Annotated in this window: 58 protein-coding genes and 1 tRNA gene (1 of these 59 running past the window's edge); 29 read left to right on the top strand and 30 right to left on the bottom strand. The window is 65.1% G+C overall.

The genetic code is table 11. The features are described 5' to 3' along the window. The 3 genes from A8G15_RS09750 to A8G15_RS09740 form a co-directional block, all read left to right on the top strand. A protein-coding gene (locus A8G15_RS09750) for a serine/threonine-protein kinase (RefSeq protein ID WP_068158517.1) crosses the window boundary here: on the top strand, positions 1–439 show its 3' end. The gene continues 3,119 nt to the left of window position 1, outside the view; only the last 439 of its 3,558 coding nucleotides appear in the window; its start codon lies off the left edge, out of view; it ends in the stop codon at positions 437–439. Then, entirely contained in the window at positions 436–1,455 is a 1,020-nt protein-coding gene (locus tag A8G15_RS09745; RefSeq protein ID WP_068158515.1) for a magnesium transporter CorA family protein, read from the top strand. Before A8G15_RS09750 ends, A8G15_RS09745 begins: the two co-directional genes overlap by 4 nt. Before the next feature lie 95 nt (positions 1,456–1,550). After that, positions 1,551–1,748 carry a CsbD family protein gene (locus A8G15_RS09740; RefSeq protein WP_068158514.1) on the top strand — a complete coding sequence of 66 codons (198 nt, stop codon included), beginning with the start codon at positions 1,551–1,553 and terminating at the stop codon, positions 1,746–1,748. Here A8G15_RS09740 and A8G15_RS09735 read toward each other — a convergent pair. Together A8G15_RS09735 and A8G15_RS09730 are read right to left on the bottom strand one after the other, a co-directional pair. Continuing rightward, complete coding sequence (locus A8G15_RS09735; protein ID WP_068158513.1) at positions 1,738–3,138, bottom strand: DUF4389 domain-containing protein; 1,401 nt, start codon at positions 3,136–3,138, stop codon at positions 1,738–1,740. The two genes, A8G15_RS09740 and A8G15_RS09735, sit on opposite strands and share 11 nt — an antisense overlap. A 91-nt stretch (positions 3,139–3,229) precedes the next feature. Then, a complete protein-coding gene (locus A8G15_RS09730) occupies positions 3,230–4,690 on the bottom strand; it encodes a SulP family inorganic anion transporter (RefSeq protein ID WP_068158512.1) in 1,461 nt (486 codons plus the stop codon). 256 nt (positions 4,691–4,946) lie between these two features. On the opposite strand from A8G15_RS09730, the gene A8G15_RS30555 reads away from it, so the two are divergent. The 6 genes from A8G15_RS30555 (at position 4,947) to A8G15_RS09705 (ending at position 9,459) form a co-directional block, all read left to right on the top strand. Continuing rightward, complete coding sequence (locus tag A8G15_RS30555; RefSeq protein ID WP_156665324.1) at positions 4,947–5,084, top strand: hypothetical protein; 138 nt, start codon at positions 4,947–4,949, stop codon at positions 5,082–5,084. A 39-nt stretch (positions 5,085–5,123) separates the two neighbouring features. Then, on the top strand, positions 5,124–5,303 hold the full coding sequence (locus tag A8G15_RS09725) for a hypothetical protein (RefSeq protein ID WP_068158511.1): 180 nt from the start codon (positions 5,124–5,126) through the stop codon (positions 5,301–5,303). Positions 5,304–5,416: 113 nt separating this feature from the next. Further along, on the top strand, positions 5,417–6,160 hold the full coding sequence (locus A8G15_RS09720; RefSeq protein ID WP_068158510.1) for an FHA domain-containing protein: 744 nt from the start codon (positions 5,417–5,419) through the stop codon (positions 6,158–6,160). Between the two features lie 343 nt (positions 6,161–6,503). Beyond that, positions 6,504–8,171, top strand: coding sequence for an esterase/lipase family protein (locus A8G15_RS09715; protein ID WP_068158509.1), 1,668 nt, complete (start codon positions 6,504–6,506; stop codon positions 8,169–8,171). Between the two features lie 137 nt (positions 8,172–8,308). After that, the gene (locus A8G15_RS09710) at positions 8,309–9,088 is read left to right on the top strand and encodes an FHA domain-containing protein (protein WP_068158508.1); all 780 of its coding nucleotides are present in this window, start codon (positions 8,309–8,311) and stop codon (positions 9,086–9,088) included. Between the two features lie 11 nt (positions 9,089–9,099). Further along, positions 9,100–9,459, top strand: coding sequence for a hypothetical protein (locus tag A8G15_RS09705; protein ID WP_068158640.1), 360 nt, complete (start codon positions 9,100–9,102; stop codon positions 9,457–9,459). A gap of 61 nt (positions 9,460–9,520) precedes the next feature. On the opposite strand, the gene A8G15_RS09700 is transcribed toward A8G15_RS09705, so the two are convergent. The 6 genes from A8G15_RS09700 to A8G15_RS09675 form a co-directional block, all read right to left on the bottom strand. Next, positions 9,521–9,594, bottom strand: a tRNA-Leu gene (locus tag A8G15_RS09700). A 104-nt stretch (positions 9,595–9,698) separates the two neighbouring features. Further along, complete coding sequence (locus tag A8G15_RS09695; protein ID WP_068158507.1) at positions 9,699–10,646, bottom strand: Ppx/GppA phosphatase family protein; 948 nt, start codon at positions 10,644–10,646, stop codon at positions 9,699–9,701. Continuing rightward, on the bottom strand, positions 10,643–11,170 hold the full coding sequence (locus tag A8G15_RS09690; protein ID WP_068158506.1) for a DUF501 domain-containing protein: 528 nt from the start codon (positions 11,168–11,170) through the stop codon (positions 10,643–10,645). The genes A8G15_RS09695 and A8G15_RS09690 overlap by 4 nt, the downstream gene beginning before the upstream one ends. Continuing rightward, on the bottom strand, positions 11,167–11,871 hold the full coding sequence (locus tag A8G15_RS32490; protein ID WP_068158505.1) for an FtsB family cell division protein: 705 nt from the start codon (positions 11,869–11,871) through the stop codon (positions 11,167–11,169). The genes A8G15_RS09690 and A8G15_RS32490 overlap by 4 nt, the downstream gene beginning before the upstream one ends. Before the next feature lie 10 nt (positions 11,872–11,881). Continuing rightward, positions 11,882–13,168 (bottom strand): phosphopyruvate hydratase, encoded by a 1,287-nt coding sequence (gene eno, locus A8G15_RS09680; RefSeq protein ID WP_068158504.1) that lies wholly within the window; start codon positions 13,166–13,168, stop codon positions 11,882–11,884. A 105-nt stretch (positions 13,169–13,273) separates the two neighbouring features. Beyond that, positions 13,274–13,981: a lytic transglycosylase domain-containing protein gene (locus tag A8G15_RS09675; protein WP_068158638.1), complete on the bottom strand. Its 708-nt coding sequence runs from the start codon at positions 13,979–13,981 to the stop codon at positions 13,274–13,276. Positions 13,982–14,197: 216 nt separating this feature from the next. Here A8G15_RS09675 and efeU point away from each other — a divergent pair, with 216 nt between their 5' ends. The 3 genes from efeU to efeB are packed head-to-tail and all read left to right on the top strand — an operon-like array spanning position 14,198 to position 17,559. Further along, on the top strand, positions 14,198–15,085 hold the full coding sequence (efeU, locus tag A8G15_RS09670; RefSeq protein WP_068158503.1) for an iron uptake transporter permease EfeU: 888 nt from the start codon (positions 14,198–14,200) through the stop codon (positions 15,083–15,085). Positions 15,086–15,145: 60 nt separating this feature from the next. Then, positions 15,146–16,285: an iron uptake system protein EfeO gene (gene efeO, locus A8G15_RS09665; RefSeq protein ID WP_068158502.1), complete on the top strand. Its 1,140-nt coding sequence runs from the start codon at positions 15,146–15,148 to the stop codon at positions 16,283–16,285. Next, positions 16,282–17,559 (top strand): iron uptake transporter deferrochelatase/peroxidase subunit, encoded by a 1,278-nt coding sequence (gene efeB / locus A8G15_RS09660; protein WP_068158501.1) that lies wholly within the window; start codon positions 16,282–16,284, stop codon positions 17,557–17,559. The genes efeO and efeB overlap by 4 nt, the downstream gene beginning before the upstream one ends. Before the next feature lie 85 nt (positions 17,560–17,644). Here the strand turns inward: efeB and A8G15_RS09655 are convergent, their stop codons facing one another. The 6 genes from A8G15_RS09655 to A8G15_RS09630 all read right to left on the bottom strand — a co-directional run bounded on the left by A8G15_RS09655 (position 17,645) and on the right by A8G15_RS09630 (position 25,173). Then, positions 17,645–19,183 carry a sugar transferase gene (locus A8G15_RS09655; RefSeq protein WP_082899789.1) on the bottom strand — a complete coding sequence of 513 codons (1,539 nt, stop codon included), beginning with the start codon at positions 19,181–19,183 and terminating at the stop codon, positions 17,645–17,647. Between the two features lie 198 nt (positions 19,184–19,381). After that, complete coding sequence (locus tag A8G15_RS09650; protein WP_068158500.1) at positions 19,382–21,268, bottom strand: putative bifunctional diguanylate cyclase/phosphodiesterase; 1,887 nt, start codon at positions 21,266–21,268, stop codon at positions 19,382–19,384. A gap of 61 nt (positions 21,269–21,329) precedes the next feature. Then, positions 21,330–23,456 (bottom strand): Rv1355c family protein, encoded by a 2,127-nt coding sequence (locus tag A8G15_RS09645; RefSeq protein WP_082899788.1) that lies wholly within the window; start codon positions 23,454–23,456, stop codon positions 21,330–21,332. Further along, positions 23,453–24,160, bottom strand: coding sequence for a hypothetical protein (locus A8G15_RS09640; protein ID WP_245687779.1), 708 nt, complete (start codon positions 24,158–24,160; stop codon positions 23,453–23,455). The genes A8G15_RS09645 and A8G15_RS09640 overlap by 4 nt, the downstream gene beginning before the upstream one ends. A 129-nt stretch (positions 24,161–24,289) precedes the next feature. Beyond that, positions 24,290–24,679, bottom strand: coding sequence for a hypothetical protein (locus A8G15_RS09635; RefSeq protein WP_245687778.1), 390 nt, complete (start codon positions 24,677–24,679; stop codon positions 24,290–24,292). A 35-nt stretch (positions 24,680–24,714) separates the two neighbouring features. Then, a complete protein-coding gene (locus tag A8G15_RS09630; protein ID WP_068158497.1) occupies positions 24,715–25,173 on the bottom strand; it encodes a GyrI-like domain-containing protein in 459 nt (152 codons plus the stop codon). 249 nt (positions 25,174–25,422) lie between these two features. On the opposite strand from A8G15_RS09630, the gene A8G15_RS09625 reads away from it, so the two are divergent. From A8G15_RS09625 to A8G15_RS09610, 4 genes are read left to right on the top strand one after another with little or no spacing between them, the layout of a single operon-like run. After that, positions 25,423–26,679 carry a class I SAM-dependent methyltransferase gene (locus A8G15_RS09625; RefSeq protein WP_068158496.1) on the top strand — a complete coding sequence of 419 codons (1,257 nt, stop codon included), beginning with the start codon at positions 25,423–25,425 and terminating at the stop codon, positions 26,677–26,679. After that, on the top strand, positions 26,676–27,470 hold the full coding sequence (locus A8G15_RS09620) for a glycosyltransferase family protein (protein WP_068158495.1): 795 nt from the start codon (positions 26,676–26,678) through the stop codon (positions 27,468–27,470). Before A8G15_RS09625 ends, A8G15_RS09620 begins: the two co-directional genes overlap by 4 nt. Then, positions 27,467–28,120, top strand: coding sequence for a PIG-L deacetylase family protein (locus A8G15_RS09615; RefSeq protein ID WP_156665322.1), 654 nt, complete (start codon positions 27,467–27,469; stop codon positions 28,118–28,120). The genes A8G15_RS09620 and A8G15_RS09615 overlap by 4 nt, the downstream gene beginning before the upstream one ends. 3 nt (positions 28,121–28,123) lie before the next feature. Next, the gene (locus A8G15_RS09610; RefSeq protein ID WP_068158494.1) at positions 28,124–29,152 is read left to right on the top strand and encodes an NAD-dependent epimerase/dehydratase family protein; all 1,029 of its coding nucleotides are present in this window, start codon (positions 28,124–28,126) and stop codon (positions 29,150–29,152) included. On the opposite strand, the gene A8G15_RS09605 is transcribed toward A8G15_RS09610, so the two are convergent. Further along, entirely contained in the window at positions 29,136–29,690 is a 555-nt protein-coding gene (locus A8G15_RS09605) for a dTDP-4-dehydrorhamnose 3,5-epimerase family protein (protein ID WP_068158493.1), read from the bottom strand. The two genes, A8G15_RS09610 and A8G15_RS09605, sit on opposite strands and share 17 nt — an antisense overlap. A 14-nt stretch (positions 29,691–29,704) precedes the next feature. On the opposite strand from A8G15_RS09605, the gene A8G15_RS09600 reads away from it, so the two are divergent. Next, complete coding sequence (locus A8G15_RS09600) at positions 29,705–30,865, top strand: methyltransferase domain-containing protein (protein WP_082899787.1); 1,161 nt, start codon at positions 29,705–29,707, stop codon at positions 30,863–30,865. A 133-nt stretch (positions 30,866–30,998) separates the two neighbouring features. Here A8G15_RS09600 and A8G15_RS31750 read toward each other — a convergent pair whose 3' ends face one another. After that, on the bottom strand, positions 30,999–31,382 hold the full coding sequence (locus A8G15_RS31750; protein ID WP_245687785.1) for a hypothetical protein: 384 nt from the start codon (positions 31,380–31,382) through the stop codon (positions 30,999–31,001). Between A8G15_RS31750 and A8G15_RS31745 the strand changes: the two genes are divergently transcribed. After that, the gene (locus A8G15_RS31745) at positions 31,323–31,466 is read left to right on the top strand and encodes a hypothetical protein (RefSeq protein WP_245687784.1); all 144 of its coding nucleotides are present in this window, start codon (positions 31,323–31,325) and stop codon (positions 31,464–31,466) included. The genes A8G15_RS31750 and A8G15_RS31745 overlap by 60 nt on opposite strands. Here the strand turns inward: A8G15_RS31745 and A8G15_RS09595 are convergent. From A8G15_RS09595 to A8G15_RS09585, 3 genes are read right to left on the bottom strand one after another with little or no spacing between them, the layout of a single operon-like run. Continuing rightward, positions 31,429–32,757: a lipopolysaccharide biosynthesis protein gene (locus tag A8G15_RS09595; protein WP_068158489.1), complete on the bottom strand. Its 1,329-nt coding sequence runs from the start codon at positions 32,755–32,757 to the stop codon at positions 31,429–31,431. The genes A8G15_RS31745 and A8G15_RS09595 overlap by 38 nt on opposite strands. After that, positions 32,757–33,659: a glycosyltransferase family 2 protein gene (locus A8G15_RS09590; RefSeq protein WP_068158486.1), complete on the bottom strand. Its 903-nt coding sequence runs from the start codon at positions 33,657–33,659 to the stop codon at positions 32,757–32,759. Before A8G15_RS09590 ends, A8G15_RS09595 begins: the two co-directional genes overlap by 1 nt. Beyond that, the gene (locus A8G15_RS09585; RefSeq protein ID WP_068158484.1) at positions 33,656–34,903 is read right to left on the bottom strand and encodes a hypothetical protein; all 1,248 of its coding nucleotides are present in this window, start codon (positions 34,901–34,903) and stop codon (positions 33,656–33,658) included. Before A8G15_RS09585 ends, A8G15_RS09590 begins: the two co-directional genes overlap by 4 nt. On the opposite strand from A8G15_RS09585, the gene A8G15_RS09580 reads away from it, so the two are divergent. Genes A8G15_RS09580 through A8G15_RS09555 form a run of 6 tightly spaced genes read left to right on the top strand, consistent with a single transcriptional unit; the run spans position 34,807 to position 40,502 of the window. Further along, positions 34,807–35,538 carry a DapH/DapD/GlmU-related protein gene (locus A8G15_RS09580; RefSeq protein WP_342671561.1) on the top strand — a complete coding sequence of 244 codons (732 nt, stop codon included), beginning with the start codon at positions 34,807–34,809 and terminating at the stop codon, positions 35,536–35,538. The two genes, A8G15_RS09585 and A8G15_RS09580, sit on opposite strands and share 97 nt — an antisense overlap. 6 nt (positions 35,539–35,544) lie before the next feature. Continuing rightward, positions 35,545–36,660 carry a glycosyltransferase gene (locus A8G15_RS09575; RefSeq protein WP_068158479.1) on the top strand — a complete coding sequence of 372 codons (1,116 nt, stop codon included), beginning with the start codon at positions 35,545–35,547 and terminating at the stop codon, positions 36,658–36,660. Next, on the top strand, positions 36,657–37,319 hold the full coding sequence (locus A8G15_RS09570; RefSeq protein WP_068158476.1) for an SGNH/GDSL hydrolase family protein: 663 nt from the start codon (positions 36,657–36,659) through the stop codon (positions 37,317–37,319). The genes A8G15_RS09575 and A8G15_RS09570 overlap by 4 nt, the downstream gene beginning before the upstream one ends. Then, a complete protein-coding gene (locus A8G15_RS09565) occupies positions 37,316–38,068 on the top strand; it encodes an SGNH/GDSL hydrolase family protein (protein ID WP_068158474.1) in 753 nt (250 codons plus the stop codon). The genes A8G15_RS09570 and A8G15_RS09565 overlap by 4 nt, the downstream gene beginning before the upstream one ends. Beyond that, positions 38,065–39,207, top strand: a complete 1,143-nt coding sequence (locus tag A8G15_RS09560) for a Wzz/FepE/Etk N-terminal domain-containing protein (protein WP_068158472.1) — start codon at positions 38,065–38,067, stop codon at positions 39,205–39,207. Before A8G15_RS09565 ends, A8G15_RS09560 begins: the two co-directional genes overlap by 4 nt. Further along, the gene (locus A8G15_RS09555) at positions 39,204–40,502 is read left to right on the top strand and encodes a hypothetical protein (RefSeq protein ID WP_068158470.1); all 1,299 of its coding nucleotides are present in this window, start codon (positions 39,204–39,206) and stop codon (positions 40,500–40,502) included. Before A8G15_RS09560 ends, A8G15_RS09555 begins: the two co-directional genes overlap by 4 nt. 148 nt (positions 40,503–40,650) lie before the next feature. On the opposite strand, the gene A8G15_RS09550 is transcribed toward A8G15_RS09555, so the two are convergent. The 4 genes from A8G15_RS09550 to A8G15_RS09535 form a co-directional block, all read right to left on the bottom strand. Next, entirely contained in the window at positions 40,651–41,628 is a 978-nt protein-coding gene (locus tag A8G15_RS09550; protein ID WP_068158468.1) for a glycoside hydrolase family 16 protein, read from the bottom strand. A gap of 1 nt (position 41,629) precedes the next feature. Further along, the gene (locus A8G15_RS09545) at positions 41,630–42,175 is read right to left on the bottom strand and encodes a polysaccharide deacetylase family protein (protein WP_211270136.1); all 546 of its coding nucleotides are present in this window, start codon (positions 42,173–42,175) and stop codon (positions 41,630–41,632) included. Positions 42,176–42,290: 115 nt separating this feature from the next. After that, positions 42,291–43,163, bottom strand: a complete 873-nt coding sequence (locus A8G15_RS09540; protein WP_068158464.1) for a glycosyltransferase family 2 protein — start codon at positions 43,161–43,163, stop codon at positions 42,291–42,293. 39 nt (positions 43,164–43,202) lie between these two features. Further along, positions 43,203–44,093 carry a glycosyltransferase gene (locus A8G15_RS09535; protein WP_169833878.1) on the bottom strand — a complete coding sequence of 297 codons (891 nt, stop codon included), beginning with the start codon at positions 44,091–44,093 and terminating at the stop codon, positions 43,203–43,205. 249 nt (positions 44,094–44,342) lie between these two features. Here A8G15_RS09535 and A8G15_RS09530 point away from each other — a divergent pair, with 249 nt between their 5' ends. From A8G15_RS09530 to A8G15_RS09515, 4 genes are all read left to right on the top strand, one after another. Then, complete coding sequence (locus A8G15_RS09530) at positions 44,343–45,626, top strand: glycosyltransferase family 4 protein (RefSeq protein WP_082899785.1); 1,284 nt, start codon at positions 44,343–44,345, stop codon at positions 45,624–45,626. A 110-nt stretch (positions 45,627–45,736) separates the two neighbouring features. Beyond that, a complete protein-coding gene (locus A8G15_RS09525; protein WP_342671560.1) occupies positions 45,737–47,098 on the top strand; it encodes a nucleotide sugar dehydrogenase in 1,362 nt (453 codons plus the stop codon). Positions 47,099–47,157: 59 nt separating this feature from the next. Further along, positions 47,158–48,261 (top strand): GNAT family N-acetyltransferase, encoded by a 1,104-nt coding sequence (locus A8G15_RS09520; protein WP_245687776.1) that lies wholly within the window; start codon positions 47,158–47,160, stop codon positions 48,259–48,261. Further along, positions 48,240–49,154: a DUF6492 family protein gene (locus A8G15_RS09515; RefSeq protein ID WP_068158459.1), complete on the top strand. Its 915-nt coding sequence runs from the start codon at positions 48,240–48,242 to the stop codon at positions 49,152–49,154. Before A8G15_RS09520 ends, A8G15_RS09515 begins: the two co-directional genes overlap by 22 nt. Positions 49,155–49,169: 15 nt before the next feature. Here A8G15_RS09515 and A8G15_RS09510 read toward each other — a convergent pair whose 3' ends face one another. Beyond that, positions 49,170–50,504 (bottom strand): O-antigen ligase family protein, encoded by a 1,335-nt coding sequence (locus tag A8G15_RS09510; RefSeq protein ID WP_156665321.1) that lies wholly within the window; start codon positions 50,502–50,504, stop codon positions 49,170–49,172. Further along, the gene (locus A8G15_RS09505) at positions 50,501–51,259 is read right to left on the bottom strand and encodes a YveK family protein (RefSeq protein ID WP_156665320.1); all 759 of its coding nucleotides are present in this window, start codon (positions 51,257–51,259) and stop codon (positions 50,501–50,503) included. The genes A8G15_RS09510 and A8G15_RS09505 overlap by 4 nt, the downstream gene beginning before the upstream one ends. Before the next feature lie 321 nt (positions 51,260–51,580). Here A8G15_RS09505 and A8G15_RS09500 point away from each other — a divergent pair, with 321 nt between their 5' ends. Further along, on the top strand, positions 51,581–52,567 hold the full coding sequence (locus tag A8G15_RS09500; RefSeq protein WP_082899783.1) for a GDP-L-fucose synthase family protein: 987 nt from the start codon (positions 51,581–51,583) through the stop codon (positions 52,565–52,567). Here the strand turns inward: A8G15_RS09500 and gmd are convergent. The 5 genes from gmd to A8G15_RS30550 form a co-directional block, all read right to left on the bottom strand. Further along, on the bottom strand, positions 52,555–53,598 hold the full coding sequence (gmd, locus tag A8G15_RS09495) for a GDP-mannose 4,6-dehydratase (RefSeq protein WP_068158455.1): 1,044 nt from the start codon (positions 53,596–53,598) through the stop codon (positions 52,555–52,557). The genes A8G15_RS09500 and gmd overlap by 13 nt on opposite strands. After that, positions 53,595–54,845, bottom strand: coding sequence for a glycosyltransferase family 4 protein (locus tag A8G15_RS32215; protein WP_068158453.1), 1,251 nt, complete (start codon positions 54,843–54,845; stop codon positions 53,595–53,597). The genes gmd and A8G15_RS32215 overlap by 4 nt, the downstream gene beginning before the upstream one ends. A gap of 161 nt (positions 54,846–55,006) precedes the next feature. After that, the gene (locus A8G15_RS09485) at positions 55,007–55,513 is read right to left on the bottom strand and encodes a YdcF family protein (protein WP_068158452.1); all 507 of its coding nucleotides are present in this window, start codon (positions 55,511–55,513) and stop codon (positions 55,007–55,009) included. Positions 55,514–55,671: 158 nt separating this feature from the next. Further along, positions 55,672–56,571, bottom strand: a complete 900-nt coding sequence (locus A8G15_RS09480; RefSeq protein ID WP_068158450.1) for a glycosyltransferase family 2 protein — start codon at positions 56,569–56,571, stop codon at positions 55,672–55,674. After that, positions 56,571–56,984 (bottom strand): hypothetical protein, encoded by a 414-nt coding sequence (locus A8G15_RS30550; RefSeq protein ID WP_156665319.1) that lies wholly within the window; start codon positions 56,982–56,984, stop codon positions 56,571–56,573. The genes A8G15_RS09480 and A8G15_RS30550 overlap by 1 nt, the downstream gene beginning before the upstream one ends. Between the last annotated feature and the right edge of the window lie 174 nt (positions 56,985–57,158).

Below are 57,158 nucleotides of genomic sequence, written 5' to 3'. Positions count from 1 at the left end.
GATCGAGGACGCCACCGCGATCCGGCTGCTGTGCGAACGGGGCGATCCCGAATCTCTGGAGCGCGCCTGCGAGTGGGCACGGCGGTGGCAGAAGCAGGTGGAGACTCGGGGACGGTCCCGCGCGCACCTGATGTCCACCCGCCTGTTCGCCCTCTGTCTGTACGACTCCGGACGCACCGAGGAAGCCGAACGCCAGCTCGCCGGAGCGGTACACACCTGCGGCGAGCGGGGCATGCTGCGCTATCTCGTCGACGGTGGCATGCGCACCGTCGCGATTCTGCAACTCCTGCGCACCCGTCTGCGGGAGAACCGGTGGGACGCCGAGTGGCCCGCCGTCGACGAAGCGTTCCTCGACGAGATGCTGCGGATCGCGGACGCCGATACCGCGCACGCCGCGCTGGGAGATCGGCGCCCGGTTCGGGCACACTTCGATCTGTGACCTCCCCAGACAGCGACGGGGTCCGCACGCGGTTGTGGCGCGGCGGGCGACTCGTCGACGAGAACTTCTCGCTCGCCGACGTCTCCGACCACCTCGCGGACGACTCCGCGCTGGTGTGGGTCGACCTGTGGGAACCCGACCACGAGCGGCTGTGCGCGCTCGCCGAGGAGCTCGGCCTCGACGCGCATGCCGTCGAGGACGCTCTCGCGCACGGTGAACGCACCAAGGCGACCCGGTACACGACCCACACCTTCCTCACCGTCTATGCGACCCGGCTCGATGCCGCCGGCACGGACCCGGATGGCGACCTGGCCTCGCGGCTGCGAACGAGCCGTGTGTCGGCGTTCGTGCTCCCTCACGGCATGGTCACGGTGCGGCGCGGTGACGCCTTCGACATCGACGAGCTGCTGCGCCGCTGGGACGACAACGTCGATCTGATGCAGCACGGCACGCCGGCACTGCTCCACGGTCTGCTCGACGTCGTCGTCGACGGCCAGTTCGAGGCCATCGAGACACTCGACGACGTCATCGAGGGTCTCGAGGACGGATTGTTCGACGACCACGCGCAGACCCGGATGATCCAGCGCCGCACCTACCGGGTCCGTAAGGAACTCGTCGAACTGCGCCGCGTGGTGCTGCCGATGCGCGAGGTGGTCGCGCTGATCATGAGACGCCGGGCCGAGCACGGCAACTCCGTCGAGCTCGACAGCTGGTACACCGACCTGTACGACCACGTGGTGCGGGCGACGGAGTGGACCGAATCGCTGCGCGACATGGTGACCACCGTGTTCGAGACGAATCTGTCGCTGCAGGATGCCCGGCTGAACACGGTGATGAAGAAGCTCACCGGCTGGGCCGCGATCATCGCGGTGCCGACCGCGGTCACCGGCTGGTACGGCCAGAACATCCCCTTTCCCGGTTTCGGCAGTCACGGCGGACTCGCCGCCAGCGCGATCGTGATCGTCGTGTCCGCCGGGACGCTGTACGTGGTGTTCAAACGTCGGGGCTGGCTGTAGGTGCGCCTTCGGCGCCCGACGTTTCGCGATCCCGGAGCATGGGTACGTCCTCGCTGAGCGATCACAACCCGTGATCACGCACCCGAGGAGGATTCGTGGCCGACTTCATCGACAAGGCGAAGCACAAGGCAGAGGAGCTCGCGGGCAAGACGAAGGAACACACCGGCAAGGCGACCGGTGACCGCGCCCTCGAAGACGAAGGCAAGAACGACCAGGCGTCGAGCGGTCTGAAGAAGGCCGGCGACAAGGTGACCGACGCCGTGGACGACGTGAAGGATTCGTTCAAGAAGTGACCCGATGCTCCGGCTCCGGGGCCGCGTGATCGCGCGGCCCCTGGTCGAGCCGGAACGGCGGGTACTCGTCGCGCATCAACGCCGCGTACGCCCATACCCGGTACGCCCACCGGTTGATTCCCACCACCAGGTCGAACAGACCGCGGGGATAGCTGCCGGTGAACAACAGCGCGACCGCCGCGACGAGCACCAGGATTCCCAGCAGCGACCAGGAGTAGTACACGGCAGGGCCGTCCAGGTCGCCGCTCGCCCACGCCGACCCGCCGACGACCAGCACGGTCAGGATCAGATAGTGCGGTATGGCCAGCAACCACCACTTGACCAGCACCAGGCCGCGGGAGAGTCGTTCCGGATACTCGACGTCGAAGTCGGCCGGATAGTCCGTGCGGTGCAACGTGAACGGCGGATAGCGGTCGGTGCCCAGCGCCGAGTACGTGTAGAACGACACGCGCCACCACCACCGCATCACGCCGACGTTGAAGTCGAACAGGGCGCGCGGATACCGGGCCGTGAACAGGATCGCGAATCCCGCGATCACGGTCGTCACGAAATGCGCGACCGCGAGGAAGATCAGCACGATGAAATGCGGGATCGCCAGCAACCACTTGACGAGCCACAGCCACCGCGACGGCGGATCGAGATCGCCGCGCACGGTCACGGGGTAGAGCCCCGGAACGGCGGCCACCGGCGGTGGCGCGTGCGCCGGGGGCGGCAGGTGCCTGCCCAGCCCGACCGCTCCGAGCACGATCAGAGGCACACCGATCACCAGCAGCACCAGCGCCCCGATCAGGCACCACAGGGCGAGCGTGCCGAGGATCGGAAGATTCACTCCCGCAGCGAGATCCACGCGGATCCCCGGCGCGGCATCCGCGTTCATCACGACGATCGTCCAGTTGCCGTCCTGGAAGTCCCAGCGAAGTTCCTGCGTGCCGGGTCCGGATGCCGACGCGGACCAGAACGTCTGGTCCCCGGGCGGAGCCGGCTGTGCGGTCCCGGGAATCTGCCGGTACCCGGGACGGAACGGATAGAAGTCGAGGTCGTCGAGTTCGGTGCGCGCGACCCCGTCCAGGTAGCCGTCGACGTCTGCCTGCCGCGCGATACCGAGGAACACCTCGCGGCCGGGGTCGGCCGCGGTGCCGCGCAGCAGGATCCGGCCGAGATCGTCCGGCCCGAACCCCGCAGGCATGTTCTCGTCCACGACCAGATCGATACGTTGGGACACCAGCGCCGCGGTGTCGGTGCGGTAGCGCTCCGTCGGCGTCGTGAAGTAGCCGTTGTCGCGTTGGAACACGGTCGCCCAGCCGAGGAACGCGGCGGCGGTGAGCAGGGCCAGACCGAGCATCGACATCAAAACGCCCACCACGAGCAGGACGACTCTGCCGGCCTTCATGATCGACCTCCCGGTTCGACGCACGCGCAGGCCCGTCCACCGTAGCCCGCCGCGAACGCCCCGAACAAGGCATATCGGCGGCGCGGCCCGGTCAGGACACGTCGAGTTTGCCCGACAGTAGTTCCAGCCGGCGCAGGCTCGCGCCGTCCAGCCCGACGATCCGCGCGTTCTTTCCACGCTCGGCGTACTTGTGCTGCACCGAATCGAAGGTCGCGACGGTGGAGGCGTCCCAGACTTCGGCGTCGGTGAGATCGATGACGATCTCGTCGGGGTCGTTCGCGTAGTCGAACCGGTACACCAGGTCGTTGCTCGACGCCCAGAACAGTTCCCCGGAGACCCGGTAGGTGCGGACACCGTCGGCGTCGGCGGTGTGCACGCGGGTCATGTGGGCGACCCGCCGCGCGAACGCGACCATCGCCGTCAGCACACCCGCCACCACACCGATCGCGAGATTGTCGGTGAGCAGGGTCAGCGCCACCGTCACGACCATGACGAGAGTTTCGCTGAGCGGCATCAGTTTCAGGGTGCGCGGGGCGATGCTGTGCCAGTCGAGGGTGGTGACGGCGATCACCAGCATCACCGCGACGAGCGCGGCCATCGGGATGGCACCGACGATCTCGCCGACGGTCACGCACAGCACCAGCAGGAACAGCCCGGCGAGGAATGTCGAGATGCGGGTCCGGGCGCGACCTTCCTTGACGTTGATCATCGTCTGCCCGATCATCGCGCAGCCGCCCATGCCACCGAACAGCGCGCCGGCCCAGTTCGCGACGCCCTGCCCCCACGCCTCGCGGGTCTTGTCGGAGTGGCTGTCGGTCAGGTCGTCGACGAGTTTCGCGGTCATCAGCGACTCCATGAGCCCGACGAGCGCGAGCCCCACCGCGTACGGCGCGACGATCTGCAGCGTCTCGGTGGTCAGCGGCACGTCGGGGATCATCCACGTCGGGAATCCACCGGGCAGCTCGCCCTGGTCGGCGACGTCGGGCACGTCGAGGCCGAACAGCACCACGATTCCGGTGAGCACGACGATGGCGATCAGCGCGGCGGGCACCGCGGTGGTGAGCTTCGGGATGAACACGATCATCGCGATGCCGGCGGCGACGAGCGGGTACACCGCCCACGGCACGTCGAACAGGTGCCGCAGCTGCGCGGTGAAGATGAGGATCGCCAGCGCGTTGACGAAACCGATCATCACCGACCTCGGAATGAACCGCATGAGTTTCGCCACCCCGGCGACGGCCAGCACGATCTGCAGTGCCCCGGCGAGCCACACTGCGGCGATGAGGTAGTCGAGTCCGTGCGACGCGACGAGCGGGGCGATCACCAGAGCGGTCGCGCCCGCCGCGGCCGAGACCATCGCGGGGCGGCCTCCGACGAACGCGATCGTCATCGCCATGATGCACGAGGTGTACAGGGCGACTTTCGGATCCACCCCGGCGATCACGGCGAACGACACGACCTCCGGAATCAGCGCCAGGGACGTCACCAGACCGGCGAGGATCTCGGTGGTGAGGCGTCGCGGGGATCGCAGGGTTTCGAGCACGGTTTGCACCGGAGAAGTCTAGGCGCGCGACTCGGAGTGTTCGGTCTCGTGTCGCTCTGGTGTGAATCGCCGCAACGTGTAGTGTGGGCACATCGAGCAGCTCGCATCGAGCGTTCGAGGTCGGCGGCGCTCCCATGGTCCACAACCACCATCCGAGCAGCACGCGACCATCCGAGAACCACCTGGCACGTCTCCATCCGGTCGCGGATCTTTCTCGACCCCGCGATGGCCGGTTGTACCGCGCCGCACCCGAAAGAAGGACGCTATGAGCAACGACACCGAATTCTCCGGTCCGCTGTTCCTGCAGCCGAGCAACCCGGACGACGAACAGCTGCCCGAGACCCCGCAGCCGCAGCCGCAGATCGCCCCGAGCTACGAAGGACTGTTCTCCTCGCGCCCTTGACCGTCGTCACCGGAATTCTTCGGCACCCCTGGGGAATACATGAAACACTTCCGACTGGTCGACGGGCACGGCGGCGTCATCGACGCCCAGTCGTTCCGCACCACCGACGAAGCCCACGCGTGGGCCACCACTCATCCCCGCGCGGAGCTGGGGACGTGGATTCTCGAGGAACAGGTGGACGGCGACTGGCAGGAACTGCCCGGACCCGACGACGAGTGACCGGCGTGCTCCGGCTCTCGGTGTAGTACTCGTGCGACGGGCGGAAAATCCCGCACGGATCCAGGTACTCGCGTACTCGTGTTCATCGGCCGCTGCGTTGCAAGACTTTCGTCATGGACACCGAAACCTTGTCGATGACGATCGTCGGACCGCCGACACTCTCCGGAACCGTCCTGCGTGTCGGACCGGGACGGCAGGTCCTCGGGTGTGACGCCTGCGCCGATCTGCAGATCGACGATCATCGGCTCGATGGACGTCACGCGACGATCGACCGCTTCGGCGACCGGGTCGTCGTCGAGGATCTCGGGTCGTCCCACGGGACCTGGGTGCGCGGCGAGCGCCTGCGCGGTGCCCGTGAGGTGCACGACGGTGACATCGTCACGTTCGGCCGGGTCAAGGTCCTGCTCGAGCAGATCGGCGAACCGCTCCCCCGGATCCACGAGAACCCGCGACCGCCCCCGGCCGGATACGACGCCGGTCGCAACCGGTACGACAGCTACGTCCAGCAGCGTCGACGTTTCCTGCGCGAGGTCACCGCGGCACGGTCGTGGGCCCGGTTCGTGTTCTGGGTCGGGTTCACGATGGTGTCCGTCGGAGCGTTCGGGTGCAGCTGGTTCCTCGCGGGAGGAACGGACGAGCAGAACATCTCGTTGCAGTCGGCCACGGTGGAGGACGAGTTCCCGGCATTCGCGCCGGACACCGTTCTGGGTCCGGTCGGCCCCATCTTCGTCATGGTCGGATTCGTCGGTCAGTTCGTGCTGATCCTCGGGTCGATCCTGTGGGTCATCGCCGCCGCCCACGTTCGGCGGGTGGACACCGACCCGCGCTACCCATGGAATGCACACGCCCCGGAGTGAGATCTACCGCGTACTCCTTGGTGGACACGTCATTTCGGCGGCGTCACATCCGCGCCGGCCGTCGCGTCGCGGCTGATGTCGAGCACGTTCGCCCGCATTCGATGACGCTGCGGCGACTGCGACACGGATGTATCACGATGGAGACCGGACTTTCTGTGACCTGTCCCGAACGGACATTGACCGCGTATCGATTTCCGCACTTCGGGTTGTTCGGGGGACCGCCCCCGACGGGAGCACGTAGGTTCCTGGCCGGAAGAGGAAACACCCTCTGCACCGGCGATCCTGGTGCACACCCGGATTCCGCCGGCATCGCAGCACCCGGACGGAAGTGGGGTATCGAGGCATGCAGCACTATCCGATCATCTACATCCGCGGTTACGCCGGTGCCACGGCCGGCGTCGACGCCCAGGTCGACGATCCGTTCTACGGGTTCAACGAAGGAGCCACCCACATCCGTGTGAACGGCGACGGCGACCCGCGCTTCTACCAGTTCGAGGGGCCGATGCTGCGTCTGCTCATCGACGAGGACTATCAACTGCTGGTGCGCGGCGACCAGAGCGCCTACCTGCAGCGCGCACAGGACGGCACGGTCGCGTCGAACTCGATCTGGGTGTACCGGTTCTACGATCGGGCGGCGACGACGTTCGCGACCCTACCCCGGCAGAACATTCTCCGGAAGATCCTGTCCACGATTCGCCGGCAGGTCACGGTGGACGGCTTCGACATCGAGGACGCTGCACTCGGCCTGTACGACCTGATCGCCCTCGTCCGGCTCAAGACGAATGCGGAAAAGGTGATCCTCGTTGCGCATTCGATGGGAGGTCTGGTGGCACGCTGCATGATGCAGAAGATCTGCCGAGAGCGCGAGACCAGGAAGCACACCGGTCGCACCGGCCCTCGGATCGAGGCGCGGAACCTCGTCGACAAGTTCTTCACGTACGGAACGCCTCACGGCGGCATCGTCTTCGACGCAGGCCCGATCAACTGGTTCGAGGAGGCCGTCGGCCCGGCCGGTTCGGACGTCTTCGCCCCGGCGAAGATGTACGGCTACCTCACACCGGGCGTGAAGTTCGGCGCCAAACCCAAGAAGTCGTTCGATCCGAAGGATCTCGCCGATTCGCTGGACACCGACAATGTGTTCTGCCTGATCGGCACGAACGCCAAGGATTACGGTATCGCCCGGTCGATCGTCGGACCCAGGAGCGACGGTCTGGTCCGGATCGACAATGCCTACATCAGGAAGGCCCACCGGGCCTTCGTGTACCGCTCGCACTCGGGCCGGTACGGAGAGGTCAATTCCGAGGAGGGATATCAGAGTCTGCGCCGGTTCCTGTTCGGCCGCTGGGGCATCAGGATCGGACTCGAGGGATTGCCCCGCGTACCGGTCGACAACGGGACAGGCGACCGGGTGGCGTGGCAGGCCGATATGCGACTCACCATCCGGGGACTGCCCGTGATGCTGACCGAACAACGCGCCGACCACTACTGCCCCATCCAGCTCGACCAGGAAATGACCAAGCTGCAGGACAGCCCCGACCATCCGGTGCCGTTGGTGGGCACTTTCCTGATGGACCCCGTCGCCCTGGCCCGCGAGAACGACACCCAGGTCGCGCACGGAGGACTCGCGCGATACAGCTTGACCCTGCGGGTGGCCAAACTCGTCGAGAAGGATCACCTCTTCGATTTCCGGAATCATCTCGAGCAGGTCTTCGACTGGGCGGACACGCTGATCGTCGACGTGAAGTCCGATGCGACGGGAAACGGCCTCGCTGCCTACGCGGCGTGGAGCTCCGAGGTGGGCGGGGAGCTCGATCGATTCGACCCTATCGCCCGGGGACTGGACAACGCGGCACGACGCGACCGACAGGCCTCCACGCTCCTGGACGGCGCGGGAACCTGGAAGTTCACGATCCCCCTACCCGACAAGGGGCGGCAGCTTCCCATCTTCGGGGAGACAGCGCATCTGGTCGTCGACGTGACCGACCGGGAGTTCGGACCGATTCCCGTGTGAGTCCTCGCCCCGGCCCGTCCCGAGACCACCCGACGAACCGTCGCCGGCCCCGCACGCGTGGGCGCACAGGCGGTCACCCCGAATCCAGGTACCCGTGTACTCGTGCGCTCCAGGCGCTGCGTTGCCAGGCTCGTGTCATGGAAACCTCCACACTGTCCATGACGATCGTCGGGCCTCCCGCCCTGGCCGGAACCGTCCTGCAACTCGGACCGGGACGGCACCTCCTCGGAAGAGGCACCTCCGCCGACCTGCGGATCGACGACCGATACATCAGCGGGCATCACGCCGCGATCGACTGCCGGGACGGCCGCGTCATCGTCGAGGACCTCGGATCGGCGAACGGCACCTGGATCGGCGGCGAGCGACTGCACGGTCCCCGCGAGCTGCACGGCGGAGAGCTCGTCACGTTCGGCTGCGTCGACGCGCGGCTCGTGTCGGCGGACGCGACGGCACTGCTCCCGCGGGTCGACACACCACGCCCGCCACCGGCCCGATTCGAGGTGGGACAGCAGCACGCCGGGCACGTGAACAACGTCGGCCACAATCAGTACAACAGCATCGTCCAGCAACGCGAGAGTTTCCTGCGGAAGATCGCGGCGTCGAGAACCCGGGCGCGGTTCGTGTTCTGGACCGGGCTCGCGATGGTGTTCATCGGGGCGCTGGGCTACGCATGGTTCGTCGTCGACGCCATGGGAAGCCTGAGCACCGGCTTCGAGACGGGCATCGAACCCGACAGTTTCGCGCTGTTCGGACCGGACGCCGGGTTCGGCCCGGTCGGGCCGATCTTCTTCATGATCGCGTTCGTCGGGCAGTTCGTACTGGTCGTCGGGCTGATCCTGTGGATCGTCGCGGCCGCCCGGGTACGGCGTGTCGACACCGACCCGCGCTATCCGTGGAACGCGAACGCGGCGAGATGAAAGGACACGCCATGGTTTTCAACATCGGCTCACAACACGGAGCGATCAACAACGTCGCGGGCGACCAGACGATCCATGGCGGCCAACATGTTTCGTTCACCCACCCCGAGGCGACCGCGTCCGCCGGCGAGCTCGCGCGGGCACTGCGCACGCTCGGTCTCGGCGAGAGCGCGCGCGACGCCGACGACATCGGACGGGAACTGAGGCAACGCGATCCCGACCGCGGACACATCGCGACCCGGCTGATGCAGATCGCGCGAACGGTCACCGCGGTGGCTGCGGCGGAATCGGCCGTCCATCGCCCGCTGGTCGCTCTCGCCGGATGGTTGGGCGCACTCGGCTCCCCCGTCCTGCGCGTCCTCGGACTCTGAGCACGTGCCGAACTCGTGAATCTCGTCGCGGCGAACGGCGTCGCGCCGATCGACCCGGCTGTGCCCCCAGTCGGACTCGAACCGACACTCGGCGGATTTTAAGTCCGCTGCCTCTGCCAATTGGGCTATGGGGGCGCCGCCGCGACCGAGCAGGCTCGGCCACGGCACCGTCTCACACCCTAACCGGCGCACCCGGCGACCTCGAGCGCGCGTACCGCCTCGGCGACGATGCTCCTTCGTTACCGCACCACCGACATCGCGATCCCGTCGAGGATGTCGTGCTCGCTCACGATCAGCTCCGTGATCCCGGCACGGGAGCCGAACTCGTCGGCGAGGACCGTCGTGACGATGGCACCTCCACCGATCACGTCGACCCGTCCCGGATGCATCGGACCGTGGGCGGCGCGCTCGTCGTGCGTCTGCCCGAGCAGCGTGTCGCACACCTGCCGGAGCCGGTCGAACCCGACGGTCGACAGGTGCACCCGCTCGGGGTCGTACTCGTCGAGGTCCTGCGCGATCGCCGACAGCGTGGTCATCGTGCCCGCGACGCCGACCCAGGTGCGGGCCTGCTCGACGGGCACGTGAGCGAGCGCCTCCACGATCTTCTCCCGCGCGACCGAGCGTGCCTCGGCGATCTGCTCCGCGGTGGGCGGGTCGTCGTGCAGGCACCGTTCGGTGAGCCGCACGCACCCGATGTCGGTGGAATACGCGGCGTGCACACCAGAGGCGTCTCCGAGCACGATCTCGGTGGATCCGCCGCCGAGGTCGACGACGACGAAAGGTCCACGCGCCGAGTCGAGTTCGCCGACGGCACCGGTGAACGACAGGCGGGCTTCCTCGTCACCGGTGATCACCTCGGCCTCCGCACCCGGAATCACGGCGCCGAGCACCTCGCGGGTCATCGAGAAGAAGTCCTCGCGGTTGCCGGCGTCGCGGGTCGCGGAGGTGGCGACCATGCGTACGGCGCTCGCCCCGGTCTCACGGATGAGATCCGCGTATTCGGTGAGCGCCACGCGGGTGCGTTCGATCGCTTCGGGGGCGAGCAGGCCGGTGGCGTCCACGCCCTGTCCGAGCCGCACGACCCGCATCAGCCGCGTCACGTCGGTGAGGTGGCCGTCGGCGCCGATGTCGGCGATCAGCAGGCGGATCGAATTGGTCCCGCAGTCGATCGCGGCGACACGGTTCACTCGGACACTCCCCGCAACTCGGCGTAGGTGGGCCAGTCCGCGGGGATTGCGGTGCCGCGCAGCCCGGCGTCGGCGGCCAGGGCGACCGATTCGTCACCGAACGGGTTGACGCCCGGCCCCTTCGCGAGCGAGTGCGCGATGAGCACGTGCAGGCACTTGACCCGGTCCGGCATGCCGCCGCCGGTGAAATCGGTGCCGAGCGATTCGATCGCGTCCCGCTCGGCGAGATACGCCTCGTGGGCGCGGCGGTAGGCCGCGGCGAGTTCGGGGTCGGTGCCGAGACGCTCGGTCATCTCCCGCATCACCCCCGCGGATTCCTGACGGCTCGCCTCCGCGGTCAGCCGCGGATCGGTCAGGTAGTACAGGGTGGGAAACGGCGTGCCGTCCGGCAGCTTCGGTGCGGTCTTGACCACACCGGGCGCGCCGTCGGGACTGCGGTAGGCGATGGCGAGGACACCGCGCGGGGTGCGCCCGAGCTGGGCGGCGACGGCGTCGAGGTCGGACTGTGCGACGGGATCGGTCACCCGGTCGGTTCTCCTGCTTCTGGGGGTGCCACGGGCATCTGCCGCGGCACCGGGTCGGGCTCGGGTTCGGGCGGCGGTTCGGACACCGACCGCCACAGGTCGCTGTACCACGCGCCGGTGGAGGGACGTTCCTCGATCTTCTCGTCGTCGACACGCTGACCGTCGCCGGGCAGCTGCACCTGGTACGGGGTGTCGCCGGGCATCACGAACCGGAGGCGTTCACGGGCCTGCGCGCGGATCCACGCCGGGTCCTCGATGTGCGCCTTCTCCTCACGCAACGCAGCGATCTCCTGCTCGAGCTCGATGCGCTGGGCCTCGACGCGGTCCGCTTCGGCTCGCTGACCGACATACGTGCGCAAGGGCATCGCGAGGGTCAGCGCCAGGCCGCACACGACGAGAGCGAGCACGACGGCACGCCCGGTGGACAATCCCAGGAACGTGCGTTCGGTGCGGGGTTTCCGGGACTCGCGGGGGACCCCGACACGGGTGGGCCGGGCCCGGTTGGCGGAACCCCGGCCGCGGCCCGGCGCCGAGGTGACGGGGTCTTCGCGCCCTGCCGGGCGCGCACCCGCCGACTCGGCTGCCGGATCGGACGATGCGGTAGACCCCGCCTGACGGGACCGGCTGGGCCGCCGCGAACCCACCGCACCCTCGGAACGTGTGCGCCGGGCGCCGGGCCGGGATCTACCGCGCTGACTCATACCGCTCCGGTCAGGCCTCGGGGTTGAAACGCGGGAAGGCCAGCTCACCGGCGTACCGGGCGGCGTCGCCGAGCGACTCCTCGATGCGCAGCAGCTGGTTGTACTTCGCGACGCGCTCCGAGCGGGCCGGGGCGCCGGTCTTGATCTGGCCGCTGCCGACAGCGACCGCGAGGTCGGCGATGGTGGTGTCCTCGGTCTCGCCGGACCGGTGGCTCATCATCGTCTTGTAGCCGTTGCGGTGCGCGAGATCGACGGCGTCGAGGGTCTCGGTGAGCGTGCCGATCTGGTTCACCTTCACCAGCAGCGCGTTGGCGGCACCCTTGACGATGCCCTCCTCGAGACGCTCCGGGTTGGTGACGAACAGATCGTCACCGACGAGCTGCAGCTTGTTGCCGAGCTTCTCGGTCAGCGCGACCCAGCCCTCCCAGTCGTCCTCGCTGAGCGGGTCCTCGATGGAGACCAGCGGGTAGGCGGCGAGCAGCTCGTTGTAGAAATCGGCGAGCTCGTCGGCGGTGCGAATCTTGCCCTCGAACTTGTAACCGGTGCCGTCGGTGTAGAACTCGGTGGCGGCGACGTCGAGCGCCAGCGCGACATCCGAGCCGAGTGCCAGGCCGGTCTTGGCGATGGCCTCGCTGATGAGGTCGAGCGCTTCCTTGGTGCCGGCGACGTCGGGCGCGAAGCCACCCTCGTCACCGAGACCGGTGGCCAGACCCTTGCTCTTGAGGACCGACTTGAGCGAGTGGTACACCTCGGTGCCCCAGCGCAGGGACTCCTTGAAGGTGGGGGCGCCGATCGGCGCGACCATGAACTCCTGCACGTCGACACCGGTGTCGGCGTGGGCGCCGCCGTTGAGGATGTTCATCATCGGCACCGGCAGGATGTGGGCGTTCGGGCCGCCGACGTAGCGGAACAGCTCCAGACCGGACGACTCGGCGCCGGCCTTGGCCACCGCGAGGGACGCGCCCAGCAGGGCGTTCGCGCCGAGACGGCCCTTGTCGGGGGTGCCGTCGGTGTCGAGCAGCGCCTGGTCGACGGTGCGCTGTTCGGTGGCGTCGAGGCCGATGATGGCCGGCGCGATCTCGCCGAGGACCGCCTCGACGGCCTGCTCGACACCCTTGCCCAGGTAGCGGTCGCCACCGTCGCGCAGCTCGACCGCCTCGTGCTCACCGGTGGACGCACCGGACGGCACCGCAGCGCGAGCGAAACTTCCGTCGTCGAGCAGCACCTCGACCTCGACCGTGGGGTTGCCCCGGGAGTCGAGGATTTCGCGGGCTCCTACCTGCTCAATGATGGCCACTGGCTGATTCTCCTTCGATGGACTTCACGCTGCGGGGTCTGCACGCTGGGAACAGCCTAACGGTCCCCACCTGGGCACGAGGCACCACTCGCCCGGGAGCCGGGATCAGGGCCGTACACCGACGCCGTAGGCGGCGGCACGGTCGCGGACCAGCGCCATGTAGTCGGCCGAATGGTTGTAGGCGATCAGCGCCGCCGTCCAGCCCTCCGCGGTGGTGAGGTCACCGCCGCGCTCGCACAGGTACAGCCCCGCGGTGAGCGCGGCGTCGTCGATGTTGTCGGGGTCGGCGACACCGTCACCGTTCGCGTCGGTGGCCCACCGCGTCCACGTCTCGGGGATGAACTGCAGCGGGCCCATCGCCCGGTCGAGGACCGGGTCGCCGTCGAGCCGGCCGCCGTCGGTGTCGCGGATCTCGGCGAGGCCCGGACCACCGTCGAGCGGGACCCCGCGGATGGGCGGCGCGACGGTGCCGTTCTCGTCGGCGGAGGCGCCGCCGTGCCGGCCGTGTCCGCTCTCGACGCTGCCGATCCCGGCGAGTGTGGTCCACGCGAGTCCGCAGTCCGGGCGGCTGCGCGCCAGCACGGCGGCGGCATGCCCGTACGCCTCGAGTGCGACGACGGGGATCCCCAGCGTCTCGGCCTGCGGCTGCGCCCAGTCCCGCAGCTGCGCTGCGCTGCGGCCGGGCGCGTCCACGTCGATCTCCGGCACGGGAGTCCCCGGGACCGGCGGGACACCGTCCGGAATCGGGATCGGCGGCTCGTCCGGCGTCAGGATCGAGACGGCGCCGGCGACGAGCACCACTGCCGCGAGCATCCCGAAGAGGAACCGCGGCCACAGCGAGCGGCGGCGCACGGGCCGCGGCGGGGGCGGGTACCTCACGGTCGGGTGCACACGTCCATCTTGCACAACATTCCTAAAGCCCAGGTAAAAGTGCGAAAGGCCCTCCCGCTCACGGCAACGCCGGGTGTATGTTTCGGACCGCATCAACGAAAGAGGTTCGCCTCACCTAACCGTCCTGGAGTTCCACCCATGCCCGTGCTCGCCGCCGCGTCCGGCGCCCCGTCGATCGCCACACAACTGGTGGGCTCCGGCCTCATCGGACTCCGGGAAGGCCTCGAAGCGGGCATCGTCGTGATGATTCTCGTCGCCTTCCTCGTCAAGGCCGAGCGGCGTGACGCGTTGAAATGGGTGTGGCTCGGTGTGGGCATCGCCGTCGCGATGGTCGCCGCGACGTTCCTCGTCATCCATTTCGGCACGTCCACGCTCGACGGCCTGGCCGCGGAGATCGCCGCGGGGATCGCGTCCCTGGTGGCCGTCGTCATCGTCACCGCCATGGTGCTGTGGATGCGCAAGGCGGCCCGTTCGATCTCGGGTGATCTCCGATCGGGGATGGAGAAGGCCCTGATCGTCGGCCCGACCGCGGTCCTGTCCCTGGCGTTCTTCGCGGTGGGCCGCGAAGGCCTCGAAACGGCGCTGCTGATGGTCGGATACGCCGAGAACGCCGCCGGCAGTGCGTGGCCGCTGATCGGCCTGCTCCTCGGCATCGTCACGGCCGCGGTCCTCACCGTGCTGATGTATCTCGGTGCCGTGCGGATCGACATGGCCAAGTTCTTCAAGTTCACCGGGGTGTTCCTCGTGGTCGTGGCCGCCGGCATCCTCGCCTACGGAGTCCGCGCCCTGCAGATCGGCGGCCTCCTGCCGGGCGCCGGCAACCTGGCCTTCGACGCAACCGCCCACTACGACGCCGGCAGCTGGTACGGCACGATCCTCGGCGGCATCCTCAACGTCCGCCCCGACCCGACGGTGCTCCAGTTCGTCGCATGGCTGGCGTACCTGGTGATCGTCCTGTTCCTGTTCCTTCGCCCCGCCGCAGCCACGAGCAGGGCCCCGGAGGCCGACGAGCACGCCACCGTCTGAGCTCGCGCTCGGCGCACACCTTTTCTGCTCCATCTCTCTTTTCCGAAAGGCACCGACCCGATGCGTCGCACCACCTATGCCCTGGCGGCAGCCGCCGTCCTGCCCCTCGCACTCGCGGGCTGCACCGAGAAGTCGACGTCCGACGCCGACGCCGTCGCGGTCACCGCCACCGACTCGGCGTGTGACGTCACCGTCACCGAGGGCACCACCGGGCACAACACCTTCGCGGTGACCAACAACGGAACCAAGGTCACCGAGTTCTACGTGTTCGACGCCGGCGACCGTGCCCTCGGCGAGGTCGAGAACATCGGACCCGGGCTGACCCGCCAGCTCATCGTCAACATTCCCGAGCCCGGCGACTACGAACTGTCGTGCCGTCCCGGCATGGTCGGCGAGGGCATCCGCACGGCGTTCGCCGTCACCGGCGACTCGAAAGCCGCCACCGACGCCGACGGCAAGCTCGCCGAGGCCGCCGACGGCTACCGCCGCTACATCCGCAGCCAGACCGAGGCGCTGGTCACGACGGTCGGCGAGTTCGTCGCCGCCGTCAAGGCCGGCAACATCGACGAGGCCAAGCGGCTCTTCCCGCTCTCGCGCACCTACTACGAGCGGATCGAGCCGGAGGCCGAGAGCTTCGGCGACCTCGACCCGCGCCTCGACCTGCGTGAGGCGGACCTCGAACCGGGCCAGGAATGGACCGGCTTCCACCGGCTCGAGAAGGACCTGTGGGTCGACGGCCCCAAGCCCGACACCAACGCGATCGCCGACCAGCTCACCGTGGACATCCAGGAACTCGCGGACCTGGTGAACGCCGACGACTACACCATCGACCCGACGCGCATCGCCGGCGACGCGCAGGGCCTGCTCGACGAGATCGCCACGTCGAAGATCACCGGCGAGGAGGACATCTTCTCCCACACCGATCTCTACGACTTCCAGGCCAACGTCGACGGTTCGCAGGCCGCGGTCGCCGCGCTGCGCCCGATTCTCGACGAGCAGGACCCCACTCTCGGTCAGGCCATCGACGCTCGCTTCGCGGATCTCGACGCGGCGCTCGCGCAGTACCGCCAGGGCGACGTGTTCGTTTCCTACGACACGGTCACCGAACCGCAGCGTCAGGACCTGTCCCGCCTGATCGACGCGCTGTCCGCCGAGGTCAGCAAGGTGCAGGGCGTCATCGCGGAGGCCTCGGGCGCATGACCGACCGGCCGACCACCGAACCACCCGAACCGCACGGCACGTCCGGGATCTCCCGGCGACGCCTGTTCGGCGCCGTCGGCGCCGGAGCGGTACTCGCCGGCGCAGGTGCGGTGGTCGGCCGGGTCACCGCCCCGGACGACGGCAACGGCACCGACGGTGTCGTGGCGTTCCACGGCGAGCACCAGGCGGGCATCGTCACCCCAGCCCAGGACCGCATGCACTTCGTGACCTTCGACGTCACCACCCGCGACCGCGACGAGCTGATCGAACTGCTGAAGACGTGGACCGCCATGGCCGAACGGATGACCGCCGGGCTCGAGGCCACCGAGGACGGCGCGACCGGGGACGGTGCGTACCACCCGCCGAGCGACACCGGCGAAGCGCTGGACCTCGACGCGTCGCAACTGACACTCACCATCGGGTTCGGCCCGTCGCTGTTCGACGACCGATTCGGGCTTACGGGTCTCAAACCCGCCGCATTGCAGGACCTTCCGCACTTTCCGGCCGACAACCTCGATCCGTCCCGCTGCGGCGGCGACATCGCCGTCCAGGCCTGCGCGAACGATCCGCAGGTCGCGGTCCACGCGATCCGCAACCTGGCACGTGTCGCGTTCGGCACGGCGTCGGTGCGATGGTCACAACTCGGGTTCGGCCGCACGTCGTCGACGTCGACCTCGCAGGTGACGCCGCGGAACCTGTTCGGATTCAAGGACGGAACCAACAACCTCAAGGCCGAGGACCCGGCGGCGCTGGCGGAGTCGGTGTGGGTCGACGGCGCCGACGACCAGGCCTGGCTCGCGGGCGGCAGCTACCTGGTGGCCCGCCGCATCCGCATGCTCATCGAGCAGTGGGACCGCGCGATCCTCAAGGAACAGGAAGCGGTGATCGGACGCGACAAACGCGAAGGCGCCCCCCTCGGTCTCGACAACGAGTTCGACGAGCTGGACCTCGAGTCCAAGGGACCCGACGGCCTTCTCGTCCCCGAGACCTCGCACGTTCGCCTGGCGTCGGCGCAGAACCTCGACGGCATCCGGATCCTGCGGCGCGGCTACAACTTCACCGACGGCTCCGACGGCTTCGGCCACCTCGACGCCGGACTGTTCTTCATCGCATTCTGCCGGGATCCACAGACGCAGTTCGTGCCGATGCAGCTCGCCCTCGCCCGCGCCGACGCACTCAACGAGTACATCCAGCACGTCGGGTCGGCGGTGTTCGCGTGCCCGCCCGGCCCCACCCCGGGTGGCTACTGGGGACAGCAGCTCTTCGAGGCGTGAGATACACCTGCGTCGGTGATTCCGCCCTGAATCACCGACGCAGGCAGGGAAGGTGGGCCGCGAGGGGTGGACGGCCCACCGAAGGTCAATAGGCGCCGTTGCCGCGCAGCACCGCGCCGACCGTGCGGCACAGGATCGACAGGTCCATGGCGAACGTCCAGTTCTCCACGTACCGCAGGTCCGCGCGCACCGATTCCTCCCACGACAGGTTGCTGCGTCCGCTGACCTGCCACAGTCCCGTGAGCCCCGGCTTGACGAACAACCGCCTCCGCATCCCGTCCTTGCCGTAGCGGGCGACCTCGGACTCGAGCGGTGGGCGCGGCCCCACCAGCGACATGTCGCCGGACACGACGTTGAAGAGCTGGGGAAGCTCGTCCAGCGAGTATCTCCGGATGAACTTGCCCACGCGGGTGACCCGCGGATCGTCGTACATCTTGAACAGGACGCCGGCACCGACGTCGCGGTCGGCGAGTTCGTCCAGCCGGGTCTCGGCGTCGGCGACCATGCTGCGGAACTTGTACATCGTGAACGTGTGTCCGTCTCGTCCCACCCGTGTCTGCTTGAACAGCACCGGGCCCGGGCTCGTGACGCGGATCGCGAGCGTGATGGCGAGCAGCACCGGCGCGAGAAACGCGACGATCAGCAGCGCGAACATCCGGTCGAAGATGTTCTTGACCAGCCACGAGGGGCCCGAGTAGCGCGGCGCGGAGAATTTGAGCAGCGGCAGACCGCCGAGTGGAGCCATGTGCAGGCGCGGGCCGGTCAGATCCATGAGAACAGGGGCCATGAGGAGGTCCGTGCCGGTCCGCTCGAGATCCCAGCTCAACGACCGGGTCTTCGAATGCGTCCATCCGCTGGACGGCAACAGCGCGACCGCCTGGAACCCGTGCAGGGCGACGATCTCGACGATGTCGTCCTCGGTGCCCAGAACGGGCACGTCGTCGATTGCGAGCGGGCCCCTCCCCCGGAAGGAATCGGCGGGCAGGCAGATACCGTCGATCTCCCATCCCGATTCGAGGAACTCCGACGATCGTGCCAGCAGCTCGTGCACCTCGACCGACTCCCCGGCGACCAGGACCGACCAGACGAACGCGCCCTTACGGCGCCGATGCCGGATGTAGCGGCGAAGCCCGAGGCGGGCGCACACGGTCGCGACCGCGGCCAGAGGCAGGGCGCCGAAGATCCACGATTGACCGGAGGCTGTCCCCCACGCGTAGCCGGCCACGGCGAGCACCGCGATCGCGAGCGTGTAGGCGCGTCCGATCCTCCGGAACTCTTCGACACCGGAGCCGATAATTCTTGCATCCCAGGATCGTTGAGATGCAAGCGCGATCATGGCCGCGAGCGGCAGTATGACGACGAGAGCCAGCGATCGTCCGGCCGGGAAGGTGACCCGGTGATAGCCGAACGTGACCACCGCGTCGGCCGCGAGAACACACAGGAAATCGAGCCAGAACGCGAGCGCCGTATATCGTCGTTCCCATCGTGGCCGCGAAACAGGTTCCGGTGCAGCGCATCCCGGAAGCACACCGCAGACTGCCGGCTCTTCCAGGTCGGACGGGTAGGCACCCCCGGGAGGAAATTCCCCCACGCCGGTAGCTGCACCGCGGTCATTCTTGTACATGGAAATTGACCCCCATTTCGGGGAATGGATTACTCCAATAGCATCAAAACATACTCGCGGATTGTTTTGGGCGCAATAACGAACTGCTGGTACTCCACCTATGCCACTCCGGACCGCTCGAACCGGCCCCCGTACCACCGGTGGTACGCCTTCACTCCAGCACGAACAGAACGTCCGCTCCTCGGCAGTCCCGCCGAGTCAATTCCGGCTCCGCGCACCGTCCGCCCGGACGGGCTCGCGGTTCCCATCGCGTTGCCATGGCAGGACAATCCGACCGCGCCGGAGCAACTCACCGATCTCGTCCGGAGGCCGCGGCCGGCTCAGTAGGAAGCCCTGCGCCCGGGTGCATCCGAGTGCGAGCAGTTCTGCAGCGGCCACCTCGGATTCGAGCCCCTCCGCGACCACGTCGAGACCGAACGCCGATGCCAGCCCCATGATCGACTCGACGATGACGCGATCGCTCTTGCTGCGCTGGAGGTTCAGCACGAACACCTTGTCGATCTTGAGTGTCTGCACCGGAAGCGATTTCAGATGCGCCAGCGAGCTGTACCCGGTCCCGAAGTCGTCGATCGCGCAGCGGACACCGAGCCGATCGAGCCGGTGCAGCGTCATACGCGACCGTTCCAGGTCGCTGACGACCACGTACTCGGTGATCTCGAGTCCCAGCGACGAGCTGTCCAACCCGAACTCCTCGAGGGTGCTCTCCACCGTCTCGACGAAGTCGAGGCTCACCAGCTGCACCGGCGAGACGTTCACGTTCATCCGGAGTTTCAGACCGGGGATCTCCTTCTTCCACGCGGCCAGCTGCGAGCACGCAGCGCGCAGTACCCAGACACCGAGTTCGCCGGCGAGGTTGGTCGACTCCGCCACCTCGATGAACTCCGTCGGCTGCAGTCTCCCGAGCACCGGATGGTTCCAGCGAACCAGCGCCTCCACACCGACGATCGTGCCGTCGACCAGATCCACCTCCGGCTGGTACTCCAGGGCGAGGTGTTCACTGTCGATGGACGTCCGCAGACTGAGTTCGATCAGGTTGCGGCGTTCACTCGCCCCGCGCATGTCCTCGGTGTACGCGACCACGCTGTTGCCGCCCTTGCTCTTGGCCATCAGCATCGCCTCGTCGACGCGTCCCAGCAACGCCACCGGCGTGATGCGGCCCGGTTCCCCGAGCGCCACTCCGACGCTGCCCCCACGTCCGACGACCTGACTGCCGAGTTGCACCGACATCCCGACCGCCCAGCGCAGCGCGTCGGCACGCTGGCGGGCGGCCTCGAGGGAAGTCGGACCGTCGAGGACGACGACGAACTCGTCCCCGCCCAGGCGGGCCACCATGTCCGCCGGGTCGCACACGCGGGTCAGCCGCTGTGCGGTGCGATAGAGGAACACGTCGACGGCCGCGTGTCCCAGGAAATCGTTGAGCGGCTTGAGCCTGTCCAGATCCAGGAACAACACCGCGACCGGTCCGGTTTGCCCCGGCCGCAGCCGCTCCTCGAGGTGTTCGAGCAGCGCCCGGCGACTGGCCAGTCCGGTGAGTTCGTCGTGATACGCCGCGTCCCGCAGTTCCTGTTCGGCCCGCACCCGCGCCTGAACCTGAGCGAGCAGGGCCGCGATCATGGTGAGCGAGTTGATCTCCTCCTCGGTCCAATCCCGTTCACCGACCTTGATGAACCCGAGTGTGCCGGTCGTGACCGTGCCGGAGATCAACGGGACCGCGGCCACCGAGACCGCGGGCACCCCCGAACCGGCGAAGACCCGATCGGCGTATTCCGTACCGGATTCCGACGGACGGCTGACCGCGGGTTCCTTCATGTCCTCGGTCATCGCGAAGATCGAGTCCGCGTCACGGAAATACACGACACCCAATGGATCCGGATCCGGGACGAACGGCCGCGGGGGCCACTCCGCGAACAGGACTGTCGCGTGGATGTCGTGGTCGTTGAACCTGAGGAACGAGGTGTCCACACCGAAATGCTCGACGAGTGTGCGCAGAACCTGCTCGATCACCGACTTGTGCGTGACCGCGTCCACCGGCATCAGACGCGAGGCCACCCGCGTGACAATGTTCTCGACACTTCCGACAGCCATCTGGCACCACCGACGTTCCGCGTCACCGAAATTCTGTGCCCGACCACGTACGACGACGAATTCAGGATGATCTCCGTACCCTATCCGAGCGTCGGGCGCTACGGATAGGTTCCGGCGTTCCGTGACCGACTCGGAGCAGGATCGCGTGCCGCTCTCCCGGTTTCGAACCGAGCACGCGCTCGAGCTCGGAACGCAGCCGGCGGATCGCCTGCAACCGTGGCGCGCAGAGGCGGACGAGATCGCCGTCGTCTTCCGCGTACAGGAACACCGGTGAGGTCGGTTGCACCGCCAGCCCGAGCCCGTGCGCGCAGATCCACACGCTTTCGGTGACCATCCCGGCACGCAGGTAGTCGGCGGGATCGGGTCCGGGGGCCGTCACGGCGATCACCGCGGCACTGCGGAGTATCCGCTCACCGGTGATGCGCCCGAGACCCTGACCCAGATCCCATTCCTCGAGCTGATCGAGCACGTCGTTGCGCAGAGCCACGTCGAGCAACGTCCGCTCGACGTCGTCCAGTCCCAGTGCATCGACGTCGATCCCGCTCTCGAGCCCGCCGGAGGCGGACCACCGCAACTCGGCCACCATCTCGCGGCGCAATTCTCCGGTCAGATAGCGGATCCGGTCCGATTCGGCGAGGATCCCGGCAATCGCGGCCAGATTCTCGGTACCCGCCACGACGCGTATCTCGCCTCCTTCCTGCCCGGCCGACACCTGCAGCGCCTCGAGTTCGCGCTCCGAGAGCGGCGACCCGTCGCACGGACGCCGATTGGTGCCACGGGTGAGCATCCGGTCGTACTGGGCCGCCAGCACCGGATCGGCACCATCGTCGAACTCCATCGTCGCGAAGGGTTTCCCGGTCCGGCCGGGGTCCCCCTCCGCGAGTGTCACCGGCCCGAGAATTCCGTGCGCGGCCGCGGCGATACGAGCGTTCTGCAGTGCGGCGCCGAGAGCCACGTACGTGCCTCGGGAGCGGATGTCGATGGCGGTCGGAACGAAATCGGCCGCGAACGCGATCGTGAGGCCGTCACTGCCGGCGGTGATCGACCACGGCTGGCTGTTCCCTCCGGACGGGGCTCTGCCTGCGGCGTGCAGTACCCGGTCCACGGGGTCCTCGGGAGGGCTGTCGGCGGCGGCACGATCGGGCTGTGTCGCCGGGCCGGGCGGGCGGACGAGCCCGTCGAGAAGATCGTCGATGTCCATGCCCGCGCGCCCCGCGCGCAGGGGCATGTCCAGGCCGATCCGCCGCACCGCGGCGGCAACCGCAGCTCCCCCGAGCATCACCTCGCTACCTAGCTGCGGCCACGTCGTCAGCGACCGATCCACTTCGAGAAGCGAGGCGCCCATCCGTGGGGACAGCCGATCGGCACCGAGCAGGCGGAGGGCGTACGGGATCTTCTCGCGGGAGGTCAACGTGGCCAGGTGCTCGGGTCGCAATTCCTCGAACAGCCCGTGGAACGGCGCCGCGGGGTTCCGATCGAAGCGCTCGACGTCGATCAACCCCCGGTCGCTCGTCGCCATGACGACGGGCACTCCGCGTTTCGCGGCTTCGATTCGCAATCCGATCTTGGTATCGAAGGAATCGCACTCGTCGACGAGTACGTCGAGTCCGTCGACGAACGCGGCCGCCGTGTCCACCTGGACCCCGTCGGGCCACACGCAGAGCTCGAGATAGGGATCGAGTTCGGCGAGGCGACGGGCCGCGGTGACGGCTTTGTTGACGCCGATGTCCACCACCGAGCCGGGGACCCGGTTGAGGTTCGACACTTCGATCACATCGAAATCGGCGAGGCGCAGCGTCCCGCACAGGCCGTCGAGCGCCAGGGCCTGCGCCACCGCCGACCCGACGCTGAGCCCGACCACCCCGACCGTCTGCTCGCGCAGCCTGTCCTGCTCCTGCACCGTGAGCTTGTTCCGGTTCCGATCGAATCGGAGCCGACGGAACGAGCGGGGACCGAGCACCCGCACGACGGTCCGCCGCCACGGATAGTGCACCCAGTTCGGCGCCTCCTCGAGCAGGTCGCGGCTCGGGGACGGCAGTACCGTCCGAAGTTCCTTCACCTGATCGTCCAGACGATCGACGACCTCGATGCCGGGATCCGCGCGCAGGTCGCGCAACGTCTCCATGTCTGCCGCTCGGTCCTCCGCGAGCACGGGCGCTTCCCAGGCCGAACCGTCGGGCGGGTTCACCCCGAGTCCTCGCCCCGCGGCGGCACCGGCACCCCACCGGTGAACACGAAGTCCTGAACGTGGCTGTGCTGCCGGTCCCACCACATCAGGCGCGTCCGGTACCGCGCGTCGGGATAGGGGGTGGCCGGCACACGGTTGTCCACCACCCCACCGCAGGTCTTCCACAGTTCGAGCACATTGTCCGCCGCGGTGGCCATCATGAACCGGACGTCGAGCAGGTCCATGAACATGGCACCCATCTGCGCCAGCGCGAGGGTCAGTTCACGTCGATGCGGTAGTTCCTCCGAGACCCAGGCTGCCTTCGCCTCGACCACACCCGCCGGGATCCGGGCCTCGATCATCCTCCGGATCCGGTCGGTGTCCTCGGGTGTCTTCCATTCCCGGAGAGCATGGGACTCGTCCGCCCGGCGGTACGGCCCCTGCGCACGCAACCCACCCACCACGACGCCACTCGCGTCGAGTGCCGCGTGGAACAGCGCGGTCGTCTCGCCGCTGCACACCCGTTCGTACTCCAGCGCCGACTCCACGCCGAACCGCTGGTAGGCGCGCAACGCACCCGAAATGTACTCGTGCCACAGGTCGGGAACCGCGTGCGGTGCGGCCGCGACGAAGTGGTATCCGGATGCGTGGTCCCGATGGACCGAAACCTGCGACTGCGCCGATTCCGGTACCGGTTCCGACGCAAGCCGCACGGCTCGATTCATTGTCGGCCTCCGAACGCCCGTCACTCCCCCGGCCGGTGCCCACACACATCCGCGGCGACGACCGCATTCACCAATCATCGCGTACGGATTGCCGGGATGAGGCGTTTACGGCTCATTCCCTCGGTGTAATCAGACCAATCGGATGAACAAGTCCGTTTCGCCCGTCGATCGGATGGTCGCCACTTCGCTACCGTAGGCGCGTTCGATCCGCCCCTCCTTCTCCGCGATCTCGACCTGGTTCCAGACGTCCTCGGCCGCGTCGCCCTCGTCGCCGTCGTTGGTGAAATGAGCGAAGTACGCGGTGGGGACCGTCACCATCGAGTCGCCCACCGGCAGGTCCTCGACCCCACCGCATCGATACCCCACCACCGCGGACCAGCCGACCTCGGGATTGCACACGTACGCCACGACGACCTCGTCGATGCCACGGGCACGGATCCGATCCTCGGTGAAGACCATCAGGTCCGAGCGCTGGGCCGCCGCGCCGGGTGTCAATCCCGGGAGGACCAACCCTCCCACGCCGAACGAGTGAACTTTCACTACCTCGAAACTCACTACACACCAATATCTTCGGGAAGACGGATTGCCACGTACAACTCGATTCCGTACGCGTGCGGATAGAATTCGAAATCGCCGGTGAAGGCACGGACGATCTCACCCGAATTCTCCGCGGCGTGGAGACGGTCCCACAGATCGATGAGGATCTGGGGGAACGTGCCGGTCGACGAGAACTTCGCGTATTTTCCCGCCGGCAGCCAGGACACGATGTGCCCCGGAGTCACCTGATCGAGCGAATCACATTGGTATCCCACGATTTGCGTGTAATAGGACCCGACTTCCACGGCGTGGTCGGTGTAGGCCGACGCCAGCGGGCCGCCGAGTTCCTGCTTGAGGACGGCGGACCAGGCTCGCTCGAGTTCACGATCGCGTACCTTCCCCAGCGGCCGCCGGGGGCTGCGCACCGGCAGCCCTGCGACCAGGGTGCGTTTTCGCTGGACGATCTGGAACGACATCGGGCAACCTCCCAACCCTCAGGTTCCGGACGCCTCGCCATCCCGCACGGTCCCCCGACGAATGCGAACGATGTGAGTTGATTCGAGTCTAGGACCCCCCAGGGGCCGTTTTCTCACATCTCTCCCAAAACAATCTCGAAGTCTCTTTCCGTCTTTTCTACCGGCTCCAAGTATGATTAGCTGGGCTTGTCGGACTCTGCGTCGCCATTTTCTGTCGGTGCGGATCCTCAGCGCCCGAGGGGTGAAGCGATGAGATGCCGTCTCTGCGATTCCGAACAACTGTTGAGCGTCCTGGACCTCGGCGCCACCCCGCCGTGCGAACGGTTCCTGCTCGAGGAACAACTCGACCTTCCCGAAACCACCTACCCGCTCCACCTTCGCCTGTGCGAGGAATGCCTCCTGCTCCAGATCCCGGCACTGATCACCCCGGAGGACACCTTCACGGACTACGCCTACTTCGCGTCGTACTCCGATTCCTGGGTCGAGCACGCGCGCAATTTCGTCGAGAAGGCCGTCCACGACCTCGGTTTGGGCCCGCACTCCTCGATAGTCGAAGTCGCCAGCAACGACGGTTACCTGCTCCGCCACGCGATTTCGGCCGGGATCCCCTGCCTGGGCATCGAACCCTCCGTCAACGTCGGGGCCGCCGCCCGCGGGATCGGGGTGCCCACGCTCACCGCGTTCCTCGACGAAGGTACCGCCGAGGACATCCGGCGTGAGTACGGCCCGGCCGATCTGGTCGTCGCCAACAACGTGTACGCCCACATCCCCGATCTGCTGGGGTTCACGCGCGCACTGCGCATCCTCGTCGCCGACGACGGGTGGCTCAGCATCGAGGTCCACCACGCGCTGAACCTGGTCCGCTCGGCCCAGTTCGACACCATCTACCACGAGCACTTCCAGTACTACACCGTCCTGTCCGCGATGCGTGCTCTGGCGACCGCGAACCTGTGCATCGTCGATGTCGAGCTGCTCGAAACCCACGGAGGATCCATTCGGCTGTGGGCGCGGCCCGAAGAGTCCGCCGGCCCCGCCGGACCACGGCTCGAAGCCGTTCTCGAAGAGGAACGACAAGCCGGGCTGCACACGACGGGCGGCTACACGGATCTCGAGGCCCGCGCCCAGGCCGTCCGCAGGGACCTCCTGCGGTTCCTGCTGGACTGCCGCGACCGCGATCTCCTGGTCGTGGGCTACGGCGCACCGGGAAAAGGCAACACCCTGCTCAACTACTGCGGCATCCGCCCCGACCTCATGCGCTACACCGTCGACCGGAACCCGTACAAACACGGCCGGTACACGCCCGGCGTCCGGCTACCCATCCGCCCGCCGGAGGACCTCGACAAGGACCGGCCAGACGTCGTCGTCGCGCTGCCCTGGAACCTCGAGCCGGAACTGACGGACCAACTCGGGTCCATCGGCGAATGGGGCGGCCGTCTCGTCTTCCCGCTGCCCACGCTGCACACCGCTATCGGTCCCAGCGACTTCGTAAGGAGCGTCAGATCATGAAGGTCGTACTCTTCTGCGGCGGATACGGCATGCGCATGCGCAACGATCGCCACGACGAGATTCCCAAACCCATGCAGATGGTGGGACCCAGACCCCTGCTGTGGCACATCATGAAGTACTACGCGCACTACGGCCATTCGGAGTTCATTCTCTGTCTCGGCTACGGCGCCACCAAGATCAAGGAGTTCTTCCTCGACTACCACGAGGAACAATCCAACGATTTCGTCATGCACGACAACCGGATCGAGATGTTGCACACCGACATCAGCGACTGGTCGATCACCTTCGTCGACACCGGACTCGAATCCGCGATCGGCGAGAGGCTGCGCCGGGTCCGCGGTCACCTCGGCGACGACCGCTACTTCCTCGCCAACTACGCCGACGTGCTGACCGATGCGCCCCTCGACCGCATGATCGAGCGTTATCACGAATCGGGCGCCGCAGCCTCGATGCTCGTCGTACCACCGCAATCGTCGTTCCACTGCGTCAACGTGGCCGACAACGGAGAGATCAAGGAGATCATTCCCGTCGGAAACCTGCCGATCTTCGAGAACGGCGGGTACTTCGTGCTGAGCCAGGAGATCTTCGATCTCCTTCCGCCCGGCGGCGACCTGGTGGCCGACGTCTGCGGGACCCTCGCGGGCCAGGGACGGCTCTTCGGCTACCGCCACGACGGATTCTGGAAGCCGGCGGACACGTTCAAGGAACGTGCCGAACTGGACGACAACTACGCGCACGGCATCCACCCGTGGACGGTGTGGGAATCCGAACCCGCGGTGGTGCAGTCGTGATCGAGTTCCGGGCCGCAGGCGTGCGCGAGATCGCCGCGATCGGCGCGCACTGCGACGACATCGCCATCGGGATCGGCGGCACACTGCTGACACTGACGGCACGCGCGACCGCGCCCACGCGCGTCCAGATCTTCGTCATCGCCGGCGAGGATTCGCGACGTGAGATCGAGGAACGGCACGCACTCGCCGCGTTGTGTCCCGGCGCCGAGATCGAGTTCACCATCCTCGACGTGCCGGACGGTCGCGCCCCCGGGTACTGGGAGGCCATCAAGACCGCCCTCGAGGCGTTCCGCCGCACGTGCGAGCCGGACGTGGTTTTCGCGCCGCAACGCGAGGACGCGCATCAGGACCACCGCCTGCTCGCGGAACTGGTGCCGACGGTGTTCCGCGATCATCTGATCCTCGGCTACGAAATTCTCAAATGGGAATCGGACACTCCCCGGACGACGATCTATCACCCGCTGACTCGCAAGATCGCCGAGGAGAAGGCACGGATCCTGCTCAAGCACTACCCGTCCCAGACCGACCACGACTGGTTCGACGAGGACGCGTTCCTCGGGCTGTCCAGGCTCCGCGGCGTGCAGTGCCGACGCCCGCATGCCGAGGCGTTCGTCCTGGAGAAGGCCACCGTCGACTTCGGAAAGGCATGAACGATGCGAGTTCTCGTCACCGGACATCAAGGCTATCTGGGGTCGGTCATGGTGCCGGTACTCCTGGCACACGGCCACTCCGTGACCGGACTGGACTCCGGACTCTTCGCCGATTGCGTCCTCGGTGCCCCGCCTGACGACCCTCCGACCCTGTGTCTCGACGTCCGCGAGGTCACGGCCGCCCATCTGACGGGCTTCGACGCCGTGGTCCACCTTGCGGCGCTGTCGAACGACCCGCTCGGCTACCTCGAGCCGCAGATCACCTACGAGATCAATCACGCGGCCTCCGTCCGGCTCGCACGGTGCGCCAAAGCCGCAGGTGTACGCCGGTTCCTCTACGCCTCGACATGTTCGGTGTACGGCGCCGCCGGATCGGAACCGGTCGACGAGAACGCGCCGCTGCGCCCCCTCACGCCCTATGCCGAGAGCAAGGTCCGGGTCGAGGACGACGTCGCGGCGATGGCAGACTCGGGGTTCTCCCCCGTGTTCCTCCGCAATGCGACGGCATTCGGGTTCTCTCCGCGACTGCGGGCGGACATCGTGCTCAACAACCTGGTGGGGCACGCGGTGCTCACCGGAAAGGTCAAGGTCCTCTCCGACGGCACGCCCTGGCGACCGCTCGTCCACGCCCGGGACATTGCGCGGGCCTTCGCACGGTGCCTGGAGGCACCCGCCGACACGATCCATTGCCACGCGTTCAACGTCGGCTCCGAGATGAACAACCGGACCGTCGCGGACATTGCCCGGGCCGTGGTCGACACCGTTCCCGATTCGACACTGATGATCACCGGCGAGTACGGAGCCGACCCGCGCTCCTACCGCGTGGACTTCGGTGCCGCCCGCACCGAGCTGGACTTCGAGGCGGAATGGAGTATCGCCGACGGTGCGGCGGAGTTGTACGAGCACTACACGCTCGCCGGACTCACCGCGGAGGACTTCGACGAACGCTTCACCCGGCTCGCCCGGCTCGAAACTCTCAGGAGGACAGGAGCTCTCGATGACTCGATGCGCCGTGTCACCTCAGCAGCGTGAGCAACTCCCGCCAGCTCCCGGCGTTCGCATCGCGCTCGGACACGAGCGTCACCGGCAACGGCCATTCGATCGCCAGATCGGCATCGTCGTAGGCGACAGCAAGGTCTTCCCTGGGATCGTGCGGCCGGTCGATCCGGTAGCAGACGTCCGCGGTCGGCGTCAGAGCCTGGAAGCCGTGGAGGAATCCCGGAGGAACGTAGAGGTGCCGGAACTCCTCGTCGTCGAGCCGGAACGCCTGCTTGGCCCCGAACGTCGGGGAATCGGGCCGCACATCGACCAGCACATCGTGGACCGCGCCGTGGGCACATCGCACGAGCTTCGCCTCCCCGAATCCGGAACGTCCGTGCATCCCCCGGACAACACCACGGGCAGAACGCGATTGGGAATCCTGAACGAACGCTGCGGCCGCTCCCGGCCTGCCGAGGTACTCGTCGAAGATCGAGGCGTCGAACGTCCGGGTGAACAATCCGCGGTCGTCGCGGGCCGGTTGCGGTACAAGAACCAGGACATCGGACAGGTCCGTCTCCTCGATGCGCATGGGGAGATCGTCCCATGAACCCGTGCCGCGGATGCGGGATGTCGAATCTGCAGCGCGTACTGGATCTCGGCCGGGTCCCTGCCGCAGACCACTTCCCCCGCAGCGGTGCCACCGTCCGCGACGACGAGGCGTCCCATTTCCTCGCCATGGATCTGTGCTCGGCGTGCGGGCTGGCACAACTGGCCGACGACGACACCATCGCCGCCGAACCGCGGGGAATCGAACCCCGGGCACTGGCGGACCAGGCAGCGGACGCGGTACGGCGGGTCGGCGAGTCCGGCCGGCTCCGGGGCACGTCGGTCCGTGAGTACGGGAGCCCCCACGGCGGCACCTGGTTGCCGCGGCTCGCCGAATGGGGCTTCACACCGTGCGACGGACCCGCGGACGTCGTGATCGACAGCTTCGGCATCATGCACGCTCCGGATCAGCGAGCGGCCTTCTCCGAACGAGCCGCAGCCACCGCACCGGACGGACTGTTGCTGCTGCAATTCCACTCACTGGCCACGATTGTGCGGCTCGGTCAATGGAACGCACTGCGCCACGGTCACTTCGCGTACTACTCTGCAGCAGCGCTGATCCGGTTGCTCGACGATGTCGGGATGCATGCCGCAGACGCGTGGACCTTCGACCTCTACGGCGGAACGGTTCTGCTGGCAGCCGTGCACGGACGCGGAACACCCGGCGAGTCCGTGCGGCGAGTCGTCGTGGACGAAGCCGGGACGACCGATGCGAGTGTCGTCGGCGGCCTGCAGCGCGCGGCCGACGACCACGTTCGTTCCCTACGTACGTGGCTCGAGAACGAGTTCCTTTCCGGCAATCGCGTCTACGCATACGGCGCGGCGTCCCGCGCGGTGGCGCTGTTCCATCTCGCCGGAATCGACCGCAGGCTCGTGACTGCGGTCGCAGATGCCGCACCGGCCAAGCAGGGTCGCCGGATGCCGGGCACCGACGTTCCGATCATCTCACCGGAGGAACTCGTCGCTGCCGAACCGGATCGGGTCCTGCTCACTCTGCCCGACCTCTTGCCCGAAGTGGGGCGGCAATACCCATCGCTGGAGAGGTGTTGGGTGATCGACGGCCGATCCGCCCGTTGCTCCGCTACGACCGAGGCACCGGTCTCCGGTCCGGCGTCGGGCTTGCAGTCACAGTGCTCCGAGAAACGTGATGCACGGTAGGCGGGCAGTGCTTCTGGAGTGTGCGCGGGTCTGGGTGTATCCGTTGTGGTGGACCGTCAGCCGTTCGACCTCGGCCGATGCCGTCGCCGAGGACATAGACTGGTGGATGCGATGTATCGGCGACGCCGACCTGTCAGCACGCGACGAGTACTCTCGCTTCGCTTACCTCGCCGGAGCGCTGCCCGAGTTCCGCACGCTTGTCCACTACCGACTTCGCAGGACACCGCTGCCACTTCGATTGCTTCTTCGCCGGCTCTATCGGCCGTCGGCCACCCTTACACTCGACGCAGAACGGATCGGTCCCGGTCTGTTCATTCAGCACGGAATCGGCACGATCGTCGCAGCGGAATCGGTAGGCAGCCACTGCTGGATCAATCAGCAGGTCACCATAGGACACGACGCCAAGGGTAAGCCGACCCTTCGTGATGACGTGCGTGTGGGGGCAGGAGCGGTCGTTATCGGTCCCATAACGCTGCACGATGGCGCAACCGTGGGAGCGAATGCCACCGTTGTTCACGACGTACCTCCAGGGACCACTGTCGTCGCCCCGCCGGCCACCGTCCTCAGACGTCACCCAGGGGACGTCGACGAACCAGCCTAGGCACCCATAGCAAACATGGAATTACCTGCGCCACAAGAATTCCCAACACGGATGCGGTAACCACTCCGAATGCGCCGATCGGTCCTGCTGCCACTCCACCGACGCCGAGGCATACCGCGGCCATCACCACCGTCCACAGAGCCTGCCAGCGCGCCTCATCGGGTCTGGTCAGCAGCACGTTGGCCGGCAGGTACAGCGCCTGCACCACGAGAAGAGCCCCGAAAGCCGATGCAAGCGGCACCGATACAACAATTTGCCTACCTGACAGTATCGATGTCACTCCGGGACCCAGCAACGCCAACCCGGTCGCCACGACAACGGCGTAACCGGCGAACACCACAGTCAGGCGCCGCCACATCCGGACCGTCTCGGTTACGGCAGATCTGCGTCTCACGAACACCGGCCAGTAGGCCAAGCCCGCCGTCGACAACACCGACCAGCACACGCCGTAGATCTGCGCCATCAATGCATACTCCGACAACTCAGCGGGATCGGACCGATGAGCGAGCAGAAGCCGTCCCGCCTGCAGCCCGATGGGCATTCCCACCGCCACGACGAAGAGCCACCCGCTTCCCTCCAGCAACCGACTCCTGGACGATGTCGGGGAAACCCTCGCGAACGCCGACCAACCCAACCCGCTCGCGCGGAGAGCCAGCACGGTGCCCAGAGTCAGGCCGCAGAGCAAGCCACCCAGCGACGACACCGCATACCAGATCCCATCGACATCGAGCGCACTCAGCAGCAATGTCACCAGCAGGGCAAACACGGGACAACTCATGAGCACCAGCGTGGCCAGAGGATTCCGATCGATACCTATGAGAATGCGTACCCCGAGACCGGCAGGAATCGTCAGCGCAAAGACCGATGCGGCGACGGTGATCGCCCACCTGTCTGCGGCACCACTCGACATTCCGAGGAGAAATCCCCATCCGTCGAAAGCCATGACTACCAACGCCAGAACCACAAATCCGGCAGCAATCGCTCCCAATACGCGGTAGGCGCGCCGGATCACCTCGGGAGCTCCCGGATCTCGGTTCGGCCCGTGCAGCATTGCACTTGCACTCAGTACCGTCGCACCGATCCCGAGATCCGCGAAGGGGAGAAGAAGCGTGACTGTCGCGATCAACGACACGAGCCCGAACACGGCAGACCCGGTTTCACGCACTATTACGGCAGTGTTGACAAGTCCCAGTGCCGCGACTACCGGCGTGCCGAGAACCCGGTATACCGTGCTGTACACCACGGCCCGGCTTTCCTCGGGCGCGAGCCGATACCGCTCCGATGCTGCCATCAGCGGATCGGGGCACGTGGCCGGTGCAATACGATCCGCACCGCGGAGAGGACGGCGTAGGTGAGCGCAAACGGGCCTGGTTTGCCATGCCGCAACGACGACCAGAGCGAACGCCACACTCCTGACAGCGATCGCGCGAACACCGCCGCGCTGACCGGGCTGGTGCACAGATAATCGCCCCGCACACGCGGCGATTCCATACTCAGTCTGTTCAGGCCCCACGCTATGTACTCGTCTGTACGGTCGATGGAACTGCGCGATACGGACAGACCACTGACGTCGTACGTGCTCAGCACGTCCGCAAGCTGAATCACCTGCACACGCGGAATCGCACGTTGGACACGGATCAACCAGTCCGGTTCCTCGTGTGGGGCGTCGTCGTCGGCACACCACGGAACCGTCCGCACAAGCTCGACCGGAAAGCAGAGTGTCGACGTTTGCAGGACCGCGCCACCGGAAGTGAATCCCGTGAATCGGAACAAGTAGTCGGCGATGGACTCTCCGGGTTCGATGAGCCGACGCGGCCACGTTCGTCGTCGGGTACCCGGACCCATGACCGCCATACACGACGAAGTGATCCAGTGATCCCCGGCCCCGGCTCCAACGGCCGCCAGTTGGCGTTGCAGCTTCGTCGGGTACCACTCGTCGTCGTCGTCCAGCAAAGCGATCACGTTGCCGTGAGCAGCTTCGATTCCCCGTTGCCTTCGGCGAGCAGGGCCGAGGCCGATCTCGGCCCGGAGCACCAGAATTCGATCATCGACAGGAAGTGGCACGGGCACGTCCGGTGGGGCGATCACGATGATCTCCTCGACTCGGAATGTCTGTCCGAGAACGGACATTACGGCGCGAAGCAGCGTCGGTCGGACTAGCGTGGGGATGACTACGCTGACACTCGGCGTCATTGCGGATCGACCGCCCGCGTCCGGAAGTGCATCCCACAGAACAGCAGCGCTATGCACGCGTACTGGGGAATGCTGTTGTACGTCCACGCATCGTAGAACAGATCCCAGATCCCTTGCAGAGAAGCCGTGAGCGCTATCGGCGCCCACATCCCGTACCGCGCGAAGTTCCAGACAACACCGATGCACGCGACCAGTAGCCATACAGGAAGGAGCACGGCGAGTACGCCGCCCTCTGCCCACGATCCCAGCAGTATGGAGTGCATCGCCGAGAAGTCGCTCGGCGGAAGTCTCCAGTAGAGTTCGAACGGGAAGGTCGGATCGAAGCCCAGCCGAATCGCCAAGTGCTCCGCCTGGGTATACACCTGTGCCGTCAGGTTCTCGGCGCTACCCCAACCGAGAATTGGACGCTCGAGAATCGCGGTGACGGTCATCGGCGGTTCGGTACGACCGGCCAACAGCAATCGCAGTCCTGTCGCGTCCTGCTCGATCGTCTTCCTTTGGAGCACCGGCCCGAACAGGCCGGCACGCGCCGCGTTCGGCATGACGAACGCAAACACCAGCCCTGAACAGATCACGATCGAGAACTGCAGTCCTCGGCCGAGTCGTACGCCGAGGGGCCTGGTTGCCAAGATCGCGGCAGCCACCAGACAGACAAGGGCATGCGAGCGAAAGTTGAGGCCCAGGCTGGCAAGTCCGAATATTGCGAGGACTATCGGGAAAACGGACCGCGGCACACGCATCTTCGTCAAGACGAACAGCACCAGGATTGTCACGGAGAATGCAATCCCGTACTTCCAGAAGTCGAGGAAGCTCCCCGTATGGGTCAGTTCGATGCCCTCGATGAGGTAGAAACCGACGGTGCCGGCGGCGATACCTGCGATGATCGTACCGATCCGCTCCACCGCACGGCCGGTGAGAACAGTGAGACCGGCGAGATACAACGCAAATGCCCCGGGAGCAATGGCGTTCGGCCACAATACATTCACACCGTTGACGATGCCGGATGCGCGAAACGACATCCATCCGAGGACGGCCAGCGCGAGCGGCATCAGGTCCACGCCCCGGTGCTCCATCAGGAATATCGCCGGCACCAGAAGCAGGCAGATTACCGACAGTCCGGTGACCGCCACGTTGGCGAGCTGGATACATGATGTGGCGCCGATCGCGAACAGGGTTACCCGTGCGAGCGCAGCACGATGTGCGCGCTGCAGTTCAGCCACGGTTTGTACAGGCACGAACGCCATTTCGGTCAACAAGCACCCCTACAGCAAGATGGACGCTCATTGAAACGATAGCGGCCGAGACTCCGACCGATGCATACTTGTCGCAAATGCCTAGCACTGGATCGAATCGCTCACTGGCAGTAGCGCGCGGCCGCTCGTACGACAAGGGACGCGGGATGGTTGCGCAGGCGCTCTGGGTCGCAGTGTCAAAACTGATCTTCACACAGGTGTGGTGTCCGAATCGTTTGCGATGCACCATTCTGCGGTGGTTCGGCGCAGAGGTCGGACAAGGCGTCCTGATCAAACACAACGTCACGATCCAGTGGCCGTGGAAGCTCTCGATCGGAGACGACTCGTGGATCGGAACGGGAGCAGAACTCTACGACATCGACACCATCGTCATCGGATCCGACGTGTGCATTTCGCAACGTGCATACCTGTGCACCGGCAGTCATGATCGCCGATCAGCCACCTTCGGATTCGACAACGCTCCGATTGTGGTCGAGGACGGCGTGTGGGTGTGTGCCAGGGCCACTGTCCTGCGTGGCGTCACCCTCGGATCGAACTGCGTGGTCGGTGCCACCGCGTTGGTGACGGACGATGTCCCCTCGAACTGCGTGGTCCGTCCTCCACGACCTGCCATCACACCGAGATGATCCCCGATGCGAGTTCTGCAAGTGGTGACGATGCTCAGCCGGGACGGGGCGTACGGCGGGCCCGCCCGCGTCGCCTTGAACCAGAGCGCGGAACTGCTCGGCAGAGGCGACGACGTCACCGTCGTCGCCGCAACCCGTGACTATCCGCTCGGGCCGAGCTGGATCGACGGAGTGCCGGTCCGGCTGTTCAATGCTCGGCAACTCGTGCCCGGATCCGGGTTCGCCGGGCTCGGGGCGCCGGCGATGACCCGATGGGTCGGCCGAAACCGAACACGCTTCGACGTCGTCCACATCCATTTCGGCCGTGATCTCGTTGTGCTCCCGGTGGCAGTGACCATGCGGCGATCGGGAATCCCGTACGTGCTGCAAACGCACGGCATGGTCGGCCCGTCCGATCACCCCCTGGCCGCGCCGCTCGACGCCGCACTCACGCGAAGAGTACTTCGGGGTGCCGGGGCGGTGTTCTACCTGAACGCTCCGGAACGCGAGCAAATCGGTGCAGTCGCCAGGACGGTCCTCCCGTTCGTCCAGCTGCGCAACGGTGTGCCGACTTATCGGGGTACCGCGGTGCGTCCCGGCCCGCCGGAGGTGCTCTTCGTCGCCCGCATGCATCCCCGCAAGAGACCGGTCGCGTTCGTGGAGATGGCAAAGGCACTGCTCGCGAAGGGTGTCGAGGCTCGGTTCACACTTGTCGGTCCGGACGAGGGCGAGGGATCTGCGATCCGCGCTGCGCTCAGCGGCGATACCCGGATCTCATGGGAAGGTGCGCTCGCACCCGTCGCAATCCCCCAGCGGATGGCGGCCGCCAGCCTCTATGTGCTTCCGTCGGTTCGCGAACCTTTTCCGATGTCGGTACTCGAAGCGATGTCGGTCGGCCTTCCGGTCGTCATCACCAATGGGTGCGGGCTGGCTTCCGTTGTGGAACGGACGGCCAGCGGCATCGTCACCGACCCCGCCGTCCCGGCACTCGCTGCCGCCGTGGAATCCGTTCTCGCCGAACACGAACTCGCCCGAGCGATGGGCGAACGGGGCCGGGCCGTTGCGCATGCCGACTTCGGAATGCAACCGGTCGCCGAACGCCTGCAGGATGTCTATTCACGCTTGCTCGGGAGCGGTCCATGAAGTTCGTCGGCAGACCTCGCACGATGTGGGTGATCGTCTTCAACGTGGCACTCACCACTCTCGTCGCCGCTTCGGTTCTCGCTGCGACCAGGGCGGACGAGTCCGGACCTCACATCCCACTGAGCATTGCCGTGGTCGGAGACCAGTATTCCGCCGGAGTGCAGAATCGCTCGGTCTGGCCGACGCTGATGGCGCAACGCACCGGATGGTCGGTATCGAACTTCGCGCAACCGAACGCGGGCTACGTCGCAGACGGCCAGGGAGGGCATGCCTTCACCTACCAGGTCGATCGTGCGCAGGGTGCGGACACCCGGGTCATCCTCATCGTCGGCGGTCTGAACGACACCGGACTGTCTTCTCCGGATCCGGTCGGCATCGGAGCGATCGACGCGATCAACAAGATCACTCTCGGCGGCAGACGCGCTCTCATCGTCGGACCGACGTGGTTCGAGCAACCGATCCCGGAACCGATCGATGATGTTGCAGACGCCGTCCGACAGGTCGCCGAGGACGCCGGCGTTCCGTACCTCGACGCCCTCGACCCGCCGCTGCTGACAAGAACTCAGATGCAGCCGGACCTCAGCGGCCCGACCGATGCCGGGCAATCCGTGCTCGCCGACCGGATCGCCGAATGGGTCCGCTCGGAGGTCTCGAAATGAGCAGAACCCGATGGTTCGATTCGGCCGCGATTACTTTCGCTGTCGCAATCGTCATCGTGCTGGCCCTCATCACCCATCGCCCCGACCTCCCTGCAACACCCGAGCACGCTCGGATCGATAACTTGCAGAGATCGGACGATGGCCACCCCTCGGCTCTGGTCCTCGGTGATTCGTACACCGCAGGGAACGGGTTGGCGGAGATGTCGTACGCATGCATGGCAGCCATCCGGCTGGGATGGCTGTGCAATCTTTCGGCGATGACCGGTACCGGCTACGTGAGTGGTGGCCCGGCCAACCGATTCGTCGTCGACCCATACATCGGCGAGTCGGCATCGTTTGCTGAACGCATCCCCCACCTCGCCGCTGCCTACGCTCCCGACACAGTCATTCTCGACGGCGGACGAAACGATCGGTTCCCTCCAAGCGAGGACGTCTTCAACGCAATGCGATCAACTATCGAAGATGTCCGCCGGACCTGGCCCACCGCCCGGGTCGTGTTCATCCGGCCGCGAGTCCTCAACGATCCGCGCGACGAAATCCGATTCGACGACGACTTCATGGCACGCCTGCAGTCCGACCCAGCCGTCGACGGGGTGATCTTCGTGGACCCGATTGCGTCTCTGTCCGATATGGACACATCGGTCATGCTCGCCGCCGATGGCATGCATCCGAACCAGAAGGGTGATCACGCCATCGCCGAAGCCCTTTTCCAGTCGCTGGCTGTCCGAGGCGTGGCCGGTGAGCAATGACCAGCGCGCTGACCGAATACCGAAGTGTGCTGCGCAAGCGGTGGCGATGGGTCGCGTGGGGAGTGCTCCTGACAGTTGGTGCTACAACCGTCTTCCTGTTGCTCAGCCCCCCGATCTATCGAACGCAGGCAACCGTGTTCGTCCGTACCCCGGGCGACGTCAGTCGAGTCGTCGACGGCGGCGACTCGTACGCACAGGGTCGCGCCGCTACATATGCCGAACTCGCCGACAGCACCGACCTCGCAGCGCGCGTGATCGACGACCTCGGCCTCGGCCTGGCTCCGGAGGCACTCGCGAATCGAATAGACGCGGCCAACCGGCCCGGTACCGCGCTCATCGACGTCGACGTTCGCGCTCCTTCCCCCGAAGAGGCCGTGCAGACAACGACCGTCCTGATCGCCGAGTTCGCGACGATGGTGCGAACCCTCGAGGAAGTTCCCGGAGCACTGCAACCCCGGGCGGAACTCGTCGTTGTCGAACTGCCCGGACCACCGACACGAATCGTGGCCTGGAATGTGCCACTGCCGACCGCGCTTCTGGCCGCGGTCCTTGCTGGATTGTTTCTCGGAACGACCGCAGCGGTTGTCCGGTCGATCTTCGACCACTCTCTGCACGATCCCCGTGACGCCGCCCGCGTATCCGGCAGCACACTTCTCGGTTCGATCCGAGATGGGGCGCCCGATCGGGTGACGTCGAATGAGCGCGGTCTTCGACTGCGGCTACTCCCGCTACTGAGGAATCCGTCTCGCGGCGTGATAACGGTCACCGATGGAAGTCGAGCGTCAGCGACCGCCACCACAGCCCGCTACCTCGCGCGCGCTCTCGCGGTGCGGGACTCCTCGGTCGTCATCGCTGATCTCGACGGGCAACGCGCGCACGTGATCGACTCGACCGAATTCCGAACGAGAATCCGGAAACTGCGTTCCCGCTACAACTGGGTCATCCTGGCGTGCCCTTCGGCGACGAATGCCGCTGCGCTTGCCGATGTATCGGATGCAATCGTGCTGACCGTCCGGCAAGGTGTGACGACCCGCCGACAACTGCGCGACACAGCGATGCTTCTACCGAAGTCCGTGGCGTCCGCCGTGGTCTTCGACCGTGGAGTCCCCCCTCTCGGGGATGGAGAGGAGACCGAGTGAACCTGGCGACATTTTTCGCGACGATCAAGCTGTATCGCAAGACCTTCGGCGCCGCCTGTGCAGCAGTGGTGATCGCCGGTCTGAGCTGGGTTCTGCTGAACCCCACCCCGTCCGTGTCCACCACCCAGCTGATGGTGTCGATAGAGGGAACAACGACAGCGACCGCATACGAGAACGACGAGGTGGTAGCGGGGCGCGTCAATTCCTACGTTGCGCTGCTCACGAGCGATGTGGTGAGTCAGCGCGTGGTGGACGAACTCGACCTGCCCGAGACACCTCAGGAGCTCGCCGAGCAGGTCAGCGCAACTATCGTGCCTCCGAGAACTGCGATCATCGACGTCGCGGTGACGGACGAATCATCTGCTCGTGCACAGCTTCTCGCCGACACGTTCGCACGCGAGTTCATCGAGTATGCCGATGCGCTGGAAACTCCGACGGGAGCAGACGGCCAGAAGGTGCATACGACGGTGGTCACTGCCGCGACCGAACCGCACGAGCAACGTGTCGAACGTATCGGCCTCATCGTTATCATCGTGCTCGCCGGGATAGTGCTCGCGGCGATCGCGGTATGGGTTCGTGCGCAGACGGATCCTGTGGTCCGAACTGCATCGCGTGCCGCGCAGCTATCAGGCCTACCGGTGATCGGATCCGTGCCCGAAGTACGCAACGCCGATGGACCCGATTTCGAGAGCTACCGACGTCTGCGGACTCACCTGGGTTCGGCGGGCGATCGTTTGTACGGATCCCACCGATCGGGCATGGTGTGGGTGATCACAAGTGTCGCCGGTGAAGCCGATTCATCGGTACTGGCCGCGAATCTCGGTCGTGCCTTGGAACTCCGCGATGGTCGCGTGACGGTGATCGATGCCGCTGAGGACCCTGTCGCCGACCTCGGGGCAGGCGACTCCCGCGGCCCGGACAGTGTTGGACCAGCACCCCTGCGAAAGTCCGACGACCGACCCGCCCCGACTACCCCGACGAAATGGGGCACGGACACCGGCGACCTGCCGACTGCCTTTGGAGAACTCACAAATCGCGTGCGGAAGGATTACGCACATGTGGTCGTTGCCGCACCACCTGTATTGGCGTCATGCACCGCATCGGTGATGAGCGACTTCGCCGACGGAGTCCTGCTGGCAATCTCATTCCACGTCACGCTGCGGCGCGACCTCGTCGAGGCAGCCGAACGACTGCGTGATACCGGCGCTCCGCTGCTCGGCACGGTTCACGTCGACGTGGACACCACGACTACTGTTCGGAGACCGGACAAATCTGTCGATACCCCTGTGCTATAGCAGAATTCGTGGCACTCATAACTCGATCGGCGTACTCTTTTCTGCCCTTCCGGAGATCACGGTTGCCCTACGGAACCTCCGAACCACGATTGAAGAGCGGCCCCGCAGTTCACGCCAGGGCACAGTGGTCGACTTGTCGCCCGGACACTCAGTACTGCTGGTACACCCGGATGTAGTCGACTTCGAGACGACCGACACGCGTCTGATCCGTCAGGATCGAATCCGCTTCGCGCTCCCAGTCGTTGTCGATCATCATGTGCAGAATGAGTTGCATCGGCCCGTTCTCTATCCGGCCGCTGTCGGTGAAGCGGCCACACTCGACTCCGTTGATGTACCAGGCAATGTAGTCGGGCTGCCAATCGACGCCGTACCGCACCCATTCGTCGGAGTAGTCGCGCACTCCACATGCACCGTTGTCTTCGGGACCGGCGTTGACCGAATACGACTCGGTTCGGCCGTTGTAACTGTAGTTCATATTAATTGTCTCGGGCTGACCTCCCAAGACCTCCATGATGTCGATCTCGCTCCGATAGTTGAACGACGGATCTGCCGGCACCATCCAGAAGGCAGTGAAAAAACCCGACTCACCGGGAAACTTCATACGCGATTCCACATATCCGTACGTGAACGGAAACAGGTATTGCCCCGACTCAACGTCCGGTCGAGCAGTGGAGAGTAATCCCGCCTTGTACGTACAAATGCCCTGGAAGCACGCATCGTTGGGTTCAGGTGCCGCGAGCGGCTCGGCGGTAAGGATCGCAATACCGCCGCGCACCTGTACTTGTTCCGGCCTGTACGTCTCCTTGCCGTTGTTGAAACTGCTCGTGCATGCCCCGTCGTAGTTCCAATCGAAGCAGGGAGTGAGCTTGCCGTGGTCGTAGTCGGATCCCTCGAACTCCTCCGAAAAGGCGACGCGCCAGGACTTGCCGGATGGCGCCGGCTCCGGTGGTGCCGGGAAACACTCGGGCGATGCGCCGATGCTGTCGGCATCGCATCGGTTCGAGTCATTGCCACAGCCGGACAGCAGCGGAAAAGTGAGTACAGCGACCAACAACGCTCGGAGAGCAACCGAGGTGATCGGAGACAACTCCGACACCGCTTCCCGTGCTCTCCGTGTGCGATCCATGTCACCGCAACCGCTTGATGACACCTTTGGCTGCCACGAAAGCCCGCCGGCCGACCGTGGATGCGCCGAGCGCTTCCGAACGAAGCGATTCCGGAGTGTGGTCCGCCCGGACACTGAAGCGCGGCTGCAACCACGCTTCACGCCGCGTCGGACGGCGGTCACTGGTGTGCACTGCGGCATAGCCGAGCCCTCTGAGATCGGCGAGTATTCTGCCGTCATATTGTCCTAGCGGCAGCGCGGCCTCGTCGACGCGCACTCCGGCAACCTCGGAGATTCGTTGTCGCGCTTCGACGAGTTCGCGATGACGCGTCACCTCGTCCATGCCGCGCCAGGATCGGTGATCCATGCCGTGCGTGCCGATTCCCATTCCACGCCGACGCAGTTCCGACACATCTTTCTCGCTCAGACTTCCTGCGGCGCCCAACCTTCCGGCCAACACGAAGAATGTGGCGGTGAGCCCGCGCTCGGACACCTCGTCGAGTGCGATCTCTATGTCGGAACTGTTGCCGTCGTCGAAGCTCAGCCGGACATCGGGCCACGTGGCCACCTCGTCCAGAATTCGCCGGAACTCGTCGATGCCGATCCAGAACCGGTCTTCGCCGTGCTCGAGTTCACGACGGGCGGTACCGATGCCGTGAAAGCTTACGTTCGCCGGTCTGATCTCAGCCATGGGCTCTTATCGCTCGGCGCGTCGACTCGTCGCGGCCCCACGCCTGGCCTTCGGCAGGTGTGCGAAGCGCAAGGAGAGCTGCGAGACTCGTAATACCGGCATACACGACTCCTGCTGGAGCGAGCCGCGGATTCGGGATGACGACATCGCGCAGCCAGGCGAATCGGTCGACCGGACGAACCTCCCCCGCGATCCCTCCGCTCCGGTCGGCCGCTCGCAAGGACGCGTTGCCGCGACGTACCCGGACGAGCCGACGCACCAGATCCCGGGTGCGCAACGGTACTTCGACCACGGTCGACACTCCGCCGACCTCTCGCTTTTCCTGCGGTGTGAACTGTGAGTCCAGGAAGAGATCGTCGGCGACCATGTCGGGAAACCGGTCGAAACGGCGTCGGCCTTCGGCCGAAAGCGCGATCAATCCCCGTCCGAACAGCCCCTCGTGGAAGACGGGAAGTCGTGAATTGATCGCGAAGAACTGGCGGACCAGAATCGATCTTCCCGTCAAATCGAGGTCGCGGCGTGGAACCACAGCCAGCGGAACGGGCGGCGGCGCGTCCGCGGCGAGTGCATCTCGAAGGGCGCGCACCACATGCGTACCCGCAACGATGTCGGCATCGAGGTACACACGGGGAAATCCGGACGCGATCGCATCTCCGGCGTTGAGCGCCTTCGGCTTGCTGGCCTCAGGGATTTCGACGACACGCACCCCCGGTCTTCGTTCGGCCAGCCTCGCAGTGTTGTCGGTGCAACCGTTGGCGACGACTATCACATCGAACTCACCGGAAGCCGCATCCGCCAACAGCGACGCGAGGCAACGCTCGATCACAGCGGCCTCGTTGTGCGCGGCGATGACTACACTCGTCATGAGGTCCCTCAAATTTCACACGAAGGCATGGCGATCCTATCAACTCTGCGTTGCGTGAGGAAGGTCCCTCCATCGCTCCCTGTAGAGGACCATTTGCAGGGTTGCTCGAGGTACAGGACGGTATACCCGTATCGCTTGAGTGAGTGCGATCACCGCGCGGAAGGCGAAGGCGTACGGCCGGGAATGACAATTCTCGATGTAGCGGACCCGATTGACCGTTGCCAGCATCGCAAGAGCGGCGGACGTACCCGAGCCACCGCCGGCATGCTCGACGACGGCGGCCGGCTCGAACCAGATCAGTCTTCCTTGTTCGCGGATGCGACGGCAGTAGTCGATCTCCTCCGAGTACAGAAAATAGTCCTCGTTCCAGTTCCCCACGGCCCGTTCTACGTCCGCGCTGATCAACAGGGCCGACCCCACAGCCCAGTCGACCGAATGTGCACAGGTGTAGCGCTCCGGGCGAAGTTCGGTCTCCGACAACCAGGATGGACGCCGACGCAACCGGTGTCCGCCGACGATTGCGTCACCGAAGGCCCGGGAGATGGAAGGTTCGCGACGCAGTGTCGGATCGATCCGATCGGTGTGCTGAAAGAGGTTCAGCGGCACCACCGCCCCGACGCCGGTTCCGCTCAGCGAGTTGAGAAGTTCGTCGATCGCATACCTACGCAATCGAAGGTCCGGATTGAGCACCAGCACACCGGTGCACCTACCGATATAGCGTCGAGCTCGATTGATTCCTCCCGCGTAGCCCAGATTGCCCCCGGCGCGGACGAGAATGACGTCCGTCTCGGCGGCGACGATTTCAGCACTGTTGTCCGTCGAGTCGTTGTCCACGACGATCAGGCGCAGTGACAGACGACGCGCGTCGCGCCGGAGATCCGTCACCAGATTCCGGATGTCGCGTGCACTGTTGTAGGTCACGACGACCACAGCAACGTCGGCCCACTCGTCACGGGATACGAAACATCCCTCGTTGCCCACCGGACGCTCCGGTTCTCTCGATTCACTTGCGGTTCTGAGGACCAAGTGGTCGCGAAAAGGTCATGCGCATCAACCGCCGTCCGTTATTCTTGGTGGCAACGTCACTGTACCGGCAGAGCCTCGAGATCGTCACTCCGGAACCGCGGAGAACGTCGGGGTGCATCCGGGAGCCCAGGCTGATGAGGCGGTGACCCACGGATGAGCCACATCCTGATCCTCGTCGAGAACTTGTCGGTTCCATTCGACCGTCGCGTTTGGCAGGAGAGCCGAACCCTCGTCGCTGCCGGGCACACAGTCACGGTGATCTGCCCGATGGGAAGCGGACGGGACGACGAAGCCGAGACAACCCTCGAAGGCGTTCGCATTCTGCGATATCCGCTTCGGACCGCCGAAGGGGGGCCATCTGGATATCTGCGCGAATATTCGGTCGCCCTCTGGCACACCTTCCGACTCGCGATTCGCGTACGAAGGAAGGAACCGGTGCATGCGGTGCACGCATGCAATCCGCCGGATCTCCTCTTCCTCGTGGGGTTGATGTTCCGCCTGACCGGGGCGCGGTTCGTCTTCGATCATCACGACCTCGTGCCGGAACTGTTTCGTTCCCGATTCGGTAGCAGACTTCCCGTACTTTACTGGGGGACAAGAATTCTCGAGCGGCTCACCTTCGCGACGGCAAACGCGGTGATATCGACCAACGAGAGCTACCGCCGTGCAGCGATCGACCGCGGCGGCATGCGACCCGATCGCGTGACGGTGGTTCGGAGTGCACCTGACCTCCACCGCTTCGTACGACGTGACCGCGAGCCCGAACTGCTCCGCGGAAAACGCTTCCTTCTTGCGTATCTCGGCGTGATGGGACCACAGGACGGCGTCGATTATGCACTGCATGCGCTCGCACACTTGAAGTACCAGCTCGGCCGTCGCGATGTGCACTGCATCTTCATGGGCTCCGGCGACTCGTTCGATGCGATGGTCGCGCTCAGCGAGGAACTCGGACTTTCGGACACCGTCGAGTTCACCGGCCGCGTGGCGGACGAGTTCGTCCAACGATGCCTCTCCACCGCGGATGTGTGCCTGTCTCCGGATCCTCTCAACCCGTTGAACAATGTGTCGACGATGAACAAGATTCTCGAGTACATGGCAATGGTGCGCCCGATCGTCTCGTTCGACCTGGTGGAAGCACGCGTTTCTGCAGGCGATTCTGCGTTGTATGTCGCGGCAAACGACACCGCGGCATTCGCGACCGCCATCGACGAGTTGCTTCAAGATCCGGACCGGCGCAGGAAGATGGGGGAACTCGGTCGCGGGCGCGTGGAGAGCGAACTTTCATGGGACATCTCCAGCAACAACCTGGTCACCTTCTACGACCGGCTCTTCCTGCCCGGTGATCATCGGCCGCCGCGATGGTCTCCTCGACGAGCGAAACCGATTCGGCCGAGGACACTGCTGGGCCTTCTCAACCGTGATACCTTGGACCGATAATCCGCCACCTGCGCGACCACCACAGGTAGCAACACACCGGGGCGCCGAATCGAGTGCAACTGCGTTGAGCGAGAGCGACTGCGTTCGCGCAATCGCAGCACGACGGAGCCGTGGAAACGCACAGCGAGGTCGACGTGACCGCTACAGAAAAACCCGTGTTGAGCGTGTTCGGACTCGGATACGTCGGCTGCGTCTCGGCCGCGTGTCTCGCTTCCCGAGGCCACAGAGTCATCGGAGTCGACGTCAATCCCGCCAAGACCGCCGCTCTTCGCGAGGGGAGGGCTCCCGTCGTAGAGGAACGTATCGGCGAACTCACTGCGGAGGTCGTCGCATCGGGCTTGCTGACGGTCAGCGACGATCCTGCAGGCGCCGTACACGCTTCGGCCATCACGATTGTTTGCGTCGGCACACCGTCCACATCCGGGGGAGGGTTGTCCACCGCCTATCTCGAGCGGGTCAGCAACGCCATCGGCGAAGCGCTGGCGAGCAAGGAGGGCTGGCACGTGGTGTCCTACCGCAGCACGATGTTGCCAGGTACCTGCGAGAACCTTCTCGTTCCGATTCTGGAACGCGCTTCCGGCAAGCGAGCCGGGAAGGACTTCGGCGTGTGCGTCAACCCCGAGTTCCTCCGCGAAGGCAGCAGTGTGCGCGACTTCCTCGATCCTCCGAAGACAGTGGTGGGCCAGAGCGACGACCGTAGCGGCAGCGAAGTCATGAACATCTTCGACGGGCTGGGAGGACCGAGATTCCATGCCCCCATCCCGATCGCCGAGATGACCAAGTTCGTCGACAACAGCTTTCATGCGCTGAAGGTGACTTTCGGGAACGAAATAGGTTCCCTGTGTGCGGCTCTCGGTCTCGACTCCTACGCCCTCATGGAGATATTTCTGTCGGATTCGAAACTGAACATCAGTCCTGCCTACCTGCGGCCGGCATTCGCGTTCGGCGGCTCGTGCCTACCCAAGGACGTCCGCGCACTCAACTACCTTGCGCGCCGACACGATGTCGAAGTCCCCGTTCTCGCAAACATATTGCCCTCCAACGAGAAATTGATCCGCCACGCGATCGACCTCGTGATCTCCCTGGGCCGCCGGCGTGTGGGGATCTTCGGTCTCGCCTTCAAGTCCGGTACCGACGACCTACGGGAGAGCCCGATGGTCGAACTCGCCGAGCAATTGATCGGTAAGGGATACAGCGTTCGCGTCTACGATTCCCAGGTTGCCGTATCGCGGCTGATCGGCGCGAATCGCGCCTGCATCGAGGACCGCCTACCCCACCTCGAGAAGGTCCTCACAGACAACGTCGACGAGGTTCTCGATCACTGCGAGGTGTTCATCGCCGGATCAACCGACGCGGCTGTGGCATCGGCAGCCGACCGTGTCGGTGATGAATGCGCGATAGTCGATCTGGTTCGGCTGCCAGGCGCCGAGGAACGCCGGCAAGAGAAATTCTATTTCGGCATCGGGTGGTGAAGGTTGTTGGAGGCTATACGCACCGGTGCCGAGCGGCCTGACGAATGCACCTCGGCGCCGTGAACAGTGCTGCAGCAGCGATCACCGCCTACGCCTTCGATGAGCTGCCTCCCGACGTTCTCGCTGATTGGTGCCGACTTCGTGCAGCCGGCTCCCTTTACGACAGCCCGTACTTCGACCCGCGGTTCGCAGCCGCCGTGCACTCGGTCCACGGCGATGTCACAGTGCTGGCCGGTCCCGACGTTGTATTCGCGGTCCAGTGTTCGGCGCGTACCGCCCGACCGGTGGGCTGGCCCGGAACCGACTTCCAGGGACCGATAGTCGGCCCGAGAAGTACCTTCGATCCTCGGGCCGCCCTGAGCGCCCTTGGAGTGGCTGCACTCCCCTTCGACCATTTGGTCGACCCAGGTGGACATTTCACGCAGTATGTGGACGGCATCCGTCGATCACCCTACGTCGAAATCGACGGCGGCCTGAAGGGATATCGTGGGCGCGCATCCAAGTCGGGCCGAGCCAATCTCGCGCAAGCGCAGCGCCAGGCCCGCAAGTTGATCGACGAATACGGCGAACTCAGATTCGAACCGGACTCGACGGACAGGGACGTGCTTCTCCGGGTCATCGAGATGAAGCGTGCGCAATATCGGGCCACCGGGGCCCGCGACCACTTCGCCGCTCCGGGAAGACGTGAATTGCTGGAGGTCCTGCTCGGCATCCGCGATCCGGACTTCTCAGGTGTTCTCTCCGGTGTCTTTGCCGGTGACCGAATCGTGGCAGGTCACTTCGGCATCCGGTCGGCATCGGTGCTTCACTGGTGGTTCCCTGTCTACGATCCCGAGTTCCGCGCTTATGCCCCCGGCTGGATCCTGATGCGTGAACTCATCGCCTCCTCGATGACCACCGGGGTCTCTCGTATCGACCTCGGCCGTGGTGAAGACCTGTACAAGCGGCACGTCATGACCGGGCATGGCGACGTCGCCTACGGTCTTGTCGCCGGCCCGGGCTTGCGTGGCGTCCACAAGATGCAAGAGACAGTGCGGTCCGCAATCGAGTCCTCGCCGGTGGGTTCGGTTGCCCGAACCGTCCTCCGCAGACACCGATCACGCTCGACCCGTTCGGTCCTGCGAACCGAAAGGAGACCGAATTGGCTGTCCTCGCGATCTTGACGCCGAGTTATCTTCCGGACCTGCCGCACTTCACCGAATTGCATGCGTCGGTGCGGCGTTACACGGCCGACGATGTTGTTCATCACGTCCTCGTGCCGAACCGTGATTTCGCGGCGTTCTCGCAGATCGACTCTCCCAAACTCAGGGTCCATCCAGAAGACGAAAATCTACCGTCCACCTTCATATCGACATATGGCTTCGCCAGCCTGCTCCGGCACATACCCCGAATGTCGAAACTTCCCAGAATCACAGCCGTCAACCTCGCCCGGCCATGGCCACCGGTACGCGGTTGGATCCTCCAGCAAATCCTCAAGCTCGATGCGGCGAGCCGAATCGACGCCGATGTGGTCCTGATCATCGATTCCGACGTTGTCCTGATCCGTCCGATCGATGTATCCGACTTCCTCCGTGACGGCACGGTCAGGTTCTACCGATTGCCGGGTGGTATCGGTGCCGAAATGAGCGAGCATCACCTATGGCACCGCACGGCAGCCCGACTTCTCGGGTTGGCGACGCATGAATCGGACTCGGTTACCGACTACATCACATCATTCGTTCCCTGGGATCCTCGGATCGTCAGGAAGGTACAACGGCGTGTCGAGGACACGACTACCAGCGACTGGCAGTCCGCGGTGGCCCGGGAGCTGCGGTTCTCCGAGTACTTCTTGTACGGCGTGTTCGTCGACCATCTCGGCACCCCTGAAGAGCGATCGTTTACAAGCTCCAGCACGCTGTGTCACAGCCATTGGGGTTCCGCTCCGCTCGACAAGACCGGCGCGGATCGGTTCCTGGAATCGATCGGGGCTGACGACGTCGCAATACACATTCAATCCCGATCTGATACGCCCGCCGACATCCGCCGGTACATAGTGACGGCTGCTGCCGACTCGTAGTGTCGTTTCGTGCGGTTACGCGCGGGCTGTGGAGTTCGGGACCGAAGCGAAAGACCACAGCAATCCATACAGCAGAAAGAAGACCAACGTGATCTGCTGGAAGGAGCGAAGGTCGAAAGTAAAGCTGGACAATGCGATTCCGACAAGAGCCGCACCGAGTGCATACGCCATGTTGCGGTCCGCGACGGAGGTGACGCGACGCAGTGCCGCGGTCATCGCGACGGCTATACCCCCGAAGAGAAGCATGAGGGCTGCCACCCCCACGACTCCTCCCTGCACGATCGCTTGCAGCCATTCGTTGTCGAGGTATCGATACTCGGTTGGCGGGTAGCCGCCGAGCCCCAACCCGAACCATGGATTCTCGCGAAAGTGCTGCCCCACAACCGCGTAATCCTCGGTCCGGGTCGAAATGCTGGTGTCACGCTCCGCATAGATGATCGAATACCAGAGGGCCTGCAGATAGTCCGGCAACAGGAGTCGGTAGATACCCACCACGATCAGCCCCACCATTACAGCATTCGCGAGCGCCCGCAGATTCCACGCGAACATGTAAACCAACAATGCCGCTGCGAGTGCGACGACTCCCGACCGCGAGATCGCGGTCGGGATCGCGACGATCGCCAAGGCACACGCGATCGCTGAAAGCTGTCGATGCAGTGGCTTGATCGCGTACCGCGCGAGGTGCAGGCTCAATACGACCCCCACCACTGCCAGGACCGACAACTCGATCGCGTGTTGGGATGTTCCGAACACCCGCCGGGACCCCTCGCGGCTGGTGAAATCGATGTCCTCCAAAGATTCGGTGAAGCCGGGGGGTACAAGTAACTCACGCAGATCGACTCCGCTGAAAGCCTGGAACAGTGCGACAACACACGCATAGCTCAAACCCGCGACGAGACACCCTACGACGATCGACCTTTGCCGGGAAGTCCTGACGGACTTCATGACGTACAACGCGACCCCGACGTGGGCGCACATCACGAGCATCGTGCGAGTCTTGCTCGCTTCGATGACGCCGTTCTTGGGATCGAGCAGACCCGTTCCGTAGGTGAGGAACAACAGGAAGAAGTACGCGATGATGATCATCGTGCCCGGATTGCGAGTCCGTTCGGCTGAGTTCCGGCGCGCGAAAACGAATCCGGCGATAACGAGCGCAAGACAGAGATAGCCCAGCATCCGCGCGGGCGATCCATGACCCCGCAGTGGCCCAGGAAGGACGGCCGGCGTCGGGATGAGCGGCACGATCAGTGCGCACGCCGCTGCGATCCACGGTGTCTTCTCGCGTTCGGGCAGCGGCGGAGCCGATGATGGGAGGTCGGGTACAAACGAGCGTTCCTCCGAGAACGTCACGGCCGTTCGCTCCCGGGCGAACCTTTACCTGCCGGAGAGCCAACGCGCGTCCACTCTCGATCGCTGTCCGTATGTCGATCCTGACCGCCCTCCACGAGGTCCGACACCCGATCCCGATCCTTGCGTTTCGTCTTGAGACGCACGACGAGAACATCGAACAGTACCGCGGCGAATACCGACAACCCGGTGCCGACGAGCATCAGAGCAATCGTTGTGCGCGTTCGGCTGGGTGTGGCCGGTTTCGGATCCACCGGCGGTACAACGGTATAAGAGATCAACATCCGGTCCGGTGGGACGTCGGCCGACCGTTGCACTCGCTCGAGCAACGGTCCGCTCTGAGCAGCAACCAACTCGACTGTCTTCTTGGATTCTTCTGGATCAGCAGCTGTTGCCTCGATCGTCACGAGGGGTAATTGGTTTCCCGGGAGCCCCGTTTCGAAAACCGTGGCAGTGTAGTCGGAGATGCCACCGGAATCGGCTACCTGCTGAGTCACAGCAGGATCCTCGAGGCCCATCGCCAGCAAGTTGATGAGTAGAACCGCTCCGCCTGCGTCGACCAGCCCATTGCTGCGAACTTCGCCGTCAGCGGGTGCCACGGCGACGCTCGGATTCGCCAGCCCCAGCGTAGTGGTCGAGTAGTACACGGGCTCGACACCCGCGTACACACGGTAACCGACCACCACGGTGACAACCATCAGTGGCAGGAACACATACCAGCGGCGAGCGCAGGACTTTGCGACGTCGAATAGATCCATCGCCACTCCTCGGCGTCCCGGTCGTCGGCATCGGGTCGTTCAATCGTAGCGGCTCGATCGTCACACTCGTGCCGCTTCGTGCTGCTCCGTCCTTGCCGATGAGCGTCGCAAGATACACCTCGCCTCGAGTCTCCTCGAGACAGATGTCTGCGGCACGTGCGGCAGGGTCTGCCCGGAAACGGAGCCAGGCGTGCGCGAGCTGCTGACGAATCGAGGTTCGGATAAGGAAACGGACCAAGTCGGCAAAGACGCCGTTCCGGCCGCTCGATCCCGAATGCGTGCTCGCGAACGCCGTCGAGGATTCACGGGGTCGACCGAATGATGCGAATCGGTCTGGAACAATCATTATCTGTGGTTCCAGGTCACTTGCCGTTCGATATCCGCATCTACATTGCGGGGCACCGGGGCCTCGTCGGCTCGGCACTCTGGCGGCATTTCAGCCGTGCCGGGTATCGGCACTTGATCGGTCGAGACTCCGCCGAGCTCGATCTCCGCAATTGGGGCAATACGCTGGCCTTCTTTGAGTCCACCCGCCCCCAGGTCGTGATCGACGCGGCGGCACGCACGGGTGGCATCGAAGCCAACATGCGCCAACCTGTGGATTTCATGTCGGACAATCTCAGGATTCAGGTCAATCTGCTCGACGCTGCCGTGGCGACCGGTGTCGAACGCTTCCTCTTCCTCGGCTCGAGTTGTATCTATCCCAAGTTCGCGGCCCAGCCGATATCCGAGGATGCGCTCCTCACCGGTCCGTTGGAGCCGACGAACGAAGCCTATGCAGTCGCGAAGATCGCTGGAATCGAGCACGTGACGGCGATCAGGCGACAGTACGGTCTGCCGTACATCAGCGCGATGCCGACCAACATCTACGGTCCCCAGGACAACTTCCATTCCAGTAACGGCCATGTGCTTCCGGCGATGATTCGGCGATTTCACCGCGCCGCAGCGGACGGTTCGGACTGCGTGACGTGCTGGGGTACCGGCCGTCCGCGCCGCGAGTTCTTGCATGCCGACGACCTCGCGGATGCGTGTCACTTTCTGCTCGAACACTACGACGACGATCAGGCCGTCAATGTCGGCACCGGTGTCGACCACAGCATTGCCGAACTGGCTCAACTCGTGGCAGAAGTTTGTGGGTATCGTGGCGAGATTCATTGGGACCACACGAAACCGGACGGAACACCGCGAAAACTGCTGGACATCCGAAGAATGACCGAGATCGGCTGGACCGCAGGCATTCCGCTGCAGGGCGGCATCAAGACGACCCACCAGTGGTTTGTCGAACATCAGGAGGACTATCGAACGTGACCCTCGTTGCCCGGCCAGCGGGGCCGATCGACCCATTCGGAACCCCTACCGACTTCCAACAATCGGATGTCGGCATCAACCATGATTCTGACCAGTTCATCAAGCGCAACTTTCGGTTCCCAACCCAACTCGGAACGTGCCTTCGATGCGTCCCCGATGATCGAATCGACCTCTGCTGGGCGGAGGTAGCTTTCGTCGAATCGAACATGACGCTCCCAGTCGAGGCCGGCGTACTCGAACGCCAGCGCCAGAAAATCCCGAACCGAACTACCTGTTCCTGTTGCAAGCACGTAGTCGTCCGGTTCGTCCGCTCGGAGCATTCGCCACATTCCCTCCACATACTCAGGGGCATACCCCCAATCACGCACGGCATCGAGATTCCCGAGGTACAGGAACTTGTCCAGTCCTGCCTTGATGCGCGCAACCGCACGAGTGATCTTGCGAGTAACGAATGTCGGTCCGCGCCTTGGCGATTCATGATTGAACAGAATGCCGTTGACCGTGAAGAGCTGGTACGCTTCCCGATAATTTCGAGCCACCCAGTAGGAATACGCCTTCGAGGTCCCGTACGGCGATCGCGGATTCAGTGGAGATCGCTCATCTTGAGGATACGGCGAACTTCCGAACATCTCCGAACTCGACGCTTGATAAAAGCGGCACTCCAGGCCGATCTGGCGTATCGCTTCGAGGAGGCGGAGCGTCCCGAGTCCGGTCACCTCCGCTGTGTACTCGGGTTCGTCGAAACTGAGACGGACGTGGGATTGGGCAGCTAGATTGTACACCTCTTCCGGTTGGATCTTATTGAGAAGTACCATTATTCGCGTTACTTCGAGAAGGTCACCGTGGTGCAGAAACAGCCGCACATCCGGCAGGTGCGGGTCCGCGTAGAGGTGGTCGATCCGGCTGGTATTGAAGGTGGAACTACGGCGGATGATGCCGTGCACCTCATATCCCTTACCGAGCAGTAGCTCAGCAAGATATGACCCGTCCTGACCTGTTATCCCGGTTATGAGAGCTCGTCGCGCAGTCAACGTTGCTCCTCGAGCCGACCGGAAGCAAGTTCGCTGATCCACTCCTCGTACCGGTCGAGAGCCGCGGACTCGGACAGCATCAGGTCGCAGTAGCGGCGCCCGGCCTCGCCGAGTCGGCGTGCAAGGTCGCGATCCTCTCCGATTCGCATCGCTTCCTCGACCAGGAGGTCCGCACGCCCAGCTGGAACGCAGACGCCCGCCATCGAAGCGATGATCTCCCGCGCAGTGAAGCCTCCTTCACCGGTTGCCGCAAGAATCGGCCTGCCGGCAGCGAAATACGAGGTCAGCTTGCTCGGCATCGACATTCGGGCAACCCCTGGACGTTCGTTCACCAGCAGCAGATCGGCTGCACCGAGCGCCGCCGGAAAGTCCGTCTCCGGTACCGGTTCGGCAAGTTCGAGGCATGGAACGGAGGCACTCAATTCCTGTAGGTATTGCCGTTGGTGACCGTCCCCGAGCAATACGAAACGGAGGGGCAGAGCCTGCGCAGCAGCCAACTGCGCCGCGGCGATCACGTTCTCGAGGCCCTGCTTGGTACCCATGTTCCCGGCGTGTAGAACGACCAACTCGTTGTCACTCCACCCACGCCCAGCGCGGAACGCGGCACTGGCCGCGGGATCGGACGGAGCGATATGAGTCCAATTGCGGCACTCGCGAACTCGATGAGAATCGACGTGATACCGGTCGATCAGGTCGGTTGCGAATCCGTCGTGGATCACCGCGATCCCGTCGGCTGCCCGCATCGTCCACGATTCCAGAGCTTCGACAGCACGCTCGAGGAACCCGCCACCCATGTCCATCTCTGCGAAGGCGCGAGTGTATACGTCGTGAACCACGATCCCCAGGGGTGGTCGATGGCGTGTCAGCCGGATGCGGGCTGCGCAGAGGGCGGAGGTCAGAAGCGGCGGACTGACGCACACCACAACGTCCGGTCGAGGGTATCTCGCCGCACTTACCTGCAATCCGAAGGTCAATTCCATCAACAATCGCTTGATCGCCGAGGGGTGACGTGTGACGAAATGGCGGAATCTCCGCACGTGCACCCCGTCCAGCAATTCCTCCGAGCGCATGGATGGGTAACCGTGCATCCGGGTCCACTGCGGGTAGTGCGGCTGACCGGTGAACACGTACACACGATGTCCACGTCGCGCTAACCCAACCGCCAGTCCGCTCGTATAGGGAGCGATTCCGGTCGGTTCCGGCGCATAGTTGATGCCGACGATCGCGACCGTGATGCCCGTGGACACATCCCGAGAGTAACCGACACGCACTGAATGAGCGGGGTGTTCGTACACAGGAGCTCGGCCCTCAGCACCTGCCGTAGACGTGCTTTCACTTTCGAACCGTCATCCCTCATCAGCCGACCATGACGTAGCGAACGGCCGAGACGATCGGTTCGATCCGGCCGTCAACAGCCGGTCTGCAGTGCTGCTCGGATGTACCCGACTGTCTGGTACACATAACCCCAAGCCCAATCCCACGCGGAAAGATCTTCCATGCTGTCGACAACCATCAGTTCACCGTCGAAGCACCGTCCGAGAATGTAGCGTGCTCGAGTGACATGGGGGGTCTGCGTCACCACGATGACGCTTTGCCACCCCTCCGACTCCGCAAGTCTGCTGAGCTCGCGCGCTTCCCCCCGTGTCGTAGGCGGATCGGGTTCGAAACACGAAACGGCGAACTCGTATCGCGGGTGGGTACACAGGTCGGTGAGCCACACGCTTTCGGATCCGATCGGATTGGATATCACTACGCGGGGGGCATACCCTTCCAACGCGTATTCGAGTCCGACGGAGTAGCGCGCGACGCCCGGACCACCGAGCACAAGTACTACGTCGGCTGGGTGCACCTCGTCTCGCGGCGGACGCACGTAGACATACCAGCCTGCCACCACGAGTGCCAGAACCACCACCATCGCCGCGAGGACCCAACGCCACCCTCGTTTCCTGACTCCCAAGTGAACCACCAATCTCGTCTGCCGCTCCACCCAAGTGGCTGGCGCTTTCCGGCTTGCGGTGCAGCACTGGAGCTCGCCTCGACTGTCACGAAGCACTGTTCGGTGTCGGATCACCCTCAATCAGCACATTGTTGCCCGAGACCGATACCGGCCATGTGGGCGAGCCGCCGGCTGCGGCGCGCCGCAACGATCTTCTGGCGACGTACGAACATTCGCGCCACCGCGAGTTGCGCCCGCCGGCGTTCGGTGGGGCTGAGATCACACCTCGCGAGCCAGTGCAAGATTTCCCTGCATTGCAGTGTCGTCACGAAGCACGCGTGCCACGGCGGCAAGTCCAACTTCCGAACGAGAGCGGAGACACGTTCCACTTCCCAGTGGCGCCGTCCGAGCACCTCGGGTATATGTCCCCACGGCCCGGCGAGCGCGAGCTTCGTCGCGAATACCTCGTCCTCGCGCATCATATTGCGCCGGTCTATATCAGCGACAACCGAGCGCCGGAAGAGCCCGTACAAAGGATCGATCAACATGTGACTTTCGTTGAGCAGCCGTAGCATTTCGGTAAACCGCGTGACCGGATCCTCGGAAGAGAGTGAGTCGCCGTGAAACTCGACGGTTTGTACGGCGCTATCGGAGGAAACGTATTCCAGCTGTGTCGTCACCAGAATCGATCGCTCGTCCGCCGCGAATGCTTCGAGGCTGCGTGACACATTGTTCGGTGCCAACCAATCGTCGTCGCCGACCCACCGGAAGTAGGCTCCTCCGGACAGCCGCATGACACCGACAAAGTTGTTCAGCAAACCCGTATTCACCGGATTGCGGTGATAGACGATTCGCCGGTCCTGCGCAGCGAGATCGCGGCACAGGTCCTCAGTTCCATCGGTGGAGGCATTGTCGCCGATAACCAGCTCCAGATTTTCGTGATCTTGACCGAGTACGGACTCCACTACGTCGCGTACCCTGTCGACTCCGTTGTGGACGGGAAGTCCCACCGAGACCAGGGTGTCGGCAGTTGCCATCACCGCGCTCCTCGACGATTCGCGTTTCGGGCCCGCAACCTTGACGGAAGACGCCGAATCTCGTCGAACGGAACCACGACAATTATGAAGATGCCGCAGCCTGCTCCCCCGGCAACCGAAAGTTGCACGAACGCTCCAGCACCTGCCAACGGTTCGATCAGAAGAAGGATCACCGTGGCCGACAGCGCAGCGCCGAACATCGGGCGAACCAGTCCGGGCAATGCGGGTACCAGGCTGACCCCGTGGCGGTGGAGAGCGAGGATGGTGAGGGGAAGCGCCACCAGCGTCGCGCTGAGGCCGTGTGCCACCGCTGTCCCCTGGATTCCACCCAACCGGGTCCCGACCCAGAGCGCAGGAAGTAGCGCCGCGGCCCAGCCAAGGTTTACCCAGACAGTTGCCTTCGTGGCGCCCAACGAGGTCAGGATATCGAGTGAGGTTTTCTCACCAGAGAGTCACCGACGACAGCAAAGACATCCGAACGGTGTGGCGTGAAAAGAGGACGTGGGGTCCTGCCTGGTAGGGATTGTTTCGAGCAAGAAGCAACCCGGAGCAGGACCCCACGTGATTACCTATCGTGCCACGCTCGA

Source organism: Rhodococcus phenolicus, from assembly GCF_001646785.1.
Lineage (GTDB): Bacteria > Actinomycetota > Actinomycetes > Mycobacteriales > Mycobacteriaceae > Rhodococcus > Rhodococcus phenolicus.
The sequence above is the reverse complement of the archived record's forward strand: the minus strand, read 5'-3'. Positions and strand labels throughout refer to the sequence as shown.

Coding starts and splice junctions, on each gene's coding strand:
- A8G15_RS09710 (WP_068158508.1), top strand. CDS start 8,309: ATGGAAACCTCCACACTGTCCATGACGATCGTCGGGCCTCCCGCCCTG.
- A8G15_RS09720 (WP_068158510.1), top strand. CDS start 5,417: ATGGACACCGAAACCTTGTCGATGACGATCGTCGGACCGCCGACACTC.
- A8G15_RS09505 (WP_156665320.1), bottom strand. CDS start 51,259: ATGGATCTATTCGACGTCGCAAAGTCCTGCGCTCGCCGCTGGTATGTG.
- A8G15_RS09715 (WP_068158509.1), top strand. CDS start 6,504: ATGCAGCACTATCCGATCATCTACATCCGCGGTTACGCCGGTGCCACG.
- A8G15_RS09605 (WP_068158493.1), bottom strand. CDS start 29,690: ATGCGCATCGAGGAGACGGACCTGTCCGATGTCCTGGTTCTTGTACCG.
- A8G15_RS09650 (WP_068158500.1), bottom strand. CDS start 21,268: ATGGCTGTCGGAAGTGTCGAGAACATTGTCACGCGGGTGGCCTCGCGT.
- A8G15_RS09640 (WP_245687779.1), bottom strand. CDS start 24,160: ATGAATCGAGCCGTGCGGCTTGCGTCGGAACCGGTACCGGAATCGGCG.
- A8G15_RS09500 (WP_082899783.1), top strand. CDS start 51,581: ATGCGAATCGGTCTGGAACAATCATTATCTGTGGTTCCAGGTCACTTG.
- A8G15_RS30555 (WP_156665324.1), top strand. CDS start 4,947: ATGAGCAACGACACCGAATTCTCCGGTCCGCTGTTCCTGCAGCCGAGC.
- A8G15_RS09595 (WP_068158489.1), bottom strand. CDS start 32,757: ATGGCAGCATCGGAGCGGTATCGGCTCGCGCCCGAGGAAAGCCGGGCC.
- A8G15_RS09480 (WP_068158450.1), bottom strand. CDS start 56,571: ATGGCAACTGCCGACACCCTGGTCTCGGTGGGACTTCCCGTCCACAAC.
- A8G15_RS09610 (WP_068158494.1), top strand. CDS start 28,124: ATGCGAGTTCTCGTCACCGGACATCAAGGCTATCTGGGGTCGGTCATG.
- A8G15_RS09575 (WP_068158479.1), top strand. CDS start 35,545: ATGCGAGTTCTGCAAGTGGTGACGATGCTCAGCCGGGACGGGGCGTAC.
- A8G15_RS09585 (WP_068158484.1), bottom strand. CDS start 34,903: ATGGCGTTCGTGCCTGTACAAACCGTGGCTGAACTGCAGCGCGCACAT.
- A8G15_RS09725 (WP_068158511.1), top strand. CDS start 5,124: ATGAAACACTTCCGACTGGTCGACGGGCACGGCGGCGTCATCGACGCC.
- efeB (WP_068158501.1), top strand. CDS start 16,282: ATGACCGACCGGCCGACCACCGAACCACCCGAACCGCACGGCACGTCC.
- A8G15_RS09540 (WP_068158464.1), bottom strand. CDS start 43,163: ATGACGAGTGTAGTCATCGCCGCGCACAACGAGGCCGCTGTGATCGAG.
- A8G15_RS09600 (WP_082899787.1), top strand. CDS start 29,705: ATGAACCCGTGCCGCGGATGCGGGATGTCGAATCTGCAGCGCGTACTG.
- A8G15_RS09565 (WP_068158474.1), top strand. CDS start 37,316: ATGAGCAGAACCCGATGGTTCGATTCGGCCGCGATTACTTTCGCTGTC.
- A8G15_RS09630 (WP_068158497.1), bottom strand. CDS start 25,173: ATGTCGTTCCAGATCGTCCAGCGAAAACGCACCCTGGTCGCAGGGCTG.
- A8G15_RS09675 (WP_068158638.1), bottom strand. CDS start 13,981: ATGCTCGCGGCAGTGGTGCTCGTCGCCGGCGCCGTCTCGATCCTGACG.
- A8G15_RS09655 (WP_082899789.1), bottom strand. CDS start 19,183: ATGTACAAGAATGACCGCGGTGCAGCTACCGGCGTGGGGGAATTTCCT.
- A8G15_RS32490 (WP_068158505.1), bottom strand. CDS start 11,871: ATGAGTCAGCGCGGTAGATCCCGGCCCGGCGCCCGGCGCACACGTTCC.
- efeO (WP_068158502.1), top strand. CDS start 15,146: ATGCGTCGCACCACCTATGCCCTGGCGGCAGCCGCCGTCCTGCCCCTC.
- A8G15_RS09485 (WP_068158452.1), bottom strand. CDS start 55,513: ATGGTGGTGGTTCTGGCACTCGTGGTGGCAGGCTGGTATGTCTACGTG.
- A8G15_RS09625 (WP_068158496.1), top strand. CDS start 25,423: ATGAGATGCCGTCTCTGCGATTCCGAACAACTGTTGAGCGTCCTGGAC.
- A8G15_RS09705 (WP_068158640.1), top strand. CDS start 9,100: ATGGTTTTCAACATCGGCTCACAACACGGAGCGATCAACAACGTCGCG.
- A8G15_RS09620 (WP_068158495.1), top strand. CDS start 26,676: ATGAAGGTCGTACTCTTCTGCGGCGGATACGGCATGCGCATGCGCAAC.
- A8G15_RS09550 (WP_068158468.1), bottom strand. CDS start 41,628: ATGGATCGCACACGGAGAGCACGGGAAGCGGTGTCGGAGTTGTCTCCG.
- efeU (WP_068158503.1), top strand. CDS start 14,198: ATGCCCGTGCTCGCCGCCGCGTCCGGCGCCCCGTCGATCGCCACACAA.
- A8G15_RS09570 (WP_068158476.1), top strand. CDS start 36,657: ATGAAGTTCGTCGGCAGACCTCGCACGATGTGGGTGATCGTCTTCAAC.
- A8G15_RS09560 (WP_068158472.1), top strand. CDS start 38,065: ATGACCAGCGCGCTGACCGAATACCGAAGTGTGCTGCGCAAGCGGTGG.
- A8G15_RS09590 (WP_068158486.1), bottom strand. CDS start 33,659: ATGACGCCGAGTGTCAGCGTAGTCATCCCCACGCTAGTCCGACCGACG.
- A8G15_RS09580 (WP_342671561.1), top strand. CDS start 34,807: ATGATGTGGCGCCGATCGCGAACAGGGTTACCCGTGCGAGCGCAGCAC.
- A8G15_RS09530 (WP_082899785.1), top strand. CDS start 44,343: ATGAGCCACATCCTGATCCTCGTCGAGAACTTGTCGGTTCCATTCGAC.
- A8G15_RS09735 (WP_068158513.1), bottom strand. CDS start 3,138: ATGAAGGCCGGCAGAGTCGTCCTGCTCGTGGTGGGCGTTTTGATGTCG.